Consider the following 54,560-nt stretch of genomic DNA (forward strand, 5'->3'; position numbering starts at 1 on the left):
CACCGAAGATCGATTCGGCGCGTACTCGGCTGCCATTGTTAGCCACGGCATCCGGTCCGCCCTGGGTGTGCCGATCGCCCTGGAAGGCCACGCGGCCGCAGGCCTGAACCTGTATGCGACCGCCTCGGACGTGTTCGACCCCAGCGTCACCGCCGCAGCGGACACACTCGCCAGGGAAGCCTCGCAACTGCTGCGGATGGCCGTCCACATCGCTCACCTCACCGCCACCAACCACCACCTCAGCCAGGCCATGAGCACCCGGACCACCATCGATGTCGCCGCCGGCATCATCATGGCCCAGAACCGGTGTAGCCACGACGACGCCATGACCATCCTCAAAGCCGCCTCGAGTGGACGGAACATGAAACTCCGCGACATCGCCGGCGCCGTCGTGGAGTCCCTCGGGCAGCAGACCCCTGCCACCCACTTCACCCCCTAACCCCCAGTGGCGCACGAGGGGCTCTGCTGCAGGTTTATCGGTTCGTGTCGATCACCTGCTCGAAGCGCTTGGCCGGCAGTGCAGGACGCGCGAACAGCCTAGTCTTGATCGGTAACGCGCAGCCTCGGGGATCGCCCCATCAGGGTTGCATGAATAAGTTGGCGGAGGAATCAACGTGCTCGATGAGTATGTGCAGCAGTGGAGTGCGATCCAGACGGTACGGGCAGCCAGTCTCACTCCGCAGGACGTCGTCACGGCCTACTTCGAAATCACAGGGAACGCGGACGAGCTCGAGGTCCAGGGGTACCTGACCGGTCTGGTGATGCTCCCGGTGCCTGAGCGGGACCTAGTCGCTCAGGCCATCAACGAACTGCTCGACAGCGTCGGCTCCACCGTCGATGGTGCGCATTACAGCAACCATGATGTCGCGTCCTTCTCCGGGTACAGCGACTACCTGCGCACCCTAGATCTCTCCCCCGACGGCTACGACTTCAGCGCCCCGCCAGCTGGGGACCACACCACCAGCGTTGCTTCCACTGATTCCGCTGATTCGGGCAAGCCCATTGATGCACCAGCTGACTACGAGGACGATCCCGGGCTGGACGAGACGGAGTTCCGGCGTCTTCAGGCTTTGTACGAGTCGGGGTTGCTCGAGACCGGGGCAGAGGAACGCTTCGACAGGATCACCCGGCAGGCCCGGGACCACTTCGGCGTCAGTTCGGCCTCCATCGCCCTGATCACCGAGGACGCCCAGATCATCAAGTCCGTCGTGGGACCCATCGGGCAGGACCTCCCACGGGGTGTGGCGTTGTGCGCAAAGACCATCGAGCACGATCGCACCCTGGTCATCCCTGATGCCACCCTCGACCCGCAGTGGCGGGACCACCCGCTCGTTGCCGACGGCCCGAGGGTCCGCTTCTACGCCGGTCATCCCATCTGCACCGCAGACGGCTGGCGTATCGGCACCCTCTGCCTGATCGATGACCAGCCGCGGATTTTCACCGAGGAGGATGTTCAGGTCCTCCGGCGTCTCGCCGCCCGGGTGCAACTCGAAATGTGGGTATAAGCCAAGGATCCGAGCCGGCGTTGGGCTTCGATCCACCGGTACTGCACCCTTGCCCGTGGCCTGCCGCCCAAGTGCGTGGCAAAACCGTCTGATCGTTCTTGCTGCAAGGGGTTCAAGCGGAATGAGGGGAGCGACTGATGTCGTTCCCCTCTCCTGTTGGTGACGCACCTAGTGTGCCGGCCTTCTTGGTCGTTCCAGGTGCGACGTTGCACAGCCCGTTCTCAAGGAAGGGTGCAGGCCACGGAACCGTGATCGAATTTGGACTCGTCATCGACCGCGATGAAGTCCGTCTCGAAAATGCACTCCATGCCGTCCGGGAAACCCATCGTGCCCGTACCTTTGAGCTTGATGGTTTGGGCATCGAAATTGAGCCCGTCCACGTACCATTCGAAAACGTTCACGAACTTGTACGCACTCTCCGCCGTGGTCGTCTCACCCCGAAAGGTTGTCGTCGATGAAGACTGGACCCGGCCCTGAATGATGACCCTGCCCGACGGTGTGTACACCTCGATGCTTTGCTGTGACCCGGTCGTACAGAACACCAGGCCGGCTTCCTCATCGGTGATGCACTGATCGAAGGTGATGGATTGCCGGCCCTGGGTGCTGGCTGCGTTCGCTGGGACCGCAGTCGAGGCCAGCAGCACGGCCGCGGCACCGGCGCCGAAGGCGGCACGGCGTATGGGTGGTCTGCGCATGAATCCTCCCGATTCTGTTCAATACGGTCCGTTGCGGGCCGTTGGCGGAACGATAGGAGGCACCCAAGCGAGCGTCAATAGCCGGAAAGGGACGGGGCAGGCTGCCATTCGTTCAGGTTGTCGTCGTGGAACGCACCGACGACGGTCGATAGTGGCGACACTTCTCCTGCTGTTGTGGCAACGCCCGCGGCCTACTGTTCCGTCGCTTTGCGCAGGATAGTAGCGATCTCCTGGAAGCCCAGGGACGTGGCGTGCTGCACGGGCGTGAGACCATCGCGCTGGGAGGGGAGCCTCACGTCGGCGCCGCCTTCGACGAGCAGCTGCACGGTCTCCACGTACCGGGGCGAGCCATCGCCAAAGATGATCGCCTCGTGCAGCGCGGTCCAGCCCGGGTTGTTGACGTGGTTGACGTCCACATCGGTCTCCAGCAGCCTCCGCACCACGTCCCCGTGGCCACGCTCCGCAGCGCGGATCAGGGCGGTGCCGTTGTAACTGTCGCGCGCGTGGACATCCGCATCGTTGCGCAGGGTCAGGTCCAGCAGCTCGAAGTAGCCCTCACTCGCTGCGATGAGGAAAGCGCTTTGTTGGGTCTCGTCCTCGTAGTTGACGTCAGCGCCGGCGTCGATGAGCCGGCGAGCTTCGGCGACATCGTTCTCCCAGGCTGCCCCGATCAGGCTCTGATTCAGCGCGATCAGCTCGCCGGGGGCGAGCGACGTAGAAGTAGCCGATGGGCTGCTCGGCGAGGCACTCGGAGCAGACTCTACGGCTGGCGGCGATGGGCTCGGTGTACTGGACGGGCTCGGCAGGCTCGACGCACGCGCGGACACGGAAGGCGTCTGTTGCGTCGGACCGGTCACCTCGCCGTTGCCGGTGCAGCCGGTCATCAGCAGCAGTACGGTCAGAACACTGCCTGGCACGAGCGTCCTCATCGGGACGCCTGCCGCGGGACCATCGAGATGGCACACCAGAACTTCCTCGGGACCATTCCCATGCCTGCCAGCATACCGAGCCATGAATCGGACGACCGTGGGAGCTAGTCATGCGTGAGGAGCTGATGATGCGGGCATCACCATCGTGCACGGAGGCTACGCCATCGAGCGCTTGTAGCAGCCCCGAAAACGAGAGCCGGACGCCCGCCATGCCGGACAGTCGTCCGGCCTTGTTCTCGCTCATTGACGCACCCCTCGACCGGGTTTACGGTGAGCGCATCGAGACACCGTCGTACTTGCTACCGGGAGGCGTCATGCGCAAGACGTTCGTGCTGATACTTACACTTTGTGCGGCTGTTTTCGGGCCCGCGGCCCCTGCCTCCGCCATCACCGGCAATTACGTCGAGGACAACGAGCATCCCTTCGTTGGCCTCGTCGTGTTCTATGACGAGAGCGGTGAGTTCACTCACCGCTGTTCGGGATCACTGCTGACCCCGACCGTATTCCTGACCGCCGGGCACTGCACCGACGAAGACACCGGCGCCGTCGCGGCACGCGTGTACTTCCAGCAGGATGCCGGTGTGAACTACGATCCGGCGAACGAGCTCGACCCAGTGAGCGGCTACCCGGAGTACTGCGCCGAGGGCACGCTCGGTGAGCTGTGCGCCACCTCCGACGAGCTTTACGACTACGGCTTCGAAGACTTCGCCGGGTTCCCGAACACGCACGACGCCGGCATCGTGATTCTGGACCAGCCGATCGAACTCGAGGAGTACGGCGCACTTGCCGTTGCCGGTTCGCTCGACCACCTGGCAACGCAGCGCGGTCGCCAGGACATCACGTTCACGGCGAGTGGCTATGGCCTCAGCTACAGCAGCCCCGTGGAGGTGGTCTCGTTTCGCGAGCGGCTCATGGCCCAGTCGAAGCTGACCAACCTGAACAGTGCGCTTACGGGCGGCTTCAATCTGCAGACCACCGGCAATGGACAAGGCAGGGGCGGCACCTGCTCGGGTGACTCCGGCGGCCCCGTCTTCTACGGCGGCTTCGAGTCCAACGTCATCGTCGCCGTCACGTCATTCGGTCTGAACGCCTACTGCAGGGGCAGTGACTTCGCGTACCGCACCGACCAGGCCGAGGTGATTGCCTGGATCGAATCGGTCGTGGGCGACGACGAGTTCTCACAGATCCAATTCGTGGAGCTGTGAGGCACAGTCCCACCTCGTCGATGACCATAGGGGCGGCCGGCAAGCTGTGGGAGGGCGGCATAGCGCTTATCAGGTGCCGTTCCGATCGCGGCTCAACGAAGTTCGGGCACCTACTCAACACGATCGTGAGTAGGTGCCCGGTTGTTGCGGGGACAGGATTTGAACCTGTGACCTCTGGGTTATGAGCCCAGCGAGCTACCGAACTGCTCCACCCCGCGGCGCATGGACGACTCTACGCACCGCACGGTGGATACACCAATCGAGGGCTGGCATAGCTGACTATGGCGAGCCATACGCTAGCGAGCTCCCAGGGAACACGGCACACTGGCCGGAAGAGAGGAGACATCCATGTCGTTCCAGGCCTACCTCGATACGGTCGAGAAGAAGACGGGGCTCACCCCGCGCCAGTTGATCGAAATCGCTCACCAACGCGGTCTCGGTCCCGAGACTAAGGCGGGACCCATCCTGACCTGGTTGTCCGAGGAATACGGACTCGGGCGAGGGCACGGTATGGCCATGGTGCATGTCATCACGAAGGGCGACAGCATAGGTAGCGACCACGTCGGCACGGGAAGCACACACAGCGACCCGAAGGACCACCTGTGGCTGGACGGTATTGCCACCAAGCCAGAGGGCTATTGAGCTGCCGAGGCTTGCAAGACCGGGCCTTGACACTTTACTTGCATTTTGCAAGTGTTAACGCATGAGCCTCTTCATCACCTGCCCGGTCGAGAGCGTCGAGCGCGCCACCGCCTTCTACACCGCCCTCGGCTGGACCCTCAACGCCGAGATGTCCGACCACAACGTGTCGTGCTTCGCGATCGCACCCGAGCAGTACGTCATGCTCGGCAGCCGCGAGATGTACGCGGGTGTCGGTGGGGCCGAGGAGCTGGTCGGCGGACCGGGCACGCCCTCGAAGGTCACGGTCTCGTTCGACCTCGGCAGCCGCGAGGCGGTCGACGAACTCGTTGAGCGCGCCGGCGCCGCGGGCGGGCGGATCGGCGACACCGACGACTACCCCTTCATGTACCAGCGCCAGTTCGACGACCCCGACGGCTACCATTACTCGCCGTTCTGGATGAAGCCGGACACCGATCCGGACGCGTGAGCGACCTCGCCGCGGCCCTCGACGTCGTCGGCTCTCGGTGGGCGCTGCTGATCGTGGAGCGGCTGCTCGACGGGCCGCAACGCTACGGCGACCTGCAACGCGACCTCGGGGCGCCGACGAACATGCTCGCGACCCGCCTGCGTGAGCTCGAGGCTGCCGGGGTGCTGTCGCGCCTGCCCCTGCGGCACAACACCAGGGCCTACGCGCTGACCGATCGTGGGCTCGCCTTACGTGAGGCGATCAGCGCGCTCGAACGCTGGGGCCGCGGTGAAGCTCCGATGCATGACGCCTAGACCCTCGGACAGGAAGAGGCAGGCGCTTCTCGGCGTCGGTCCGGCCGCCGCTGTGGAAGACTGCTGGCATGCAGGCCCCGGCGCGCGACCACGACCTCGTCCTCTTCGGCGCAACCGGCTTCGTCGGCGAACTGATCGCCGGATATCTTGCGGAAAACGCTCCGCCGGACCTGCGCGTGGGGCTCGCGGGGAGGTCGAGGGTGAAGCTCGAGGCCGTACGCGCCAGGCTGCCCGCCGCCGCACACGACTGGGCCCTCATCGAGGCCGACTCGGATCAGCCCTGCTCGCTCGCTGCGCTGGCCGCGGGCACCAGGGTTCTCTTCACCACGGTGGGTCCCTACGCGAAGTACGGGCTGCCTGTCGTCGAGGCGTGCGCCCGAGCCGGCACCCATTACGGGGACCTGACGGGAGAGGTGTCCTTCGTCCGGAAAGCGATCGACCGTTGCGACGCCCTGGCAAGGACCACCGGTGCACGGATCGTCCATGCGTGCGGCTACGACTCAGTCCCGTCGGACCTCGCGGTGCTCCTCCTGCGCCAGGCTGCAGAGGCCGACGGCGCGGGCGGACTGACCGAGGTGCAGCTCGTCGCCAGGGCCAAGGGTGGCTTCAGCGGCGGCACCATCGAGTCGATGCGTGGGCAACTCGACGGCATGCGATCGGACCCCGAGCTGCGATCACTCGCGGGCGATCCCTACTCCCTCAGTCCGGACCGGACGGCGGAGCCCTCGACCCAGCAGCCGGCGGACCTGGGGTGGGTGGGCCGGTCGGAGGACGGCCTGTGGACCGCACCCTTCGTCATGGCGGCGGTGAACACGCGGATCGTGCGTCGCAGCAACGCCCTGCAGGGTTGGGCCTACGGCCGGTCCCTGCGGTACGGCGAGGTGATGGGAATGGGGCGCGGGCCCGCCGGCGCCGTCGTCGCCGGAGTGACGGCGCTCGGCCTGCGGGTGGTCGGAGCCGCACTGACCCTACCCCTCACGCGGAAACCACTGGCCCGTGCCCTTCCGTCGCCCGGTGCGGGCCCGAGTGAGGCCGCGCGGCGCTCAGGCTGGTTCCGTTCCCAGGTCACAGCTTCCACGGAGAGCGGCCGGCGGTACCGGGCCGTCGCAGCCGGCCCGGGCGATCCGGGATACGCCGCCACCGCCGTGATGGCCGGGGAGACCGCGCTCTCCCTGGCCCTCGACGGCGAGCGCCTGCCGCCCACCGCAGGATCGCTGACCCCGGCGACCGCCTTCGGCGACGTCCTGGTGGAGCGACTGCGCGCGGCAGGCCATACCTACGAGGTCATTTCCCTCACCTGACGCAGGATGCGATGATGCACTCTCCTTCGAACCTGAACGCGGCAGGCATGTTCGCTGTCAGTGGTGACCGGCTTCTGTGGTGCCGAACATCAGGGTCCGGCGCTGCACGTCGTAGTACACGGTTTCGGCCGAGGAGAGCAGGTCCTGGAGGTTGTCGGCATCATCGGCGTCGATCGTGAGGACCTCCTCCCATGCACCCTGGTCAAGAACCAGTTGCAGGGTCCACGAACCGGGCTGGCCCGGCTCTCCCGCCACCCAGCTGAACTGGTAATGGCTGAGCTGTCGGACCTTGATGCTGTCATCGGTGATGGGCTGATTCAGGTTCTGTGCCATGGCGCTGTCTTCCTCCTTGTACAGCCCGCCACTGGCGGGCTTCTGGACTGGATGGAGCAGGAACCGGGACGCCCGTCGACTTCACACGATGATCCGACGGACCCGATGACCTCAACCTAGTTCCGCCTCCAGCCCCGGTAAACGCCCTCGTTGCATTTGCAGATCCTTGACGGATCAATGACGTTGCCGACTCCGATCCGGGTAGCTCACCGTGGCACCCTTCCACTAGTGTGAAGGTTTAGATCGACGTCGGACGACCGAAGGAGCGGGCATGCGCATAGGCGAACTCGAACAAAGATCCGGGGTGCCGGCTCGGATGCTCCGGTATTACGAGGAGCAAGGGCTGGTGACTCCGCGCCGTCTCGACAACGGTTACCGGGAGTATGACGAATACCTCGTGGACCGAGTCGCAAAGATCCGCGGGCTCATCGACTCTGGTATCCCGACCAGGATCATCGGCAACATCCTGCCGTGCCTGAACCAGCCGCAGACCGTGGTCGTCGACGACGCTGACCCGGAACTCCTGGACATCCTGCGGCAGGAGCGGGACCGGATGACCCACAAGATCGACGTCCTCTCGCAGAACAGGGACGCCATCACGCGCTACGTCCAGGCATTGGAGGCCGCCGGCAGCAAGAGCGGCACTCGTAAGCGACAGCCGGCGTAGCAGCAGACACACGATTTGACCTTGCCATTAGTGAGAAGGTTGCACCATGGGTAGGTGACTTCCTCCTCCCCTTCAAAAATGATCCTCGGCCTGCAGCTTGGTAATGGGTACGGCGCCCACGGGTCGGCCTGGCGCGCCGCCGGCGTGAACCCCGCCAATTACGCCGACTTCGACGCGCAGGTGCGCTACGCCCAGGCCGCCGAACGGGGCAAATTCGCGTTCCTGTTCCTGCCCGACTTCCTGGCTCACAAAGCAGATGGGGTGCAGGAAGCGCCCATGCTCACCCTGGAACCCATGCTGACTCTGGCAGCCGTAGCCCGCGCGACAGAGCGCATCGGTCTCGTGGCGACCGGCTCGACGACCTTCAACGAGCCCTACAACCTCGCCCGCCAGTTCAAGGCCCTGGATGTGATGAGTCACGGCCGAGCCGGATGGAACGCCGTCACGACCAGCGATCCTGCGTCCGCCGCGAACTTCGGGCGGGAGATCGCGCCCCGGCCGCAGCGCTACCAGCGGGCCCACGAGACCATCCAAATCACGCAGGCGCTCTGGGGCAGCTGGCAGCAGGACGCCTGGATCAGGGACACGACGAACGCCCGGTTCATCGACCCGGAAAAGATCCAGGCCATCAACCTGCAGGGAGAGTACGTCGCCTCCCGCGGGCCCCTGCCCATCCCGCCCTCGGAGCAGGGCCAACCCGTTGTTTTTTCGGCCGGCGGAGGGGCGAATGGCCTCGAGATCGCCGGTCGGTACGCCAGCGCCGTCATCGGCGCCGTGTTCACCATCGAGGACGCACGCACCCAGCGCGAAGCCGTCCGGGATGCAGCGCGCAAGGCCGGTCGCAACCCTGATGAGGTGAAGTTCATCGCCGGAGTCATGCCGGCCATCGCCGCGACCAAACGGGCAGCCCTGGACCGCCGCGTTGCCCTCGGCGATCGAGCCGCCCCGGCCCTCGTCCCCTATCTCGGCTCCATGCTGGGACTGACTCTCGATGCGAGCCAGATCGACGAGCCACTGAGGCCCGCCCAGCTGGCAGCAGCCCGACCCAGTCCCTTCGATCCCCGCTCACCCAAAGCGCTCGAGGTTGCCCGCGAAGGATGGACCCTCCGCGACGTCCTCGCCCACGGGGTCATCGACTACCACCCCACCCCCGTAGGCCCGGCGTCGGTCACCGCGGACCACCTGCAGGAATGGTTCGAAGCCGGCGCCTGTGACGGCTTCTGGGTGTCCATCGATGTCTACGAGGACGGGATCGACACCTTCGTCGACGAAGTCGTCCCCCTGCTGCAGGAACGCGGCCTCTTCCATGACGACTACGAAGGAACCACCCTCCGCGATCACCTCGGCGCCCCGCCTCAGTACGGCCTGGACGCCCGTCTCACGGAGGATGCCGGACGATGACAACCGCCGGCCGCTGGTGTCCTTCAGCGTCATGAAAACCCCCACCTACCCGAGGATCCGTGATGCCGGACCCTTCACGGTCAACATCCTCGCGCGCATGTAGGCCGTTCCTGTCGGCGGGTCACTCCACCTTCGCCCTCATCCGGCATATGACACCCCCGATTTGACCTTCACACTAGTGACAATGTTGATGATGGGAGGACAGATATCGCACGAGGGAGATACATGAAGATCGGAATCATCGGCGCGGGCTCGATCGGCTCGACCATCGCCCGGCGGCTCAGCCGCCACGGACACGACGTAGTGATCGCGAATTCCCGCGGCCCGGAGACGATTGCTGCCGCGGCCTTGAGCACCGGCGCGCGCGCCGTTACGGCGTCCGAAGCGGCCATCGACGTCGACGTCCTCATCGTCTCGGTTCCGATGAACCGCAACGAGGACATCGCCGCCCATGTCCGGCGCGCACCGGAAGCCGCAGTCGTCGTCGACACGTCCAACTACTACCCCGCACGCGACGGCATCGTCCCCGCCTTTACCGAGGGGCAACCCGAAAGCATCTGGCTGACCGAGCTCTTCGGCCGCCCCGTGACCAAGGCATGGAACGCCATCACATCACAGTCCTTCGACGCCAAGGCCACTGAGGCCGGCACGGCAGGCCGGGTAGCCATCCCGGTGGCCTCCGATCACGACGACCACCGGCACCTCGCGATGTCCCTGGTGGAGCAGACCGGCTTCGACGCTGTCGACGCCGGAGTCCTCGCCGAGTCCTGGCGCCAGCAGCCCGGAGCCCCCGTCTACTGCACGGACCGCACGCGCGAGGAGATGCCCGCCTTCCTGGCGGCCGCCGAGAAGGAGCGTGTTCCGCAGCGCCGGGATCTGGCCATGGACGCCATCGGCAGGTACATCGCCGCCGGTGGGAGACCAGACGGCGAGTTCCTCGTCGCCATCAACCGCGCCTGCTACAGCTGACGCTGCGGCCCCACACCTTTCACCTCACCCACCCAGAAGCACCGACGCGCACCTACCGGTGCGCGCTCACGAGCAAGCCAGGACGAAGACCAGATGACTTCTCAGGAAGCAACAGCAACACAGGAGACCGGCGGTAACCGATCACGGTCCGACGGTGCGGGCCCGACGCAGAAACCCTCGTGGGCGGGCGTGGCGTCGCTGAGCGTGGGCGTCTTCGCCCTCGTGATGGCAGAGTTCCTGCCGGCGAGCCTTCTCTCCCGGGTTGCCGCGGACCTGGGAGTGACAGAGGGTGTGGCCGGCCAGTCGGTCGCCATCACCGCCATCGTCGCGGCCATTTCCGGCATCACCATCCCGGTCGTGCTCTCGCGCATGGACCGCCGGCACCTGATGATCATCCTCTCGGCGCTTGCCGTCGTCTCCGATGTGCTGGTCGCGGTCGCGCCGACCTACCCGATCCTGCTGGCCGCCCGCGTCCTGCTTGGAATCGCTATCGGTGGTTTCTGGGCGCTGGCGATCTCCATCACGGCGCGCCTGGTTCCGGCGTCGAAACTCGGCCTGGGTCTGACGATCGTGAACGTGGGCGTGACCCTGGCCACGGTCGCCGCCGTCCCACTCGGCACGCTTCTCGGTGAGATCTGGGGCTGGCGTGCGGTATTCGCCCTGGCCGCGGGCGTCGGCATCATCGCAATGGTCATCCAGTTCTTCGCCCTACCCTCGATGCTCACCGGCCCCTCGAGCGGCTTCCGGCCCCTGATCCAGACACTACGCTCTCGCATGGTGCTGCTCTGCCTGTTCACCATGGCCCTGATGGGTGCCGGTCACTTCGCCGGCTTCACCTACATCCGTCCGGCAGCGACCGAGGTCGGCGGCCTCGATCCCGAGCAGCTCGCTGTCCTGCTCCTGGTGTACGGCCTCGGCATCGTGGGCGGCAACTTGATCGCGGGACCTCTCGCCGACAGGACGCTGCGCATCGCGGCGCTGATCTTCCCGCTCGTCCTCGGCCTGGCGATGATCGCCTTCGTCCACATGGGCAGCAGCCCTGTGCTGCTCTTCACCGCGGCCGCGCTCTGGGGAGCAGGCTTCGGCGCCCTGCCGACGGTCATCTCGACCTGGCTCGCTCGGGCCGAACCGGCTCGCCTGGAAAGCATCGGCGGGCTTCAGACGGGCGTGTTCCAGGTAGCGGTCGCCCTCGGCGCGCTCCTCGGCGGAATCCTCGTCGACGGCGCCGGCGTACAAACCGCCCTGGTCATCGGCGGCCTCGCCTCCGTCCTCGGCGCCCTCATCCTCGGGGCAGTCAAGCCCCCGAAACTCGCATAACGACACGAGCACTGGAACCAGCATCTTATGAGTAATGACACGCACCTGGCCCCTGCAACGGGGCCCATCGGCATGATCGCCGACCCTCAACAAGCGGTCACCGATCCGATCGCCACCAGTCCGGGACCGACCAAGCGGTTGTTGCCCGGAGAGGTCCTGACAATCGCCGTCCTGGTCTTCTCGGCCTTCGTGGCGTTCCTGTCCGAGATGGTCGTCGGGGTGGCGCTGCCGCAGATCATGGACGACCTGAGCATCACGGCGACGACCGGGCAGTGGCTCACCACCGGTTACGCGCTCACCCTGGCGGTGATCATCCCGACCACCGGGTACATCATGCAGCGATTCCAGCTCCGGACGATCTTCATCGCCAGCGTCGGACTGTTCACCCTGGGCACCCTCGTCGCGGCCGTCGCACCAGGCTTCGCGCTGCTGCTCACCGGCCGCATCGTCCAGGCCCTCGGCACAGCTGTGCTGGTGCCGCTGCTGATGACGACGTCGATCGGTCTCGTCGCGCCCTCCCGCCGCGGACAGATGATGGCACTGGTCACCGCGGTCTCCGCCGTCGCGCCCGCCCTCGGTCCCGCCTTCTCCGGCCTGGTGATGTCGCAGCTTTCGTGGCGGTGGCTGTTCATCATCATCCTGCCGCTGTCGGTCCTCGGTCTGCTCATCGGGGCGATCAAGATGCCGAACCTCACCACGCCCCGGCGCACTAGCTTCGACACACTGTCGCTGGTGCTCTCCGCGATCGGATTCGGCGCACTGGTGTACGGGCTGGCCAGTGCGGGGGAATCCACTGACGGACACTTCTCAGCCGCGTTCTGGATCGCGATCCCGCTCGGGGTTGCGGGCATCGCAGCGTTCGTGGTGCGTCAGCTCCGGCTGCAGCGCCGCGACGCGACCGTCCTGGACATGCGGATCTTCACATATGCCGGGTTCGCGCGACCCGTCATCGTCTTCTCGTTCCTGGTCATGGGCGCCTTCGCTCTCGCCACCCTGCTCCCCCTGGTCATGCAGGAATCCCTCGGACTCGGTTCGCTGGAGACCGGGCTCCTCATGGTGCCCGGCGGTGCGACGATCGGCATCGTGTCCCTCCTCGTCGGCCGCTACTACGACCGCGTCGGAGCCCGAGGGCTCGCCCTTCCGGGAGCCCTCGTCGTCGTTGCCGGCTGGTGGTTCATGACGACCTTCACTGAGGACACGTCGATGTGGGTGGTTCTGGCGACCTACGTGTTCATCTGCACTGGGCAAGCCTTCGCCTGGGTCGCTCTGTTCACCATGGCGCTGGGATCCCTTCCCAGCGCCCTCACCCCGCATGGCAGCGCCGCACTGAACACCATCCAGCAGCTTGGTGGGGCAGCCGGCCTGGCAGTACTCATCGCGGTCCTCAGCTCTACCGCCGGAGGCACGGACGCCGCTTCCATCGCAGACGGTGCACGTGCTGCCTTCACCGTCGGCACTGTCCTGGCAGTCGTCGCCCTCGTAGCAACGGCATTCCTCCCGCGACACGCGGGCATCACGAACGAGGACTGAACGAGCACCACACCACGACCGACCCGATATCGGTCCGCCCTCGTCATCGGAACGACCGACCAGGCTGGCAAGCTGATCGTCCGCTGCTGCGCCAACCTCAGCGGACAACCTCGTAGATCGCCTTCATCACACCGTTGGAGTAGGTCTCCGACTCGCGCAGGCGCAGCTGCTGCCGGTCCCGGTCCTCCGTGCTGAACAACCTCTTACCGGCACCGAGCAGAACCGGAAAGACCAGGAGGTTGTACCGGTCGATGAGGTCCGCGTCTGCGAGAGTCCGCGCGAGCTCAGGGCTGCCATGGATGAAGATCGCACCACCGTCGCCCTGCTTCAGGGCCACGACGTCGTCGACCGAACGCAGCACTTCCAGGGGGCCCCATCCGTCGATGAGCGCCCCCTCGTCAAGAGTCGTCGAGACGACGTACTTGGGAAGGTCCTTGTACGCGGCGTGATCCTCGGATCCGGCCCATACCCGGGCGAACGCCTCATAGCTCCGGCGCCCGAACATCAGCGCCGTCGTCTCCTCCAGCTCCTCGCCTTTCAACGCAACAGCCTCGGGCAGGAACTCGGTACTGAAGACCCACCCGCCACTGCGATGCCCCTCTTCAACGCCGCCCGGCGAGTCCACCACACCATCGACCGTCATGAACCCCGTCCACACCAATTCCCGCGACATCAGATACCTCCATTGCTTCATCCAGTGGCTTACACGTACAAAGTAGACGCCCCACGTAGCAAGAACTCATCGGTCACCGTCGTGAACGGTTCCGGCAACAGGCGAGCACGCCTGCCGATCGCGGCGGCGACCATCAACGTAGCGGACCGAGTAGCCGGCACCGATCGAAAATCCTGCCTTCCGCATGGCGCTGCAACACCTCGCCTCCTCCAGCGATCGGATGCTGCTCCCGGGACCGCAGCCCGCCCGCGCTGTTTCCCTATGGAGGAGGTTCGAGGCGGGCATTCAAACCCATTGCAGCGCCGAGAAGGTCTGCGGCGCCCCACCACTCAACCGCCACCCCGTCCCTGAACCGAACAAGGTGCATGGCGGTAATGGCTACCGGTCTGCCGGTACCGGGCAGACCGAGGAACTCTCCTGTGTGCGTTCCGGTCCACAGCACACGGCCGGCGATCTTGTCGCCCTCAACCACGGTGTCGCAGATGACTCCCGTCATATCGGGATAGGCAGCATGCATGCTGCGCATCCAGAAAAGAAAGCCCTCACGCCCTGCAGGCTGACCGGGCACGGGCATGTGGTCGATCACATCAGCAGCGATCAAACCCTCCAGCGCAACGGCATCACCAGCGCCGACCGCAAAGATGATCGGCACTAGAACCGGCGCAACAGGTAGCGCCTACTCGTGTGGAAACCGTGAGAAGCGATCACTGTTGAAGGGGTTGCCAGGGTGGCAGAGGGGGCATGGGTGTTATGGCGCAGAACAGGTCGATTCCGACCGTGCACCCGAGGTACGGGGTGCTTCCTCCCCTTGATGCGACAGCATTCGAATCACTCGCCGATGACCTCGGTTTCCGCGTCGCCACCGATTTCCTGGCCTCGTTCGACGCACTGCTGACCGATCGTATTCGACGGATCGAACGAGCCCTTGAAGCCCACGACGAAGAGGAACTCATCACCGCAGTGCTGAGCCTGCAAGCCAGCGCCGCCATGGCAGGCGCCGCCCAGTTGCAGGCATCAGCAACACGCGCCCTGGCACACGTGCCGCCGGGATCGACGCCGGCCGAACCGCTCGTGCGAGAACTACAGGGACAGGCCACCGCCTTCAAGGATGCCTTCACCGACTTCCACCACACCAGCTACGACGATGCTCCCGACGGCGGCATGGCCTAGTCGTCACCTTCGCAGGAGGGCAACGGGATGAGACAACTTCGATACTCCATCAACGTCACGCTCGACGGCTGCTGTCACCACGAGGCGGGGCTTCCTCCCGACGAGGAGTCGATGCGTTACTGGACTGCTGAGATGAAGCGAGCCGATGCCCTGTTATTCGGTCGGGTGACGTACGAGATGATGGAGTCGGCGTGGCGGCAGCCGGCCACGGGTACATGGCCTGCGTGGATGGGTGAGTGGGAAATTCCGTTCGCCGAGGCCATCGATGGGGCGAGGAAGCACGTCGTGTCGAGCACGCTGAGCGGGGTTGATTGGAATGCCGAGCTCGTGGGAGGCGACCTGGGGCCAGCGGTTCAGCAGCTCAAGCAGGAGCAAGGCGACAGTCTGTGGGTAGGTGGCGTGACGCTCCCCCTCGCGTTGGCCAATATGGGACTGATCGACGAGTACGAGTTCCTTGTGCACCCGGTTCTTGCCGGACATGGGCCGACATTGCTCGCCGGTCTGCGCGAACACGTCCAGCTGGAGCTCGTGAACCGCCACGAGTTCCGGTCGGGGGCAGTAGCCCTGCGATACCGGCCCACACCCGTGACGGGGTCAGGTAGTTGCCGCTCACCACGACCCACCGGTCGGTGAGGCAGTTTGGCGTAGCGGTCTCACGCTGCGGGGTTCGCCGTGGCGAGGGCGATGGTGCGGTGGGCGAGGTCGGAGATGCGGGAGTTGTCGTAGCCGAAGACCGCTGAGCGGGTCCGGTCCTGGAGGGGTTCGACGAAGTGCTCCGGCAGGGCTGCGGCACCGAGGACGGTTCCGGCTACCGCACCTGCCGTGGCCCCGTTGGAGTCGGTGTCCCATCCGCCCTGCACGGTGAGGCCGACGGTGGCGGTGTAGTCGCCGTCGCCCCAGAGGAGGCCGGCCGTGATGACGGCCGCGTTGTTGACCGTGTGGACCCAGCTGTAATGCCCGTAGTGGTGCTGGATGGTGATGAGTGCTTCGTCCCAGGTCGCGCCGCTGCAGTGCAGGTCCCGCACCCGGTGCAGGGCTTCGGCGAGCCTGGAGCTGGCCGGCACGTAGTGCAGTGATCGCTCGAACGCTTCGGTGACTGTCGATGCCGTGGCGGCGGAGGACATCAGCGCGGCCGACCACATCTCCCCGTAGAGGCCGTTGGCACGGTGGGAGAGGCTCGCATCGTTGTAGGCGCTGAGGATCGCCTGCTCCGGGCGCCCGGGCTGCGTCCAGCCGTGGGCGTCCCCACGGATCAGGGCACCGATCCATTCGCGGTAGGGGTTGCGGGTGGTGGCGACCTCCCCGATGGGAACGTTGGTGAGGAGGTTGACGTAGGCGGCGCGTTCGGCGGTGAAGACCCGCAGGTAGGGCACGTAGGCCAGCCACGTCGCGGCGACGTCGGCGGCCGTCAACTGCATCCCGTGGCGTTCGAGCATGTGCAGGGCGAGGATGGTGTAGTCGATGTCGTCGTCCCGGTCCGATCCTGCAACCCGCCCGCGCGTGGTGTTCACCCAGTTCTCCTCCAGGCGGTAACCCTCGGGCATCGGGTCCATTGCCGGGACATAGTCCCGCAGGGGGTAGGAGCCGGTCAGCTCGAGGTAGGAGCGGATCCGGTCGCTGGTCCAGTGGTCCCCGCTCTCGATCGGCTTGCCGAGGTTGCAGCCGGCGATGCGTCCGAGCCATCCCCCCAGGATGCGGTCATGCAGTCCGGGACCAGGGGCGGGGGTACCGGCCGGACGCGGCGGGGCCGGCATGCTGTCGAGGATGTCGGGCAGCGCGTCGGGTTCTTCGTAGTCCCATGGGCCGGTCCGCGCAAGGTCCGCCAGCTCGGCGAGGAGGTTCTCCAGTCCCTGCCGGTCGTGCTGCTCGGTGTCGGCCAGGCGGCCGGACAGCTGTGTGACGTCATGACCGGTTTCGCCGAGCTGCCGTAGTTCGTCCGAGACGAGGTCGTGAACGTCGAGCGGGTCATGCATGGAAGGACCTTTCATCGCGCTGGAGGCGAGGGCGGCTAACGGCCGGTCAGCAGCGAGAAGCCGAGATGCGGCACGTCGATCGGGATCAGCTCCTTGTCGCCCGGGACGGTGCGGATCCGCTCTCCCACCAGGTACGCACCGGAGTTGCCCACAACCACCCGGCCGCTCCCGTTGAGCAGTGCGGCGTCTCCGGGAATGGCCCGCAGGAGGGGCATGAAGATCTCTTCGAGCTTCCGGATGCGTATGTCGCAGCCGGCCACTCCCGCGAACTTCCCGTCGAGCTGAATGGGCGCCGAGTGCGTAAGGATGTACTCGTCCAACCCCAGGTAATCGACGTACGGACCCCACGCCGTCTGCTCCCCCGTGCGGCTCGCCGAGGCGAAGAAGGGCATGTTCTGGTAGTCGTAGAACCTCTCCCCTCCCGGTGTCAGATCGAATTCCAGCTTCTCCACGGTGTGCTCGCGCTTGATCCACCACTCGAGGCCGCCCTCGCTGCTCCGAATGGCTTCCGTGGCGAAGATGACGCCCGCGCCGACGACGAACCCATGCGTCTCGAGGAAGTCCCTGGCCAGGCCCTCGAGCTTCCCGATGTCACCGGGGGTGATACTCAGGGGACGGGGGCGGTCGGCCCACAGCATCGACATCCGCGCCGCGAGGGCATGGACGTCGAGGCCGAGTGCGTTCATCCAGGCAGCGATCTCGGCTGCGGCCTTGGCGGCAAGGGCATTCGTCATGGCTGCTCCTGCTCGTCCGCGGGATACCCGAGGGACAGTTTGGTATCCACCAGATGATGGACGTCGTGGCGGATGTGCTCCAGCACCAATCGCTGGGCATCTTCGGCTGCGTCGTCCGCGATGGCGCGCGCCAGAGCGAGATGCTCAGCCGCGACCCGTTCCGGATCGCGGGCCACTGGCAGGGGCGCCCAGAGTGCCTGGACGATCTCGGCCTGCAAGCGTATCTCCGCATTCGTCAGCCTCGGGGACTGCGCCAGGACCGCCAGCTCGATGTGGAATCGGCTGTCGGCACGTGCGCGCGCTTCCGGCTTGTCCGACATGGCGAGGCCCCGTGCCAGCTCGAGGAGCCTGCCGACCTCGTGGGGTTCCGCGCGTTCGCAGGCAAGCCTCACCGTGGCAGCAGCGATCGCGGCATGCTCGTCGCCGACGTCCCGGATCTCGGCGATCGAGGTTTCCCGGAACCACTTCTTCATCACGTCTGCCGAGGTGAAGGGTTGCTTGAGGATGAACGTCCCTCCGCTGCGTCCCCGCCGTGTGGCGACGATGCCCTGGTCCCGGAGGTCGGACAAGGCTTCCCGGAGGGTGGACGGTGCGACGCCGAACATCTCCGACAGGGCTGTCTCCGGGGGAAGCCGCTCACCGACCTTCAGCAGGCCCAGCGAGATCGCCTTGGAGATCCTGTTCACGATGGCTTCGGAGCGCTCCGTCTCCGGCAGCGATCGGTAGACATGCGCTTGAAAAGCGGTGGTGGGTGCCAAGAACAGACTCCATGCGTGGAAGGACAGCACTAACTGTAGCCGGGGCATCAACCTTTGCTCCCTCTGCCTCCGAAGCCTACCGGACGATGCTCGAAATCCGACGGAAACATAGGTTATGTCACCCTTGTCCCTAAGCTGCCCCAGGTCGAGCGGCTGAAAACCGCTGCTTTTCCTGGATGTTGCGGTTTTAAACATTTGAAACTACAGTTTTTCCGACGTGGTCCAGCTCACATGAGCCCCCAGGGACCCGAGAGAAGGAATCCGATGCGTGTAGATAGTGCGGAACCGGCCAAGCAGTCCGTGGCCGACGAGGATGCTGAGCATCTCGCCAGCCTCGGCTACTCCTACGAGAAGCAGTTCAAGCGGGAGATGACGTTCTGGGGGAACGTCTCTCTCGGCTTCACCTACCTGTCACCGGTCGTAGCTGTCTATTCACTGTTCGCGGCGTCGCTGGGCGTCGCCGGACCCCCGATGTTCTGGTCCCTCGTGATCGTGGGCGTCGGCCAACTCCTCGTGGCCACGGTCTTCGGGGAAGTCGTCGCGGCGTACCCGGTGGCCGGAGGGGTCTATCCCTGGTCCCGCAGGCTCTGGGGCCGCAAATGGGGCTGGATGAATGGCTGGGTCTACCTCGTGGCGCTCCTGACGACCATCGCCAGCGTCGCCTATGGGGCAGGACCCTTCCTGGGCGCCCTTGTCGGCATGGAGAACACTGTCGACTCCATCATCATCTCGGGCCTCGTGGTCATAGCGCTCGCGACGGTCCTGAACCTCGGCGGAACCAAGGTGCTGAACACCGTGGCGATGATCGGTCTCCTGGCGGAACTCGGCGGTGCGCTGGCGGTCGGAACCTGGCTGCTGCTGACCGCGCGGCAGCACGATCTCGGCGTCCTGTTCCAGGCATTCGGCGCAGGGGAAGGCAGCAGCTATTTCGTGGCCTTCGCCGCGGCCGGGCTGATCGGCATCTTCCAGTACTACGGCTTCGAAGCCTGCGGCGATGTGGCCGAGGAAGTCCCGAACCCGGGCCGCACCATCCCCAAGGCCATGAGGATGACCATCTACATCGGTGGCTTCGCAGCGATGTTCGTCTGCCTGTCCCTGATCCTCGCCGTCCCCGATTTCGCCGCAGTGATCTCGGGCACCGACACGGACCCCGTCGGCAACATCCTCCTTTCTGCATTCGGCCCGATCGGTTTCAAGGTGGTTCTCGCCATCGTCATGGTCTCGTTCCTCTCCTGCGTGCTGAGCCTGCAGGCGGCCACCTCGCGCCTCGCCTACTCGATGGCCCGTGACGGCATCCTCCCGGGTAGCAGGCTCCTGAGTACCTTCAGCGAATCGCGCCACGTGCCCCCGTACGCCCTGCTCCTTGCAGGACTTGTGCCGGCCCTCATCGTCATCGGGTCGAAGGTCTCCAGCGACGCCCTGACGGTGATCATCTCCTTCGCGGCCATGGGCATGTACATGGGCTTCCAAATGGTCGTCCTTGCCTCGCTCCGGGCACGCATCCTCGGCTGGAAGCCGAACGGAGCCTTCCGGATGGGCGTCTGGGGCATCCCGGTGAACATCGCGGCCCTGGTATGGGGCGTGCTCGGCATGATCAACATGGCCTGGCCCCGGACACCGGAAGACGGCTGGTTCGCTAACTACGTCGTCCTGATCTCCGCGGTCTCCGTCGTCGTGATCGGCCTGATCTACATGGCGTGGAAGAAGCCGCACCTCAAGGGCGATGCTCCGGCAGCCGATGCCGTTCCGGCCGGCTCGAAGGGTGCGAGGTAACACGTTCATGCTGATCACCGGCATCAAGAGCCGTCCCGTCTACGACGAGCTCACACCCTTGGCGGACGGCCTCGTCCACATCGCAGCCGCGCAGGGCAGCGGCGGAGGACCGCTCCTGCGCCTCCTCGGAGACATGACTCCCGAACAGCTGGCCGCGACCACCGTCCTGTACTCGACCGAGTCGTTCACCGGACACAACCATCTGGCAGCGCTCCAGGCGTTCGATGTCTTCGACCTCATCGAATTCCCGAGCAACGCCGCTGCCGTGAGCGGACTCGACGCGCTTCTGGCGACGGCGAGGATGGGAACCCGCCTGTACCTTTCCGGGTCGGAGGGATTCATCGGGACCTCCATGCAGGTTGCCACGTCCTACGGCATGAACCGGGATGAAGTACTGCGTGAACATGCAGGTTCCTTCGTCCGGCGGGTGTGGTGCGCGCACTGCAGCCACTACTCGGAGAACGTGACGAAGCGGATATTCCAATGCCCCGGGTGCGAACGCCACCTGATCGTCCGGGACCACTACTCCGGACGGCTCGCTGCGTTCCAGGGAGTGAAAGCGGACGGTGAAGTACCCGGCGAACTACCGGACAACGAGGAGTTGGACACATGAGCGAGGCACACCACGGAGCCCTGCAACTCAGGGTGAAGCGTGTCGAGGCGGTCACGCCGGAGATCAACCGGTACACGTTCGCCGCGGCCGACGGATCGTGGCTTCCCCCTTTCTCGGGGGGCAGCCACATCGCGGTCCTGATCCCGTGTGAGGGAGGGACACGGCGCAACGCGTACTCGCTCATGAGTTCGCCCTACGACACCAGCGAATACCAGATCGCTGTCCGTAGGGTGGATGGCGGGAACCGCGGGTCGATCGCGATGCACGAGAACGTGCGTGAGGGCGACCTTCTCGGTGCCACCATCCCGGCGAACCTGTTCCCCGTCTCCAAGCACGCCCGCCATCACCTCTTCATCGCCGGCGGTGTCGGGGTCACTCCGATCTTCGCGCAACTGGACGAACTGAGCCTCAAGGGAAGCTCGTTCGAACTCCACCTGGCCGTACGCGGCCCGGAGCATGCGGCCCTCGGCCGTGAGCTCCAGCAGCGCTATGGCGAGGCCGTGAAAGTGTACGGGGACGGCGACGGTTCGAGGCTGGTCGCGTACGACATCCTGGCCGGACGACCGCTCGGAACACACACCTATGTCTGCGGACCCACCCGGATGGTCGACGACGTCATCGACGCCGCCCACACCCTCGGCTGGTCCGACTCGAACATCCACTTCGAACGGTTCGAGGACCTGGGATCGACGGGAGATCCTTTCTCCGTCACCCTGGCGCGGTCCGGAGCGGTCATCGAGGTGTCGCCCGAACAGTCGCTGCTGGAGGCCGCCGAGGAGGCGGGCCACAAACTGCCCTACCTCTGCCGGGGAGGCGCCTGCGGCGAGTGCGAGATCGAAGTCCTGGAACTCGAGGGCACCATCGACCACCGGGACGACTGGCTGACCGAGTCGGAGCGGTGCACGAACAAGCTCATCATGCCCTGTGTCTCGCGGGCCACCTGTACGAAACTCGTCATCAATGCATAAGGAAATCTCCATGACCGCGATACCCGAGTCAGTCGAATCCACACCGATCGAGACCTACACGCCGGAGGGCGAGTACCTCTTCCGGAACTCGCGCGAGGCCGTGCGGCGCCTTCCCTTCCCGTTCCCGGATGACGAGTACATGTACTCCATGAATCTCGAACCCCACGTCCCGGCAGGCGACGGCGCCCTGATGGCTGCCTTCGACATCGACGAGCACTACGCATCGGAGTGCGCGCACCGCGACCAGATGCTCCGGGAGATGCCGGGAGTCCACTACATCGCGCTGCCGCACATGATGGAAGCGCAGTGGGACCTCCTGGAACTCATCTTCGAGTCGTACGCCAGGGACTTCCCGGAACACTTCACGCTCACCAAGAACGGGAACGAGTGGCGGTGGCAGAACCGGCCGCTCGGCATCGATGACGTGTTCACCTTCGGTGATCCGACCACCCTGCCGATGGACCCCATGGAGTACGCGACGCGACAGGCGCAGGGCGAGTTCGTCGTCCTCGAGGAGAAGGACAACACGCTGGTCATCGGTGCCGGTATGACGACCCAGCGCGCGGACTACTCCCTCCAGTTCAACATGGGAATGACCTTCGCCGAGTTCCATGGTCCCGTGCCGAAACTGCACGAGATGGGGATCCTGGACAGGGCGCTGAAGTTCCTGCTCCGCATGAAGCCCGGTCATCCCGTCCGGCGGGTCAACTGGTCCCTCACCGTCCACCCGCGTCTCGAGACCTCGGTGGAGACACTCCCGGAGTGGGCGCCGGACCGGGCGGCCGTCACCCCCGAGAACGCAGGAGAGATGGTGTACCTGCGTATCGAGCTGCAGCCCCTGCATCGCCTTCCCCGGTCCAACGCCATGGTGTTCCCGGTCCGCACGTACCTCGTCAGCCTGGCCGAGCTGGTGGACCATGCTCCCGACTGGGCCAAGCGGCTGCACCGGGCCCTCGCATCCCTCGACCCCGAACTCGTCGACTACAAGGGTTTCCACCGCTACCACGCTGCCGCTGTCGCATGGCTCTCGAGGCACGACGACGGCGCACCCCTGGCGACGGGCTACCCCTGGATCGAGGACGGCATCCAGCCCGGCGCCAGCTAGGACCTGCGAGAAGGACCATTCCGCGGACCGACCCACCATCCGTTTCCGGGTGGTGGGTCGACCTGTAGGGGCTAGCGGCGGAGGACCTTGCGCGCCAGGACGTTGCCGAGCAGCTGGACGGCCTGTACGAGCAGGATGATCACGATGACCGCCGCCCAGGTGACGACGGGGTTGAACTGCCGGTAGCCGTACTGGATCGCGAAGTTGCCCAGACCGCCGCCGCCGACATATCCGGCCACGGCCGACATGTCGACGAGGGCTACGAAGATGAAGGTGAAGCCGAGGATCAGCGGGCCGAGAGCCTCGGGGATGAGGATCGTCAGGATGATGCGCAGTCGCCCCGCGCCGACCGAGCGTGCAGCCTCGATGACCCCGGGCTGGACGGTCAGCAGGTTCTGCTCGACGATGCGGCTGATGCCGAATGCCGCCGCGAGGGACAGGGTGAAGATGATGGCACTGTTGCCGATGCCGGTTCCCGTGACGGCGCGGGCGAGTGGTTGCGCCGCGGCGAGGAAGATGATGAACGGGATCGGCCGGAAGATGTTCACGATGATGTTCAGCGTGCCGAACACGGCCCGGTTGCCGAGGATGCTGCCGGCCCTGGTGGTGTAGAGACCGATGCCCAGCAGGAGCCCTCCGAGACCTCCGAAGAGGAGACTGAGGCCCACGATGTACAGGGTCTCGTAGGTGGCTTCCCACAGCTGGGGTGTCAGGGGAACGAGGTCTTCCATCAGGCGAGTTCCTTCACGGTGATGCGGCCGGCCATGTGGTGCAGGGTCGCGTCGATGACGCTGTCCGCTCCGGTGAGCGCGAGGGTGAGATGCCCGAAGGCGCGGCCCCGGATGTCGTTGATGCCGCCGTAGACGAGTTCGAATTCGATGCCGGCAGCGGCCAGTTCGAGGAACACGGACGCCTGCGAGGAGTCGCCGTCGCGGAAGGAGAAGGTGACGATCCGTCCCCGGTGCCTCTCCCGGAGCGCTGCCAGTTCATCAGGTGCGGGGATGCCGCGGACCACGGTGGAGACGAACCGTCGCGACGATGCTTCACGGGGGTTGGAGAACACGTCGAAGACATCGCCCTGCTCCACGATCCGTCCGCTGTCCATGACGGCCACCTTGGTGGCGAGGGTCTGGATGACGTCCATCTCGTGCGTGATGACCACGATGGTGATGCCCAGTTCCTCGTTCACGCGGCGCAGGAGGCGGAGTACTTCGTGGGTCGTCTCGGGATCGAGGGCGGAGGTGGCCTCGTCCGCGAGGAGGATCTTGGGTGAGGTCGCCAGGGCGCGGGCGATGCCGACGCGCTGCTTCTGGCCGCCTGAGAGCTGTTCCGGGTAGTTCGATGCCTTGTCGGCAAGTCCCACGAAGTCGAGGAGCTCGGTCACGCGGGCCTGGATCTCGTCCCGGGTCCTGCCTGCGACCCGCAGGGGGTAGGCGACGTTGTTCCAGACCGTCTTGGCGCTGAAGAGGTTGAACTGCTGGAAGATCATGCCGATGTCCAGGCGCAGTGTGCGCAGCTGGCGGTCCGGGACGTTGGTGACCTGGTGCCCGTCGACGATGATCTCGCCGCTGGAGGCCTTCTCGAGGGCGTTGATCAGGCGGACGAGGGTGCTTTTGCCCGCCCCGGAGTACCCGATGATGCCGTAGATCTCACCTGCCTCGATGTCGAGGCTGACGTTGTCGATGGCGTGGACGAGGGGATCGCCGCGGCGTCCCGGGGGGAAACTCTTCGTGACGTTCCGCAGTGAGATGAGTGGCATCGTGTTCCTAGCTGAGGGGATACGTGTGGCCGGCCAGGATCACCGGCCGGCCACACGCGGAAGAGAAGGCTGATCAGCCCTGGGCGCGGGTGTCTTCCTCGACGGTGTCGAGCGACGTCTTCAGCTCCTCCACCGGCACCTTCAGGAACTCCGCGGTTCCGCCCGAGGTCTCCTGCACGGCGTCGAGGACTTCCTGGTTCTCCTGGTAGATGCTCACCAGCTTCTGGTAGGTCTCGTTGTTCTCCTCACCGGCGCGCGAGGCGAAGATGTTGACGTACGCAGCGGCGGCCGGATCGGTCGGGTCATCCTGTGCGATGGCGTCGTCGAAGTTCAGGCCGGCGTCCTGCACGAAGTCGTTGTTGATGATCGCAGCGGCGACGTCCGGGAGGGAGGTCGGCGTCAGTGATGCCTCGAGGGTCGTGACGGTCACCTTGGATGCCGCCTCGTCGACGTCATCGATGGTGGAGAAGGCGCTGCCGCCGTCCTTGAGGACGACCAGGCCGGCTGACTGAAGGACGAGCAGGCCGCGCGCGAGGTTGCTCTCGTCGTTCGGTACGGCGACGGTCGACCCCTCGGGGATCTCCTCCACGGACTTGTGCTTCGTGGAATAGAGACCCAGTGGGTAGATGGCGGTCGATCCCACAGGGGTGAGGTCCTCGCCGCTGGAGACGTTGTAGCGGGCGAGATAGACGAGGTGCTGGAACTGGTTGAGGTCCAGCTCGCCTTCCGTGAGCGCAGGGTTGGGCTGCGTGTACTCGGCGAAGTCGACGACCTCGAGGTCGATGCCTTCCTCTGCGGCCGCATCGGTCAGCGCAGCCCACTCCGGGTCGCTCGCACCCACGACACCCAGGCGGACAGTCTCATTGCCTCCCTCGGAGGCCTCCGAGGAGCCACAGGCAACGGTGAAGGCGAGGAACGGGACGACGGCGGCTGCCAGGAGCTTGCGGGAGGTGATCATATTTTCTTTCCTTCGTACGGGTACCTGCTGAGCAGACGGCTCAGCGACAGGGGAAGAGGGACAGAAGCGCGCAGCAGGACTGACGGACAGCTCAGGCTGCTCGGACGTGTTTCTACTGGACTGACATGCTCGCTCACTGGATGCTGCGGGCGTTCTCCGGCAGGGCTTCGAAGAAGCGCCGCGGGAATCGCGTACTTGCCGTCCGGAGTATCCCGGCGGCCGAATCTTCACCTGGAGCACCCCACTACGGGAGAGGGTTGCTGTCCAACCGGCCAGGGCCCGTGGCTGGAACTCTTGATTCTTCTGGGAACGCTAGGCGACGGCATCGAACACGGTCAAAACGACCGGGACCCGGCGCGTCATATTCGGCGACCGGGTCGGCGGGCGCGCGACGCGTCGACCCGGGCGAAGACCGTCAGGCCGGGCTCGACCCGAACCAGACCCGTACGGTGAGCCCGCCGCCGGGGGTCTGGTCGAAGGCGAGGCGCCCGCCGTGCGCCTGGGCGATGCGCACGCATGTCGCCAGTCCTATCCCGGTACCGGACGGATCGCCCTCACGCTCGAGCCGCACCAGCGGCTCGAGCACACGGTCGTACTGCTCGGGCGGTATGCCCTTCCCGTTGTCGGCGACGTCGAGGCGCCAGAACTCCGCAATGCCGGTGCCCGTGATGCGCACTTCCGCCGGGACACCCGGCCGCGCGTAGGCCACGGCGTTGGCCACCAGGTTCTGGATGAGGACCCGGAGCTGCTCGCGGTCGGCGTGGCCGTGGAAGTCCCCGGCCGTGATCTCCACGCCGTCGACGTGGTGCCCCAGATCGTCGACGGCGGCCGCGACGGCTTCGGCGAGGGAGACGGTCTCGAGGTGCGCCGCACCGCCCACGCGCGAGTAGCCGAGCAGGTTCTCGACCATGGAGGACATTCGGAGGGCGCTCGCCCCGATGCGCTTGAAGTACGTGCCCGCCGGACCCTCCTGGAGCGCCGGCTCGTCCTCGGCGAGCTCAGCGAGGCCGACGACGTTGGTCAGCGGTCCCCGCAGGTCATGGCTGATCCGGCCGGCGAATTCGCCCAGCAGTTCGTTGCTGCGCTGCAGCTCGGACACCGTGGCATCCAGCTGACGTGTGCGCAGCTGGAGATCGAGGACGTCGACCACCTGCGCGGCCAGCGTCTCGAGGCCCGCGGCCTGCTGATCGGTGAGGTTCCCGGGCTTTTCGTCGAAGATGCAGAGGGTGCCGAGCGGTACGCCGTCACTCGTCAGGAGCGGGGTGGTGGCGTAGAACCGGACGGCGCCGAAGCGGCCGTCGACGAAGGGATTCGCGCGGAAGCGCGGGTCCTCGGTGCAGTCCGCGACCACCACGGTGTGGCCGTACTTGAAGACCTGCCCGCACAGCGAGTCCTCACGGGCGCACATGAGGGGTTCGAGTCCCTTGGCGGCGATCTGGTGGAACTCGTCCTCCGTGATCACGTTGATGGCGCCGTACTGGGCGTTGCAGAGCTGGACGGCCAGGGCCACGAGGTTCTGCAGGGCGGCGGGGGCGTTCGCGGGGGCGGCAGGCCGCGGCTCGGCCCCGACCGGGCCTGCTTCGCCCAGGGCCATGCCCAGCCCGTACTGCGAGAGCAGTTCAGCGTGCTCCGAGCCTCGCGCCGTCCGTTGTCCGGATGCCTGATCAGTCATGACTCCACGTCCTCCCAGTAGCCGTGCGCAGGAATCTGCCTCCTAGGGTAGTCGGCGGACCCACGCGCACAGCGAACACCGGACCCGCCCGCGAGGTGCGGCTCGGGGATCGGGGACAATGGAGGTGTGGTCCTGTTAACCGAATCCCCCGTCCTCGACGCCGACGCCGTCCGCCGCGAGGCCGGACGCCGGCGTACCTTCGCCGTCATTTCCCACCCTGACGCCGGAAAGTCCACCCTCACGGAAGCCCTGGCCCTCCTCGCCCGCGCCATCCAGGACGCCGGCGTCACCCACGGCAAGTCGAGCCGCCATGCCACCGTGTCCGACTGGATGGGCATCGAGCAGGAGCGCGGCATCTCGATCAGCTCGGCCGCACTCCAGCTGACCTATCGCGACACCATTCTGAACGTCGTCGACACCCCGGGCCACGCGGACTTCTCCGAGGACACCTACCGTGTCCTAGCCGCCGTCGATTCCGCCGTCATGCTGATCGATGCCGCCAAGGGCTTCGAGCCCCAGACGGTGAAACTGCTGGCTGTCTGCAAGCAGCGCAACATCCCGATCATCACGGTGATCAACAAGTGGGACCGGCCGGGCCTCGACGCCCTGGGCCTCATCGACGACGTCGGCGAGCGCACCGGCATGACACCGGTCCCGCTGACCTGGCCGGCCGGGATCGCGGGCGACTTCCAGGGATTGCTGGACCTACGGGCGCGGCGGGCGATCGCGCTCGAGGCCGTCGAGGCCGGAGCGCATGCCGCCGAGGAGACGGACATCGACATCGATGCCCTCGATTCCCGTGACGCCGGCGCCTGGCTGGACGCGCGCGAGGAAGCCGGCCTCGTGGAGTCCTCGAACGGTTCGTTCGACCGGGAGGAATTCGAGGCAGCACGCCAGACACCGGTCCTCTTCGCCGCGGCGGCCAAGAACTTCGGCGTCTCGCAGCTCCTGGACATCCTCGTGGATGTTGCCCCCTCCCCGAGCCCGCGCCCCTCGAAGGAGGACGAGCCGAGGCCCATCGACGCGCCGATGTCCGGCTTCGTCTTCAAGGTGCAGGCCGGCCAGGATAGCGCGCACCGCGATCACATCGCCTACCTCCGCATCTGCTCGGGTACGTTCGAGCGCGGTATGGTCATCACCAACCAGCGCACCGGCAAGCCGTTCGCCACGAAGTACGCGCACCGTGTCCTCGGCCGCAGCCGTGAAGTGGTGGACACCGCCTGGCCAGGCGACGTCGTCGGCCTGGTGAACGCGACGAGCCTCCGCGTGGGCGACAGCCTGTTCGCCGAGCAGCCCGTGCAGTTCCCCGACATCCCGCGCTTCTCACCCGAGCTGTTCGCGGTCGCGCGGGCCAAGGATCCCGGCCGGTACAAGCAGTTCCGCCGTGGCATCGAGCAGCTCGAGCACGAGGGCGTGGTGCAGGTGCTGCGCTCGGACCTCCGAGGTGACCAGGCACCCGTCCTCGCCGCAGTCGGAGCCCTGCAGTTCGAGGTCGCTGCCGAGCGGCTCGGCACCGAATTCAACGCGCCGACGTCGCTCGACAACCTGTCCTACACGCTCGCGATGCGGGTGGCGCCCGAGAGCCAGGGCGTGCCCCAGACCTTCCGCGGCGGCGAGATCATGTTCCGGTCCGACGGCGAGATCGTGGCCGTCTTCGGTGACAAGTGGAAGGTGGGACACTTCAAGAAGGACTTTCCCGACGTCGTCCTCGAGCCGATCGGCGCCGCCGTCGACCAGTAGGGGACAGCCGCGCGTTCTCCGCACGACGGCGGGACCCCGACCGTCCGATGCCTCGTGGAGCGAAGGACTCGGCACCGCCGCTTCTCACGTCGTCCGGTCCGGGACGGCTAGCGCGGTGCAACCCCCCGTTCATGGGCTTCTGAGAATCCCGGTCAGCCGTTCCACCCCGGAGCCCAGGGTCAGGCGAGGGGTTCTCCGCAGGTGTCGGGTTCCTGGGCGAAGCGGTACCAGCGCGGTAGGGCTGCGGTGAACTCGGATCGGATGGCGGGTTCCTCCACCGCGGTCCAGTCCACGGCGGCGCCGACCTCGGGTTCCACCTTGTTCCACTCGAACCAGTTGACCATCTTCAACCCGGGGAATCGCTCCTGCACGGCAGGATCGAAGACTTGTTCCCACCAGGCGCGCTTGATGTTCAGGGTCCGCAGATCCCCGATGTCAGCCGTCACCAGGGCTGCTGTCTCCGGGATGGCGACGGGCTTGCCGTGACCTTCCCCGTACTCGGCGTAGAAGTCCGGCAGCATCGAGTCGTCGCCGTTCTTCCCGTTGTAGGTCCCGGTGAGCTGGTCGGCGAATTTCCCGTCCTCGGGCATCTCACTCTCACCCCAGGGGTACGTGCTACCCCAGTGGTAGAGGGACATACCCACCCAGTCCACGGCGTCGTCCCCCGGGTAGTAGGGCGCGTACGGGTCATCGAAAGGCGTCAGGACGCCGTCACCCGTGGTGTCCAGGACAGGAAAGCCGGGTGAGCCGGGCAGGGACTGGTAGGTTCCGCCCGCGAAAGGATAGCCTCCGGCATAGTTCGGCGCCCACATCATCGCCGATCCCGGCGCGATCCGGTGGACGGCGTCGGCCACCCGGCGGAAGGTCGCGATGTACTCGGCGGGCTGCTGGCCCCAGGGGTACCAGGAACCGTTCATCTCGTGCGCGAAGCGCACGACGACCGGGACTCCGCTGACATTGAAGCGCGCGAGCATGCCGGCCAGCTCTACGGCGTGGTCCTCGGTGACCGCGGCGAGTCCGTCCCTCGGCTCGAGTGTCAGCAGGAGCAGCCCGCCTTCCTGCCGCAGTTGCTCCGCGGCCGAAGCGAGCAGGCGCGGGTCCTCCTGGCCGAGCGGGAAGTCGGCGAAGGTGACGGCCACCGCAGGGCGTTCACCGAGCTTGTCCGAATACTCGGCCAGGGTCTCCCGGCCCCACTCGAGGTTCACGCCCATCAGCGTCCCGTCTTCGGGTGCGAGGTTCCGTCCGTCGATCGGGTCACAGGTAACAGCCCTGGGAGTGACGTTGCATGCGCAGAGTGCAAGGAGAAGGAGCGCGGTGAGGATCCGCGCAAGGTTTGAGACCACAACCCCAATGTACGGGTGGCCCGTGGCCATCATGACAAGGGTGGGGAGAACTTCATGGAATCCTGCGAGCACCCGGTCGGTGCCGGCGCAGGCAGCGGTAGTGTGGCGCCATGGCGATCGAAGTCCGTCCCGCAACGGTGTTCGCTGATATCGCGGCGATACTGGGACCGAAGCGGCCTGATGCGAACGTGTGCTGGTGCCTCAGCTACCGCATCCCGTCGAAGCTGAACGTCGCCCTGCGCGGGCTGGAGCGCGGGGTTCTCATGCAGGAGCTGACCGCGCAGACCCCTCCGCCGGGAGTGCTCGCGTACGACGGTGACGAGGTAGTGGGGTGGGCAGGAGTGCATCCGCGCGCCGACACCAGCTTCGCCCGAAACCGCAAGATACCGAAGGTGGATGACCGTGACGTGTGGTCGGTCTGGTGCATCAGGGTACGGCCTGGTCACCGCGGCAAAGGTGTCTCCCACTACCTGCTCGACGGCGCTGTCGAGTTCGCACGCGGGTACGGGGCACCGGCGATCGAGGGTTATCCGGTCGACAACCGCGGCGAAAAGGTGGACCTCACCATGGCCTACGTGGGCACTCGTGCGCTGTTCGAGCGGGGCGGGTTCACCAAGGCCGCCATGACCGATTCGGTTCTCAACGGCTTCCCGCGCGTACTCATGCGTCGCGAGCTGTGACGGGATCTGTCAGATGTCTGCCAGGTGTCTTTCGGCACATCGATCGCCCCACGTGACTGGTTACTAGAGCCTTTTCCTCATTCTCATACTGGTCACCTCGTACCCCAAGGATTCATACAGCCCCCGGGCGGCGGTGTTGAACCCGAAGACGCTGAGCCCAAGGGTGCGGGCTCCTCGTGATCGTGCGTACTCTTCTGCAAGCAGCATCGCTGCCCGGCCGATGCCTTTGCCTTGATGCTCCGGTTCAATCGCTACATCCCAGACCCACCATGACGTCTCGTCATCCGACTCACCCTGGGAGATCCAGAGATAGCCGACTGCCGTCCCGGCGCTGTCGACGACATCTAACACGGCGTTGGTGGCGGTCGGACCATGGGCAGGGAAGGCGCCGTCCAACGCTTCAAGGGCTTGGCGGTGCGCGGCTTCAGGCGATTCACCCGTGGCGACGAGGTCTGCTATGTATTCGGCCCGGCTCCGGTCGAACCATTCCGGGAAACGCTCCGCGGTCATCAGGACAAGTCGGATACTCATGCACCAAGTGTGGGGTCGAGACACGAGATCGCGCCCCTGTGCGGGGTTGTAGGCTGCAATTGCCGGTCCTGGTGATCGGGGTTTTTATCCTTGCCTGCGAAGCATCGCGGCGCTTCGCTTCCATTGGCGCGCCGCGGCTTCAGCCTGCGCCGGCGGGATGTCATGTTAGGGAAGGGTCTTGTCTTGGAGCGTCGAACATTCATCAGTGCAATCATGGCCAGCGGCGTGTCCCTTGGGCTTGCTGCTTGTTCGCAGCCCGCCCGTATCGCCACGGAGGCGTTACGAACGGCACCACCTACCGGTTCACCGGTTCCGACGTCCGTCCCTCCCGCGGTACCGCCGGCAATGACACCGGCGCCGGTTCCATCGCCCGTGGCACCTGCTGTGCTGAAAGTGCCACTACCGGCTGGTGTCATCACGAGTCTGCCCACGTCCGAGCAGCTTCTTGCATGGACGGTCGACGATGGATCCAACAGCGAGGTTGTCCGGCGCTATGTCGATTTCGCTCGCACCAGTGGTACCCGGCTGACCTTCTTCCTCAACGGCTCCTACCCCGGGTGGTCCGAGCACGCAGAACTGCTCGCACCGCTTGTAGCCTCCGGCCAAATTCAGCTCGGCAACCACACGTGGTCCCACGCCGACCTCACCGCTCTCAGCGATGCGGAAATCATCGCCGAGCTGCAACGCAACCATGACTTCATCGTCTCCACGTTCGGTACTGATCCCCGCCCGTACTACCGGCCCCCGTACGGATACCGGGACGCACGAACCGATGCCGCGGCGGCCTCCATCGGCTATACCACCCCCGTCATGTGGTACGGATCCCTGGCCGACTCGGCACTTCGGACCGAAGGAGAAATCCTCGACCTCGCCCATGAATGGTTCCTACCCGCCCATATCGTCATCGGACACCTCAACTTCCTCCCGGTCACACGGGTATTCCCTCAACTCCAACAGCTCATCACCGACCGCGGGCTGACGACGGTCACGCTGAACGACATCTTCGACACCTAAACCGGTGGACACAGGGGGCGCTAAGGGCTCAAGCCCGCCTTCTGTCCCTGCTCCGAACAGGGAGTCGTTGCGCCCTGACTGCAGCAACTGCTTCGCGCTCTGCTGTACGGCCCTCGGCTTGTCCCGCACAATCGACTTCGCCGTCGACGAACCAGCAGGGATTCCATGCCGGAACGTGGCGCCCGATTTCTCCTGCACCATCCACGACAGCTTGCGGCCGCGAGGCTGTCGCTGTACCCAGGAGACGCGCCCTAGCTGTTCCTGCCCCGCGCCGCGACGGCCCAGCGCTCCTTGGCGACGCCGTTCCGCACCACGAGCACCTCGTCCACGAGGTTGATCGTCAGGCAAACATGGTTGGGCACGACCCGCAGCCGCGCACCCAGCGGTGGCAGGTCCTGTCCGGACGGCCACTCGACGGTGGCGTGGTGCTCGGAGAGCGCCACGATGCGGGCATCCGGGTGGTCCAGGAGCCGCCCGTACCCTGTGGCCCACGCTGCACGGTCGGTGCCCAGGACCTTGCTGCCGGCGTCCACGATGAAACGGGGCTCCCCTGCCGGTCCGGGCCGACGGCTGACGACCGTGCTCTCGACGGTGAGCGCGATGTCCTCCGGCTTGCAGTGGCCGAGTTCCCACTGCTGGGCGTCCCCGAACACGTAGACGCCCGGGCGCAGTTCGGTCAGGGTGTCGCCTGAGGACGACAGGGCCGACGGCGTCGAACCCCCACTGACCTCGAGCTCGGTGAAGCCGGCGTCCTGCAGGGAAGCTACGGCCGCCGACAGGGCCGCGTCCTCGTCGGCAACGGCCGGCGCTGCCGCCCCCGGCCCGTAGCTGTGGCCCGGGAACGTGAACACCCCGGTGACGGACAGGCCCGCTGCCGCCGCGGCCCGGGCGATGCCGGCGGCCTGGAGCGGCAGCACGCCGCTGCGGTGGTGGCCGCTGTCGATCTCGACCCGTACGCCGATGCGCGAGACGGCAGTACCGAGGCTGCGGGCCAGCTGCTGCGCACCCTCGGCGGAATCGACGCCCACCGTCACCCGCGCGACGTCGACGAGCGCGAGGATCCGCCCCGCCGCCCGCTCGTCGACCCACAGTGGATATCCGATGAAGATGTCCGTGATCCCGTCAGCGGCGAAGACCTCCGCCTCACCGATCGTCGCGACCGTCAGCCCGACGGCGCCGGCCGCCACCTGCCGGTGCGCGATCCCGGGGATCTTGTGGGTCTTGGCATGCGGCCGCAAAGAGAGTCCCCGGACCTGCGCGAACGACGCCATGGCGGCGATGTTGCGTTCCAGGACGTCGACATCGACGACGACGACAGGAGTCACTGAAGGAGTGACCACCTCGGTCGGAGCGCTGCGCATCGGGCCGATCACGCGTCGAAGTGGGTGTAGGGAAGCTCCTGGCCGATCGACGTGACGACCGCTGCGGCGATGTCCGCGAGCTTGATGTTCCGCCCGCTGGACGCAGCCTTGAGGATCGTCATCGCGGTGTCGTGGCTGCACCGGTTCTGCCCCATGATGATGCCGGCCGCGACGTCGATCGTGGTACGCGAATTCATGGCCGCTCGGAGGTGCTCGCCGGTATCGGCGAGATGCGCGACGCGGACGGCCATCCGGAGGGACTTCGAGGCTTCCCGGGCAAGGTCCACGGCGGCAGCGATGACCGCCTCGTCGAAGGCATTGGGCCGGGTCGAATACAGATCCAGGCCGGCTGCGGCGAGCCCGTCGAGCGGAATCGGCACACCGAGCGCCGAGCGGATCCCGTGCTCGGCGATGGCCCTCGTGTAGTCCCCGAAACGGGATTCGCTGCGGAAGTCGGCCACGACGTAGACCTGGCCCTCGCGGGCCGCGCGGAGGCACGGGCCGTCGTCGAACTGGTACTGGACCTCGTCCATCGACTGCGCCTGCTCGCTGCTGCTCGCCACGCTCCCCTTGGCGCGCGGCCGGAGGAGTGTGACCCCGCAGAACACCTCGTTGCCCTCCGACGACAGTGCATCCGCGGCGAGCTTCGCCAGCCCGTCGAGGAACCCGTTCACATCGGAGCTCTCCAGCACCATGTCCTGCAGCATCCCGGGCAGGGACGCTTCACCGAGTATCTGGTCGTCAGCCACTGCTCTCCACCTTCTGCTCGCGTGGGGCCGCCGGCGCGTGGCCCATTGTTTGCCACGCTACCCGCGTGGCGGCCCCGCGGGAATCAATCATCCTGGGCCCCTGTCCAGTAGCCAGGATCGGACCGAGTCCGGACCGAACGACGACGGCGCAGGCGCCTGCGGGCGTGCTGCGCCGTGCGCGCGTGCCGGAGGACTAGGAGGCGCGTCCTGCAGGAGTCAGGCCACCGGAGCAGGCAGCGCCGGGCTCGCGCGTCTGCTCGCCCTGGATGTACTTGTCGAGGAAGGTGGCGAGCCGGGCATCGTCGGCGGACTCCACCTTCAGCTGCAGGCCCCAGGCGCTGGCAGCGACCGGCGAGTCGAGGTCCGGGTACGGGCTGAGCAGCACGTACCCGCGCTTACCCACGAGCTCGGTCAGCTTGTCGATCTCGCCCTGGCCGATGTCCGGGTTGTACGTGATCCAGACGGCGCCGTGCTCCATGGAGTGGACGGAGTTCTCGTTGGGCAGGGCCTCCGTGTAGACACCGCAGTTGGTCCAGATCGGAGCATGGTCCCCTCCGACGGGAGGCGACTGCTCGTACTCCACCGGGGCGTCCACGTGGTCGAACGTCACGTCGGGGTACTCCTGGACGCCCTCGATCGGCTGGGCCGCGGCGTCCTCCCGCTCGCGGTTGACCTGGACCTGGTTCACGATCACGAGGGTCACCGCGATGATGATCGCCAGGATGACCGCGCCGATGCCGCCGAAGATCAGGGCGTTGCGCTTGCGCTCGCCTGCCCGCTGCTGGGCTTGGATGGCGGCCAGGCGCGCTTGGCGGTCCTGGTTCTCCTGAGACCGTTTCTTGTTCAACGAGGTGTCCTTCGGTGCTGGGGTGGCTGCGGCGTTCACCGCGGATCGGATAGCGCCGGAACCCAATGTACCGGCGAGGCCTGCCGGTCCCTTAACCGGCGCGGCCCTGCGACGCCCTACAGGGCGTCGAGCATGGTCTGCATCAGGGTGATCTCGGCCTGCTGGCCCGACTGGATCTTGGTGGCCAGCGAGCGCACCTGGTCGGTCTCCGCGAGTTCCGCGCCGGCTTCGGCCATCTCCACGCCCGCCGTGTGGTGGCTGATCATGAGGGTGAGGTAGAGCCGCTCCGCGTCCTTGCCACGGGCTGCGCGGAGTTCGTCGAGCTGGTCCTCAGTGGCCATACCGGGCATGAGCCCGTCGGGACCGAGCATCGAGGCGGCGCCGTCGTTCCCCGACGCCATGTCCATCCCGGCATGCTCGCCGGATCCGGCGGCCATCCACTCCATGCGGGGTTGGGAGGTGCTCTGGCTGAGGTTCCACTCCTCGAGCCAGGCATACATCTGCCCGGCCTGCTGCTGCTGCGTGAGGGCGACGTCGTAGGCGATCGAGCGGAGCGTCTCATCGGTGGCGTTGTCGCGCACGATCATGGACATCTCGACGGCCTGGTTGTGATGCACCTGCATGTCGCGGGCGAACCCGGCGTCCGCGCTGGTCGTGCCCGGAGAGGAGGTGCCGGCGGAGACGCGTCCGGCCGTAAAGGCCAGCGCGAAGAGGGCGAGTACGGCGATTCCGGCGAGGAGCAGGAGGACTCGCTTCTGCCAGCCTGACAGCGAGAGGGTCATGGACGTCCTTGGGTTGGAGGTGTACCGGTCAGCCACGGTACGGGACTCCGCTGGGCGTTCCCTCAATGCGGGGAGCGCGGGGGAATGCGGGGGAATGCGGGGGAATGCGGGGGAATAGTGCCCGGAGCTGGCCGGTTATACCCCCTGAGGGTATATTGGAGACGACACGAGGAGCGAATTCATGACCACCGGCACGCAGAACCCGACACCGCACGGCTACACAGCGGACAAGGACGCATACCTCAAGAGGTTGCGCCGTATCGAAGGCCAGGTGCGCGGCATCGCCCGCATGGTCGAGGAGGACCAGTACTGCATCGACATCCTCACGCAGGTAGCGGCCGTCAACAAGGCTCTCCACGCCGTGTCAATGGGCCTGCTCGAGGAGCACATCTCGCACTGTGTCGTCGGAGCGGCCCAGGAAGCCCAGGACTCCGGCAGCAGCGACGCCGTGCAGGAGAAGGTCCAGGAGGCCACCGCGGCGATCGGCCGACTCCTGCGCTAGCAGAAACCCATCCACGCCCCACCCCCATCCGATCCCTCAGGAGGACACCATGAGCACCACCACGATCAGCATCACCGGCATGACCTGCGGCCACTGTGTCAGCGCCGTGAAGAATGAACTGTCGGAACTCCCCGGCGTCGAGAACGTCGATGTCGACCTCGTCAACGGCGGCACATCCACGGCCACCATCTCGTCCTCCGCCCCGCTGGATGCCGCGTCGATCGACGAAGCCGTCGCCGAGGCCGGCTACAGCGTGGTGCCCGCCGGTTCCTGACATGGCGACCCAGCAGATTCCGGTGCAGAGCACGGAGCAGGAGCAGCGCGTCGTCGAGCTCTCGATCCAGGGCATGACGTGCGCCTCCTGCGTGGCACGCGTCGAGCGGAAGCTCGGCAAGCTCGACGGCGTGGAGGCGAGCGTCAACCTCCCGCTGGAGAGCGCCGTCGTCCGGGTCCCCGCGTCCGTGAGTGACCAGGACCTGATCGACACCGTCGTGGCGACGGGCTACGGCGCTCACGTGGTGCATCCGGACTCCGCGGGGATGGACGACCACGACTCCGCGCCGTCGCTCCTCGGAGCCCGCCTGGTCCTGGCCGCCGTCCTGTCCGTGCCGGTACTGCTGATCTCCATGGTTCCCGCCCTCCAGTTCCCGGACTGGGGCTGGGTGGTGTTCGGGCTGTCGCTGCCGGTCGTGACCTGGTCCGCCTGGCCGTTCCACCGGGCCGCCGCCATCAATGCGCGTCACCTGTCCTCCACCATGGACACGCTCGTCTCGATCGGCGTCACGGCGGCCTTCCTCTTCTCGGCCTGGCAGCTCTTCGCGGATCCGGCTCTAACCAAGCACGCGGGCATGGCCGGCATGGAGACCTCCGCCCTCTACTTCGAGGTGGCCTCCGTCGTCGTGACGTTCCTGCTGCTCGGCCGCTACCTCGAAGCGTCCGCCAAGCACCGCGCCGGGGATGCCCTGAAGTCGCTCCTGGACCTCGGCGCCAAGGAGGCCCACGTGCTGCGCACCGTCGACGGCGAGCGCACCGAGATCACACTTCCCGCCACTGCGCTGATCCCCGGTGACGAGTTCGTCGTCCGCCCGGGCGAGAAGATCGCGACCGACGGTGTCGTCACCGAGGGCGCCAGCGCCGTCGACACCGCCCTGCTGACGGGTGAGAGCATTCCCGTCGAGGTGACCCCGGGAGATGTCGTCACGGGCGCCACGATCAACACGTCCGGCAGGCTCGTGGTGCGGGCCACCCGCGTCGGCGCCGACACGGTCCTGTCCTCCATGGGCCGCCTCGTCAGCCAGGCGCAGAGCGGCAAGGCGCGGATCGCACGGCTGGCGGACCGCATCAGTGCGGTCTTCGTCCCGGTGGTCCTCGTTCTCGCTGTGGTGACCTTCGTCCTGTGGCTCGTGCTCACCGGCGACCTCGACGCGGCCTTCACGGCCTCCGTCACCGTCCTGGTGATCGCCTGCCCGTGCGCCCTGGGCCTCGCGACACCGACGGCGCTCCTGACGGGCACCGGCCGCGGCGCGCAGCTCGGCATCCTCATCCGCGGGCCGCAGGTCCTCGAGGACACCCGGACCGTGGACACCATCGTGCTGGACAAGACCGGGACGGTCACCACCGGCACCATGGCCGTCGACGACGTCGTCGTCCTGTCGGATACCTCCGTCGCCGACCTCCTGCGCCTCGCCGGAGCCGTCGAGGCCGCGAGTGAGCACCCGATCGCCCAGGCCATCGCCCGGCGCGCCGCCGAAAACGGCAGGCTGCCGGAAGCACACGACTTCTCGAGCGCCCCCGGAGGCGGCGTCCGCGCGACCGTCGGGGATGTCGTCGTCACGGCCGGACGGGCCGGCTGGCTCGACCAGAACGGCATCCGTCCCACCGGGACGCAGGCGGCCGCCCTCGGTGCCGCGGAGGACGCGGGCACGACGGCGGTATGGGTCGCCCTCGACGGCGATGTCGCCGGATTCATCACGCTGTCCGATACCGTCAAGGACGGTTCGGCCGCGGCCATCGGGCGCCTGCGGCGCCTCGGCCTGCGGCCCGTCCTGCTCACGGGCGACAACCGCGCGGTCGCCCTGCAGGTGGCAGCGACCGTCGGGGTCGACCCCGCGGACGTGCGGGCAGGCGTGACCCCGGCCGGCAAGGTCGACGCCATCCGGGAGCTGCAGGCCGCCGGGGCGACCGTGGCCATGGCGGGCGATGGTGTCAACGACGCCGCGGCCCTGGCTCAGGCGGACCTCGGCATCGCGATGGGCTCGGGCACCGACGTCGCCATCGAGGCGGCCGACCTCACCGTGATGGGCAACAGCCTGGAGCAGGTGGCCCAGGCCATCGAGCTCTCGCGCCGCACGCTCGGCATCATCAAGGGCAACCTGTTCTGGGCCTTCTTCTACAACGCCGTCGGCATCCCCGTCGCGGCACTGGGCCTGCTCAACCCGATGCTGGCCGGGGCGGCCATGGCTGCGAGCTCCGTGCTCGTCGTCGCCAACTCGCTGCGGCTGCGCAGCTTCGGCAAGTAGGTCCGGGAGCCGCCGCCCAGGCTCACACCGAGGAGGCGCCCCCGGCCGGGCCGCCCGCATCGAGGTCGATGGGGAGCGACGGGGCGAGCCGGCGCAGCGACGTGAAGGTGGGCACGAGGGCGTCGTACAGCTCGGCGAAGACCGGCAGCAGCGAGGCGTACACCGCGGCTGCAGCCGGTTGCGGCCGCACGGTCTCCTCGATCTCGATCATGTCGGCGGCGACGTCGATCGATTCGATGAGGCCGAGGGCCTCCATCCCGAGCAGCGCCGCACCGAATCCGGATCCCTCCTGCCCGTGGGCGAAGTCGATCGGCATCCCGAACGTGTCGGCGAGGATCTGGCGCCAGAGTGGGCTGCGCATGACGCCCCCGGTCGCCCGGATGCGGTTGACCTCGAGTCCGGCGGACCGCATGGAATGCAGCACCAGCGCCAACTGCAGGCTGACTCCCTCGAGTGCCGCCCGCACCAGGTGCTCACGGCGGTGTGCCCGGCTGAGGCCGACGTAGGCGCCGCGCGGCAGCGAGCTCCAGTGGGGAGCCCGCTCGCTGAGGAGGTACGGCAGCATCAGCAGTCCTCCCGACCCGGGGGCCACCCGAGCGGCCAGGGCCAGCAGTTCTTCCTCGGGGGGCTCGGCCAGGTCCGGGGCGAGTGCGTCGCCCGCCCATCCGAGCACCACTCCGCCGTTGTTGATCGCGCCTCCGACCACCCATCGGGTGGAGGTGAGCGCGTAGCAGAACACCCCGCCGAGCGGGTCGACCGCGGGGCGCTCGACCGCCACGCGCAGGGCTCCGCTTGTACCGATCGAGCACGCCGCGACGCCGGGGCGCACCGCACCGACCCCCAGGTTGGCGAGTGGACCATCCGCGGCACCGACGACCACGGGCGTCGTGGAGGGCAGGCCGACTGTGGCGGCGGTGTCGTCGGTCAGCGCGGGCAGTACTGCGGTGGTGGGGACGATCTCCGGCAACTGCTCGGGCAGGATGCCGGCGATCGCGAGGGCCTCCTCGTCCCACGTCAACGTGGCCATGTTCATCAGGCCGGTCGCGGAAGCGATGGAGTGGTCCACGACCAGCGCACCGCACATGTTCAGCAGCACGAATTCCTTGATGCCGACCCAGAACCCGACACCCTCGCACAGCTTCGGCTCCTGCTCGCGGAACCACACGAGCTTGGGCAGTGGCGACATCGGATGCACGGGTGTCCCCGTACGCCGGTGCAGGGCGAGCCCGCCGACCGAGGCGCGCAGGCGCTCGGCCTGGACGCGGGACCGCGTGTCGGCCCAGGTGATGATCTCGGTCAGCGGTGTCCCGGTCGGGGACAGACCGATGACGCTGTGCATCGCCGAACTGAAGGAGAGCCCGGCGACGCGGGAGGCGCCCACCTGGTTCACGACCTCGCGCACCGACTCGAGCGCCGCGGCCAGGATGAGCAGCGGGTCCTGGACGGCGTGTCCCGGGTGGGGCTCCTCCAGCGGGTAGCCCACCGAATGGGAGGCCTCGAGCGTGCCGTCCGTGCGGAAGGCCACCGCCTTGGTATTGGTCGTGCCGAGGTCGACGCCGATCACGACCGGCGCAGTGCCCGCACGGGGGCTGCCGGGTGCAGGAGGGGTCATCACTCGCCGGTCCACAGGGAGATGACGACCTTGCCGGAGGCTTCGGAGTCCTTGGCGACGGCGAAGGCCTCGACCGCCTGGCCGGCCGGCAGCTCATGGGTGATGACGTCCTCGATGCCCGGGGTGTCGAGGAGCAGTTCGATGGCGTGGTCGATCTCGTCGTCGAACCGGAAGGCCCCGCGGAGCTGGAGCTCTTTGGAGATCAGCGGGGCGAGGTTGATGCCCCGAGGTTCGTTGGGGACCATCCCCACCTGGACGACGACGGCCGCCCGGCGCGCGGCCAGCAGGGCGGCGTTGACGGCGGCGGGAACGCCGGAGCACTCGAGCACGACGTCGAACGCCAGAGCCGGCAGTTCATCGGTTCCGATCCGGACGGTGGAGTGGGCTCCGAGCCGTCGGGCGCGTTCCAGGGGGCCGGGCAGCACATCGGTGGCAGTGACCTCGGCCGCACCCACCGCGATGCAGGCGGCCGTGGCGAGGAGACCGATCGGCCCCGATCCCGAGACGAGCACCCGCTTGCCCCCGACTCCTCCAGCGACCGTGATCCCGTGCAGTGCCACGGCCAGCGGTTCGGCGAGGGCCGCCCGCCGCAGCGACAGGCCGGCCGGGAGGGGACGCACCATGTCCTTGTCGACGAGCAGGAACTCGCTCATCCCACCCTGGGTGTGCGGCCAGGTGGACGCGCTGCCGAGGTAGGCGCCCCCGGGCCACAGGTGGCGGCGGTCCTCGATGCCGGGTTCGGGGCTTCCGAAGGTGGCGGGGTGGACGGTCACCGGGGTACCCGGGGCGAAGTCGCCGGAAGGGTCCACGTCCACGGTGCCGGATACCTCGTGACCCGGGACGAGAGGTTCGCGGACGACGTACTCTCCGTTGGCACCCTCGTTGTAGTAATGGAGGTCCGACCCGCAGATGCCCCCGAAGGCCATCCGGAGCCGGACCTGCCCTGGACCGGGCTCCGGCGTCGGAAGCTCGGTCTCGACGAGATCGAGCTTCCCGTTGATGACGAGCGCTCTCATGTGTTGCCTTCCCTTTTCAATCCCGTTCACGGCGCCCGCGGCCGCCGTGAATCGTCGTCAGACGACGGACGTCATTCCGCCGTCGACGAAGATGTTCTGGCCGGACACGAACGTCGATGCGTCGGAGGCCAGGTAGACGAGGGTCCCGACGAGCTCCTCGAACTTGCCCCACCGCTGGGCGGGGGTGCGGTTGATGACCCAGGTGTTGAAGGCCTCGTCCCCGACCAGCGCCCGGTTCATCTCCGTCGCGAAGTACCCCGGAGAGATCGCGTTGACCTGGATGTTGAACCGGGCGAGGTCGGCCGCCATGCCCTTGGTGAGCATGGCGACTCCGCCCTTGGTCGCCGAGTACGGGGCGATGGTCTGGCGAGCGAGCATCGACTGGACCGAGCCGATGTTGATGACCTTGCCCGAACCCCGCTCCGCCATCCGCCGGGTGACCTGCTGGGAGACGTAGAAGACGCTCGACAGGTTCGTCGTGACGATGGCGTCCCAGTCGGCCGGGTCGAAGTCGTTGAACGGGGCGCGCCGCTGGATGCCGGCGTTGTTGACCAGGATGTCCGGCACACCGTGCTCGGCGACGAGCGCGGCGATACCCTCCGTGGCGGCGTCGGCGTCCGTGACGTCGAAGGTCGTGGTGGCCGGTACGGTGCCGGTGGCGTCACCGATGCCCTTGGCGGCGTTCGCCACGGCCTCCGGGTCGCGTCCGTGCACCACCACCCGTGCACCGGCCTGGGCCAGCCCGGTGGCGAGCGCGTACCCGAGGCCCCGGGAGGAGCCGGTGACCAGTGCGAGCCGGCCCGTGATGTCGAACGTACCCGCCGTCATCAGCCGATCCAGAAGATCACGAGGGTCAGCCCGAATCCGGCCACGGATTCGAGTGACTGCTGGACGGTCCAGGTCTTGAGCGTGGTCTTGACGTCCATGCCCATGAGCCGGCCGACGAGCCAGAAGCCGGAGTCGTTCACGTGGCTGGCGAACACGGATCCGGCCGCACTGGCGAGCGTGATCGCGGCGACCTCGAGGCCACTGAATCCGCCGGCCAGCACGGCGGGGGCCATGAGCCCGGCTGTGGTGACGAGCGCCACGGTCGCCGAGCCCTGCGCGACGCGGAGGATGACGGCGATGACGTAGGCGGCGACGATGATCGGCAGGCCGATCGACGCGAGTGAGTCCGAGAGGGCATCGCCGATACCGGAGGCGCGGAGCACACCACCGAACATCCCGCCCGCGCCGGTGATGAGGATGACGGAGCAGACCGGGCCCAGCGCGGAGTCGAGCACCTTCTCCAGGGCCGTACCGTTCTCGCCGCGCCGGTGACCCAGGACCGCGGTCGCCACCAGGACGGAGATGAGCAGCGCCACCGGGGAGGAGCCGATGACGGTCAGGACCTGCACCCAGGTCTGGTCCTCGGCGGAGACGACGCCTGCGGCGTCGAGGAAGTCCAGGCCGGTGTTCATGAAGATGAGCACGAGTGGCAGCAGCAGCATCGCGACCACGGTGGAGAACTTGGGCGGGTTGACCGGCTGGTCGTCGTCGATCGCACCGAACAGCGCCGGGACCGGCAGGATGTACTTGGTGGCGACGAACTTGCCCCACAGGTAGCCCGTGACGTACCAGACGGGGAAGGCGATGAGCAGACCGATGAGGAGTACCAGCCCGATGTTCGCACCATAGAGCTCGGTCGCGGCGACAGGGCCGGGGTGGGGCGGCACGAAGACGTGCATGACCGAGAAGGCCGTGGCGGCGGGGATGCCGTACAGCAGCACGTTGGTGCCGCCCATGCGCCGGGCGACGGCGAAGATGATGGGCAGCATGACGATCAGGCCGGCGTCGAAGAAGATCGGGAAGCCCATGATCAGCGAGGCGAGGCCGAGCGCGAACGGCGCACGCCGTTCACCGAAGACGTCGACGAGCTTGTCGGCGAGGACCCTGGCTCCGCCGCTGTGCTCGATCATCTTGCCGAGCATGGCCCCGAGGCCGATCAGCAGGGCGACGGAACCGAGGGTGGTGCCGAAGCTCGTCACCAGCGTAGTGACGATCTGGCTCGTGGGGATCCCGGTCGCAAAAGCGGTCGCGAGCGAGACGAGGACCAGCGTGAGGAACGCGTGCACCTTGAATCGAATGACCAGGACGAGGATCAGGGCGATCGCGCCCGCCGCGATGCCCAGCAGGGGTCCAGCCCCCAGTGTTTGGGTCCAATCTTCCACAGAACTCTCCGTTGATGTTCAGCCCCCGTGGGGCGGTTTTGCGCTTGGAGCGATAGTGTGTCACAAAGATCACACTTACAGCAAGAAAGATGACACCTTTGGGTCACCGCATGTCGAACCTGTCGCCCGCTCCGGTGCTGCACAATTCCATTCTCGAACGCCTCGGCACGGAGATCGTCCAGGGCGTCCGACCGCCGGGTAGCGTGATCACGCTCGCGCAGCTGGAGGACGAGGCCGGGGTCTCCCGGACGGTGATCCGCGAGGTCGTACGGATCCTCGAATCGATGGGCATGGTCGAGTCCCGGCGGCGCGTCGGCGTGACGGTGCTCCCCGCCACGTCGTGGAGCGTCCTGGATCCCCAGCTGATCCGCTGGCGGCTGACGGGAGCGGAACGGCATGCCCAGCTCCACCGGCTGACCGAGATGCGGCTCGCCCTCGAACCGACGGCCGCCCGACTCGCCGCGCGCCGGGCGTCTGCTGAAGTAGGAATAGAGCTGCTCGAACTCGCCAGTCGCCTGCGCATCCTCGGAGAGGCGGGCCAGGGCCAGGGCCAGCCTTACCTCGAGGCCGACATCGCGTTCCACGCCTTGCTGCTGGCGGCCAGCGGTAATGACATGATCGCCTCGCTGCACGGAATCGTGACGGAGGTGCTGGCGGGCCGTACCGATCTCGGCCTGAGCCCGGCAGACCCGGTCCCCGACGCGTTCGACAACCACGAGGCCATCGCCCGCGCCATCATGGACCGCGACGAAGACCGTGCGGAGCAGTACGCCAAGGCCGTCGTTCTGGAGGTGTGGCAGGAACTGGGCAACCTCTGAGCGACCGGGCGATACCCCGTTCCGGCACCCCGCCGACGGATCAGCCGGGCAGGCCGCCTGCGTGGACCAGCCCCCGGAGCGCCTCCGCGTTCCGCACGGCGTTGCCGCCGCCGTCGTTGTTGAAATAGACGTAGACGTCCCGACCGGAACGGTGCCACTCCCGGATCCGCTCCGCCCACCACCGCAGGTCCGCATCCGCGTACGAGCCCGCGTACAGATGTTCGTGGTCCGGCCCGTGCAGCCGCACGTACACGAAGGGCGCGGTCGCCCTCAGGATGCACGGCAGGCCGGCGCCGCTCATCACGCAGTACGCGGCCTGGTGCCGCTCGAGCAGCTCGTAGACGGCGTCGTCGTCCCAGCTGGGATGGCGGAACTCGACGGCCACCCGGATCCACCACGGGATCCGGGACAGGAAGTAGTCCAGGCGGGCGTCGTCGCGCTCCATGGCCGGCGGGAGCTGGACGAGCAGGACGGCCCGGCGGTCGCCCAACTCGTGCCAGCAGCGGGCGATCCGCTCGATCCAAACCTCCGGCGCGTACAGCTTCTTACCGTGCGTCAGCCCGCGCGGTGCCTTGACGGACAGCGCGAATCCGGGAGGAAGACGGCGTTGCCACCCGGCGAAGGTCGTATCGCGGGGCCAGCGGTAGAAACTGGCGTTGAGCTCCACCGTGTCGAACCGTGCCGTGTAGTGGTCCAATCGCCTCGCCGGCGGCGTCCCCTGCGGGTAGCAGACGCCGTTCCAGTGGTCGTAACTCCAGCCGGAGGTGCCGATGCGGATCTCGCTCACCGTCGCCACACTACTCATCTGCAGCCCGGTCCCGTACTTCCGCGGCTGGTCTTGAGCGGCGGGTCCGGGCACCGTACGGTGAGCGAACGGCAAGCACATCAGGAGATGACATGTCCCTCGTCCGCGTGCACAACTTCTCGGTCTCCCTCGACGGCTTCGGCACCGGCGAGGGCCAGCAGCTCGACGCCCCCTTCGGCCACGCGGGCTCACGCCTGATGGAGTGGGCCTTCGAGACGCGCACCTTCCGCGAGATGGGCATCCCCGGGGAATCGGAGGGATCCACCGGCGTCGACGAGGCGTTCGCGAGCAGGTGGGGGCGCGGGATCGGCGTCGAGATCATGGGACGCAACAAGTTCGGCCCGCACCGCGGCCCCTGGGAGGACGAGCAATGGAAGGGATGGTGGGGTGACGATCCCGTCTTCCACACCCCCGTCGTCGTCCTGACCCACCATCCCCGGCCGGTACTCGAGATGGAGGGCGGGACGACCTTCCATTTCGTCGATGCCGATCCCGTCTCCGCGCTCGAGCAGGCCCGCGCCCTGGCCGGCGGACTCGACGTCCGGATCGGGGGCGGCGTCAGCATCGTCCGGCAGTTCCTCAAGGCCGATCTGATCGATTCCATGCACGTCGTCCTGGTGCCGATCCTCCTGAGCCGGGGCGAACGGCTCTGGGATGGACTCGAAGGACTCGAAGAGCGTTTCGAGATCGAAACGACCCCTTCTCCGCGCGGAGTGATGCATCTGGTCTTCACCCGTCGCACCGCCCGGTAGGCCGCCCGTGCAGTAGATCAGTGGTGATACTGGGGGACGACGGCGTGGCCTTTGCCGCGGCTGATCAGCCAGCGGTTAACGGGTGTCGTGATGACGAAGGCCAGCACCAGGGACGCCGCGAGGGAACCCCAGAACAGGAGGGAGGCGATCCCGGCGTCCATCGCTCCCGGAATGGTGAGCATCGCCGTGTTGTCGATGATCTCCATGACGGCGATGGAGATGGTGTCCGCCGCGAGGGCCACCCTGAGGGCGCTCCGCCATGGCACGCCCACCCGCAGCATCCCGCGCATGGTGAACGCATACCCGAAGACGAACGCCAGCGTGACGGCCAGGGCCACCGTCGCCAGGTCGTGCAGGCCCAGGCTCGTGCCGATCACCATGCCCAGCACCTCGCCGATCGCACACCCGGTCAGGCAGTGCAGGGTCGCTGTCGCCGCCATCGACCAGGACGTCGCCGTCGCCCCGTGGTGGTCGTGATGCATGTTCTCGCTCATGTGCTTCCCCTTCAACTGGTCCCGTACCTGGCTGCGGACCGGGATGGCCCCGTCCTACTCATACCCCCCGTGGGTATGCGAATGGAACATACCCCCCAGGGGTATTTATTCCCCGCCCTGGGAGTGAAGCAGGCCCCGGCGCCGGAAGTGCCTCGAAGCGTCGTCGGTATTCCGTGGGCGTGGTCCTGAACGCTGCCGCGAAGTTCTGCCGCATCGTGACGGCACTGGCGAACCCGCTGGCCGCCGCGACCTGGTCCATGGGCAGGTTCGTCTCCTCGAGCAACCTGCGGCTCTCGTCGAGCCTCCTGCTGCGCACCCACGATGCAGGGGTGGCCCCGGTGCTCGCACGGAAGGTCCGGACGAAGGTACGCCGACTCATATGGGCCCGTGCTGCCAGTTGTTCGATGGTCAGCGGCTCGGCGAGGTTCTGGAGCGCCCACTCGAGCACTGCCGAGATCGGGTCCTCGCCACGCTGGGGCGGAAGGGGACGCTCGATGTACTGGGCCTGGCCCCCCTCGCGGTGCGGCGCCACGACGAGCGCCCGGGACACCGAGTTGGTCGCCGCCGCGCCGAGGTGCCTGCGCACCAGGTGCAGGCAGGCGTCTATGGCCGAAGCGGTCCCGGCCGACGTGATGACATCGCCGTGATCGATGTACAGGACGGATGCGTCCGTCCGGACGCTCGGACGCCGCTCCGCCAGGGCGTCCACGACCTTCCAGTGCGTGACCGCCTGCCGCCCGTCGAGCAACCCGGTGTCAGCAACGGGAAGAGCACCCATGCAGAGTCCCGCGATCGTCGCACCACGCTCATGGGCTGCCCTCAGGACATCCTGCAGCCCGTCCCCGGCGACCCTTCCGTCGTCGAACCATGAGGGCACGACGACGATGTCGGCAGCACCGGAGGCCTGCGGTCCCGCGACGCCGCTGATGAGGTAGCCCTCCGCGGTCCGGACGGCCCCCGCCCTGTCCGAGAACAGGGTCGTCGTCCACTGCTCGTACCCCTGCCGCCTGACCTCGTCGAAGACCATCTGCGGCACCGCGAGATGGAACATCGGCACGCCGTCGAAGGCGTAGATGGCGATGTGCACGGATCCTCCGATCGATGAAGCGCCCGCCGAGCGGCTGCCCCGGCAGAGGATCGTCGGCCTCTCCCCGATCAGGGGCTGCCGGACTCAGGAAGCAGAATGCTGGCGCAAATCCATCGTAGATCAGCAGTCGTGCCACTCCCACCGATAAGCGCCGGGGCGAAGAATGAAGGAATGCCGTCACCGGACGGCACCGGAAGCCTAGGAGAACCCCCATGACCGCACCCCGTCGCGCACTCGTCATCGTCGACGTCCAGCAGCAGTACTTCGACGGCCCGCTGGAGATCCAGTACCCGCCGCACGCCGAATCGCTGCCGAACATCGTGCGGGCGATCGACGCCGCCACCGCTGCAGGCATTCCCGTCGTCGCCGTCCAGCACAGCGCGGGAGAGGGAGCTCCCGTCTTCGATCCGGCGTCCGCGCAGTTCGCACTCCACCCCGAGGTGGAGCAGCGCAAGGCAGAGACCTGGAAGTTGCTCATCAAGCAGTACGGCTCCGTATATGCGGGCACCGATCTCGCCGACTGGCTGCGAGGTCAGCAGATCGACACGGTCACCCTGGTCGGTTACATGACGAACAACTGCATCCTCGCCTCCTCCCTCGAGGCGGAGTTCCTCGGCATCAGCACCGAGGTCCTGTCGGACGGCACCGGCGCCATCAACCTCGCCAACGAGGCGGGCTTCGCGCCCGCACGGGCCGTGCACGAGACGCTGATGGCCCTCCTGAATTCCAACTGGGCCACGGTCTCCACGACCGGGGCATGGACCAGGGCGCTCGCGGCCGGACAGCCGCTCGCGGGAAGCGACCTGGGTAGCTCCGCCATGGCCGGCGCCGAGCGTGCTGCGCAGACGGACGACATGCGGGTGTGAGGCGGCGTCGGCGCAGGACAGGCAGCCGCAGCCGCCGTCAGGGCCTCGGCAGCGGCTCCACGGGGTTGGGCCGGTCCAGCGCGGCCGCCCGGGGGGCTTCGCTGCTGCGCAGCTCGTCCAGCCGCACGCACACCACGCCCGCGACGATCAGGAGTCCGCCGAGCAGCTGCATGACCCCGGGCAGCTCGCCGAGGATGAGCCATGCCGCGAGCACGGCGAACATCACCTCGGTCAGCGCCACGAAGCTTGCCACCTTGGAACCGAGGCGCTGGGCGGCGAGGATGCCGGTCACGTACGCCGCCACCGTCGCCACGAGGACGAGGACGGCGACGGGCACGATCCAGCTATAGGTGCCTCCGGCCAGCGAGACGTCCGCGAACACGAACCGGAACGGCATGATCCCCGTCAGTCCGAGGACCAGGATGCTCGCGGCGGCGACCACCATCCCCCCGCCTGCCATCACGAGCGGAGGGAGCGATTCGTCCACCCGTGCGGACATGAGGAAGTACACGACGAGGCACACGGCCGCGGCGATCCCGAAGAGGATCCCGACCGGGTCGAGCCGGGTGTCACCGGTGAGGTCCAGGACCAGCAGGAGTCCGAGGATGGCCGTGACGGCCCCGATGATCGTGAGCACCTGCGGCGCCTTCCGCGAGCGCAGCCACAGGAAGCCGACGAGCAGCACGGGCGCCAGGTACTCGAGCAGGAGCGAGACGCCGACGGACATGCGCTGGACGGCGCTGAAGTAGAACAGCTGGCACAGGGCGATCGCCGTGGTGCCGTAGATGGCGATCGTCAGCGCATTGCCGCGGAGCGTGGACCAGCGTCCGCGCATGGCGATCAGCACCGGGACGAGCAACACGAGGGCCGCTCCCCCGATCCGGAGGCCGACGGCGGCACCGGGGCTCCAGCCGATCTCGAGGAGGGACTTCGCGAACGGGCCCGAGACGCCGAACGTGGCTGCCGAGACGAGTGCTATCCAGAGGCCGGCGGTGGGGCGCAGGGTCACGTCCACTCCTTCGGATCGATGATTGGTGTCATGGGTGACAAGTAGTTATGGTCGTGACACTAGAGGTGTGCGATGTCAGGAGTCAACATGTCTTTCACCTATGACACGGAAGTGGCACTCGCGTCGGCCGCCGCGCTCATCAACACCGCCAGGGAGGATGCCGATCCGCTCGACACCCTCGAGGGGCTCGACCGCTTCCTCGCCGAGCAGCGCTTCTCCGGCTCCCGGACACACACGGAGGCCGAGCTCCGGGCGGTCCGTACCCTGCGTGCCGAGCTCGAGGTGATCTGGTTCGCGGAGGAGGACGACGCCGTCGGGCTCGTGAACGCGATCCTTCGCCGCACCAATGCACTCCCCCAGCTCGTCCGGCACGACGAGTGGGACTGGCACCTCCACGCCACCGCGCCCGAGGCTCCCCTCGAGGAGCGCATGGCCACGGAGGCCGCGATGGCCCTGGCCGACGTGATCCGCGGACACGAGCTCGACCGCCTCCGCTCCTGCGCGGCCGAGGACTGCGACGGCGTGGTGCTGGACCTGAGCCGCAACCGGTCACGGCGCTTCTGCGACACCGGCAACTGTGCCAACCGGACCCATGTGAAGGCATACCGCGCCCGGAGGGCCCGGAGCGCCTAGGACACGGCAACATATCACTTCGGTAACGTTCGTCCGAAGCCTTGATGAAACGCTTGTCAGTCGATATGTTGTCTTCGCCTACATATTGTCGATGGCGACGTCGACCGGGCGCTACAGCGTTGTTTCAGCTCGATCCAGCCGGAAGGGACACCAGAGGCGATCCGCCGGCATTGCCGGCTCGTTCCTCTGCACGCCCCCTCGGTCGGGTCCCTTTCAAAGGCACTACCCATGACCACGATCAAGAATGTCTCGGCCTTCCTGCTGGCAGTCGGTGTCGCAGCGGGCATGTCGGCCTGTGCGCCGGCAGGATCGACCGCTCCCGAAGCCGAGGGCGACGACGCCACCACCACCTGCAACGTCGGTATCTCCATGCCCACCCGGAGCCTCGAGCGCTGGATCAACGACGGCGAGGGACTCAAGGAGAAGCTCGAGGCCGCGGACTGCACCGTCGACCTCCAGTACGCCGACAACAAGACGGACCAGCAGATCAGCCAGATCCAGAACCAGGTCGCCGGCGGAGCGAAGATCCTCGTCGTCGCAGCGATCGACGGCCAGACGCTCGGCCCCGCGCTCGAGGACGCCGCATCCCAGGACGTCAAGGTCATCGCCTACGACCGGCTGATCAACGGCACAGAAGCCGTGGACTACTACGCCACGTTCGACAACTACAAGGTCGGCCAGCTCCAGGGCCAGTTCATCGAGGAGCAGCTCGGCCTCGCCGACGGCAAGGGCCCGTTCAACCTCGAGCCCTTCGCCGGCAGCCCCGATGACAACAACGCCGCGTTCTTCTTCGCCGGCGCCTGGGACGTCCTGCTGCCCTACGTCGAGTCCGGCCAGCTGGTCGTCCCCTCCGGGAAGTCCCCCGCCGACAACGACGGCTGGAAGGCCATCGGCATCCTCGGCTGGGGTTCGGATGACGCCCAGGCCGAGATGGACAACCGCCTGCAGTCCTTCTACACCGGCGGCGACAAGGTCGACGTCGTCCTGTCCCCGAACGACAGCCTCGCGCTGGGCATCGAGGCCTCCCTCGACGCCGCAGGCTACAAGCCCGGCACCGACTGGCCCCTCATCACCGGGCAGGACGCGGACGTCGCCAACGTCAAGGCCATCCTGGGAGACCAGCAGTCGATGACCGTCTGGAAGGACACCCGCGAACTCGGCAGCCAGGTCGAGTCGATGATCACCGCGATCGTCGCCGGCGACGAGGTCGAGGTCAACGACACCGAGACCTACGACAACGGCAGCAAGGTCGTTCCCTCATACCTCCTGGATCCCGAGGTCGTGACGAAGGACGACGTCGAGCCGAAGCTCGTGGAGTCCGGCTTCGTCAAGGCAGCAGACATCGGTCTCTGACCTCCGGGAGCGGGGCGCGACCGTGCCCCCCCCCCGCTCTTCCCCTCCAGCGAAGCGAGTACAGCATGAGTGACGTAATCCTCGAGATGGACGGAATCGTCAAGGAGTTCAGCGGCATCAGGGCCCTCGACGGCGTCTCGGTGAGCGTGGAGCGCGGCGAGGTCCACGCGATCTGCGGTGAGAACGGGGCGGGGAAGTCCACCCTGATGAAGGTGCTCAGCGGCGTCTACCCGCACGGCAGCTTCGACGGGACGATCACGCTCGACGGACGGCCGGTCGCCTACAGCTCCATCAATGACAGCGAGCGCGACGGCGTCGTCATCATCCACCAGGAACTGGCCCTCAGCCCCTACCTGTCCATCGCCGAGAACATCTTCCTGGGCAACGAGGTCCAGCGCGGCGGGGTGATCGACTGGAACAAGACGAACCTCATGGCCACCGAGCTCCTCGCGCGCGTAGGGCTGCAGGAGAATCCCGCGACGAAGGTCCTCGAGCTGGGAGTGGGCAAGCAGCAACTCGTCGAGATCGCGAAGGCGCTGTCGAAGGAGGTCAAGCTCCTCATCCTCGACGAGCCGACCGCAGCCCTGAACGACGACGACTCCGCCCACCTGCTGGGCCTGATCGAGCAGCTGCGCACCCAGGGCATCACCTCGATCATCATCTCCCACAAGCTGAAGGAGATCCGCGCCATCGCCGACACGGTCACCGTCATCCGCGACGGGCAGACCATCGAATCCTTCGACGTGACGGACAGCGACGACATCGAGACCCGCATCATCCGAGCCATGGTGGGGCGGCCGCTGGACCATCAGTTCCCGCCGCGGGAACCGGACATCGGCGAGGAGAAGTTCCGGGTCGAGGAATGGACCGTGCACCACCCCATCGACGTGGAGAGGGTCGTCGTCGACCGCGCGTCGTTCTCCGTGCGCGCCGGGGAGATCGTCGGCTTCGCCGGACTCATGGGAGCCGGACGGACGGAACTGGCGATGAGCATCTTCGGACGCTCCTACGGGAGCGGGATCTCCGGGCGGGTCTACAAGGACGGCAAGGAGATCCAGACGCGGACCGTCGGCGAGGCGATCCGGAACGGGATCGCCTATGTGACCGAGGACCGCAAGCGCTACGGCCTGAACCTGATCGGCAGCATCACGGTCAACGTCTCGGCGGCTGCTCTCGGCAAGCTCGCCAAGCTCGGCATCATCGACCGGAACAGGGAGTACGCCGTCGCGGACGAGTACCGCAAGCAGATGAACATCAAGACGCCGAGCGTCTCCGCCGTGGTGGGCAACCTGTCCGGCGGGAACCAGCAGAAAGTCGTGCTCAGCAAGTGGATCTACTCGGGGCCCGACGTGCTGATCCTCGATGAACCGACGCGCGGAATCGACGTCGGTGCCAAGTACGAGATCTACGGAATCATCAACGAGATGGCGGCCCAGGGCAAAGCGGTGATCGTCATCTCCAGCGAGTTGCCCGAACTGATCGGGCTCTCGGACCGCATCTACACCATCGCGGAAGGCAAGCTCACCGGCGAGCTGGATCGCGCCCATGCCAGCCAGGAGGAACTCATGCGCCACATGACCGCCGCCCGGACCCAAGGAGCACAGGCCTCATGACCACCACCACACCCGAGCAGGCCACCGCGCCCGTCCCGCCACGGCCGGAGCTCGCAAAGAAGAAGCGGCGCAGGGTCGACATGCGCCAGTACGGCATCCTCGCCGCACTCGCCGTCATCATCCTGCTGTTCCAGGTCCTCACCGGCGGCCGCCTCCTGTACCCGGGCAACGTGAGCAACCTGATCCAGCAGAACGCCTACGTGCTCATCCTCGCCATCGGGATGGTGATCGTCATCATCGCGGGGCACATCGACCTGTCCGTGGGATCGATCGTCGCCACGGTAGGAGCAGTTGCCGCACTGTCCATGAACAGCTGGGGGCTCCCGTGGGGTGCCGCCGTCGCGCTGTCGCTTCTCGTGGGCGCGCTGATCGGCGCGTGGCAGGGCTTCTGGGTCGCCTTCGTGGGCATACCGGCCTTCATCGTGACGCTCGCGGGAATGCTCGTGTTCCGCGGCGTGGCCCTCGTCCTGCTGACCGGTGGAACCATCAGCGGACTGCCGCGGGCCTTCAACTCCATCGGCTCCGGCACGCTTCCCGCCACCGGCACCCCGGATCTCATCACGCTCGGCATCGGAGCCCTGGCCTCGCTGGCCCTGGTCGCCCAGCAGCTCAAGGGACGCGCGGACCTGCGCCGCCTGAACCTGCCCCGTGAGCGCACGGTGTCCTTCGTCCTCAAGGTCGCGATCGCCGTCGTCGCCATCATGTACCTGTGCTACCTGCTCGCGTACAACCGCGGCACGCCTATCATCCTCGTCATCCTCGCGACCCTCGTCCTGCTCTATTCGTTCCTGCTCTCGCGGACCGTTTTCGGACGC

Annotated in this window: 57 protein-coding genes, 1 tRNA gene and 1 riboswitch (2 of these 59 only partly in view); of the genes, 31 read left to right on the forward strand and 27 right to left on the reverse strand. The window is 67.0% G+C overall.

Annotation, left to right across the window (positions count from 1 at the left end; genetic code table 11):
• Together ACX80H_RS09175 and ACX80H_RS09180 are read left to right on the forward strand one after the other, a co-directional pair.
• Nucleotides 1–439, forward strand: the 3' portion of a protein-coding gene (locus ACX80H_RS09175; RefSeq protein ID WP_459312715.1) for a GAF and ANTAR domain-containing protein. 299 nt of this gene lie to the left of the window's left edge; 439 of the gene's 738 nt are visible here — the last part of the coding sequence; its start codon lies off the left edge, out of view; it ends in the stop codon at nt 437–439.
• 175 nt (nt 440–614) lie between these two features.
• On the forward strand, nt 615–1,505 hold the full coding sequence (locus tag ACX80H_RS09180) for a GAF domain-containing protein (RefSeq protein WP_459312716.1): 891 nt from the start codon (nt 615–617) through the stop codon (nt 1,503–1,505).
• Between the two features lie 221 nt (nt 1,506–1,726).
• Here the strand turns inward: ACX80H_RS09180 and ACX80H_RS09185 are convergent, their stop codons facing one another.
• A complete protein-coding gene (locus ACX80H_RS09185) occupies nt 1,727–2,200 on the reverse strand; it encodes a hypothetical protein (RefSeq protein ID WP_459312717.1) in 474 nt (157 codons plus the stop codon).
• Between the two features lie 191 nt (nt 2,201–2,391).
• Complete coding sequence (locus ACX80H_RS09190) at nt 2,392–3,129, reverse strand: ankyrin repeat domain-containing protein (protein WP_459312718.1); 738 nt, start codon at nt 3,127–3,129, stop codon at nt 2,392–2,394.
• Between the two features lie 314 nt (nt 3,130–3,443).
• Between ACX80H_RS09190 and ACX80H_RS09195 the strand changes: the two genes are divergently transcribed.
• Nucleotides 3,444–4,334, forward strand: a complete 891-nt coding sequence (locus tag ACX80H_RS09195) for a S1 family peptidase (RefSeq protein WP_459312720.1) — start codon at nt 3,444–3,446, stop codon at nt 4,332–4,334.
• Nucleotides 4,335–4,478: 144 nt separating this feature from the next.
• Here ACX80H_RS09195 and ACX80H_RS09200 read toward each other — a convergent pair.
• Nucleotides 4,479–4,552, reverse strand: a tRNA-Met gene (locus ACX80H_RS09200).
• A 130-nt stretch (nt 4,553–4,682) separates the two neighbouring features.
• On the opposite strand from ACX80H_RS09200, the gene ACX80H_RS09205 reads away from it, so the two are divergent.
• The 4 genes from ACX80H_RS09205 (at nt 4,683) to ACX80H_RS09220 (ending at nt 7,036) form a co-directional block, all read left to right on the forward strand.
• Nucleotides 4,683–4,976 (forward strand): DUF4287 domain-containing protein, encoded by a 294-nt coding sequence (locus ACX80H_RS09205; protein WP_459312722.1) that lies wholly within the window; start codon nt 4,683–4,685, stop codon nt 4,974–4,976.
• A gap of 61 nt (nt 4,977–5,037) precedes the next feature.
• Nucleotides 5,038–5,442, forward strand: a complete 405-nt coding sequence (locus ACX80H_RS09210) for a VOC family protein (protein WP_459312724.1) — start codon at nt 5,038–5,040, stop codon at nt 5,440–5,442.
• Entirely contained in the window at nt 5,439–5,735 is a 297-nt protein-coding gene (locus ACX80H_RS09215; RefSeq protein WP_459312726.1) for a winged helix-turn-helix transcriptional regulator, read from the forward strand. Before ACX80H_RS09210 ends, ACX80H_RS09215 begins: the two co-directional genes overlap by 4 nt.
• Nucleotides 5,736–5,803: 68 nt before the next feature.
• A complete protein-coding gene (locus ACX80H_RS09220) occupies nt 5,804–7,036 on the forward strand; it encodes a saccharopine dehydrogenase family protein (RefSeq protein WP_459312728.1) in 1,233 nt (410 codons plus the stop codon).
• Between the two features lie 57 nt (nt 7,037–7,093).
• Here the strand turns inward: ACX80H_RS09220 and ACX80H_RS09225 are convergent, their stop codons facing one another.
• Nucleotides 7,094–7,369, reverse strand: coding sequence for a hypothetical protein (locus ACX80H_RS09225; RefSeq protein ID WP_087075677.1), 276 nt, complete (start codon nt 7,367–7,369; stop codon nt 7,094–7,096).
• Between the two features lie 271 nt (nt 7,370–7,640).
• On the opposite strand from ACX80H_RS09225, the gene ACX80H_RS09230 reads away from it, so the two are divergent.
• The 5 genes from ACX80H_RS09230 (at nt 7,641) to ACX80H_RS09250 (ending at nt 13,253) form a co-directional block, all read left to right on the forward strand.
• On the forward strand, nt 7,641–8,036 hold the full coding sequence (locus tag ACX80H_RS09230; RefSeq protein ID WP_459312729.1) for a MerR family transcriptional regulator: 396 nt from the start codon (nt 7,641–7,643) through the stop codon (nt 8,034–8,036).
• A gap of 54 nt (nt 8,037–8,090) precedes the next feature.
• Complete coding sequence (locus ACX80H_RS09235; RefSeq protein WP_459312731.1) at nt 8,091–9,437, forward strand: NtaA/DmoA family FMN-dependent monooxygenase; 1,347 nt, start codon at nt 8,091–8,093, stop codon at nt 9,435–9,437.
• 207 nt (nt 9,438–9,644) lie between these two features.
• Nucleotides 9,645–10,406, forward strand: coding sequence for an NADPH-dependent F420 reductase (locus ACX80H_RS09240; protein ID WP_459313397.1), 762 nt, complete (start codon nt 9,645–9,647; stop codon nt 10,404–10,406).
• A 93-nt stretch (nt 10,407–10,499) separates the two neighbouring features.
• Nucleotides 10,500–11,723 carry an MFS transporter gene (locus tag ACX80H_RS09245; RefSeq protein ID WP_459312733.1) on the forward strand — a complete coding sequence of 408 codons (1,224 nt, stop codon included), beginning with the start codon at nt 10,500–10,502 and terminating at the stop codon, nt 11,721–11,723.
• Between the two features lie 27 nt (nt 11,724–11,750).
• A complete protein-coding gene (locus tag ACX80H_RS09250; protein ID WP_459312735.1) occupies nt 11,751–13,253 on the forward strand; it encodes a DHA2 family efflux MFS transporter permease subunit in 1,503 nt (500 codons plus the stop codon).
• A 97-nt stretch (nt 13,254–13,350) separates the two neighbouring features.
• Here ACX80H_RS09250 and ACX80H_RS09255 read toward each other — a convergent pair whose 3' ends face one another.
• A complete protein-coding gene (locus ACX80H_RS09255; protein WP_459312737.1) occupies nt 13,351–13,947 on the reverse strand; it encodes a dihydrofolate reductase family protein in 597 nt (198 codons plus the stop codon).
• Nucleotides 13,948–14,185: 238 nt separating this feature from the next.
• Nucleotides 14,186–14,578 carry an ester cyclase gene (locus ACX80H_RS09260; RefSeq protein WP_459312739.1) on the reverse strand — a complete coding sequence of 131 codons (393 nt, stop codon included), beginning with the start codon at nt 14,576–14,578 and terminating at the stop codon, nt 14,186–14,188.
• A gap of 98 nt (nt 14,579–14,676) precedes the next feature.
• Here ACX80H_RS09260 and ACX80H_RS09265 point away from each other — a divergent pair, with 98 nt between their 5' ends.
• Together ACX80H_RS09265 and ACX80H_RS09270 are read left to right on the forward strand one after the other, a co-directional pair.
• On the forward strand, nt 14,677–15,096 hold the full coding sequence (locus ACX80H_RS09265; protein ID WP_459312741.1) for a hypothetical protein: 420 nt from the start codon (nt 14,677–14,679) through the stop codon (nt 15,094–15,096).
• A gap of 27 nt (nt 15,097–15,123) precedes the next feature.
• Entirely contained in the window at nt 15,124–15,729 is a 606-nt protein-coding gene (locus ACX80H_RS09270; RefSeq protein WP_459312743.1) for a dihydrofolate reductase family protein, read from the forward strand.
• Between the two features lie 20 nt (nt 15,730–15,749).
• On the opposite strand, the gene ACX80H_RS09275 is transcribed toward ACX80H_RS09270, so the two are convergent.
• The 3 genes from ACX80H_RS09275 to ACX80H_RS09285 are packed head-to-tail and all read right to left on the reverse strand — an operon-like array spanning nt 15,750 to nt 18,561.
• Nucleotides 15,750–17,069, reverse strand: coding sequence for an ADP-ribosylglycohydrolase family protein (locus tag ACX80H_RS09275; protein ID WP_459312745.1), 1,320 nt, complete (start codon nt 17,067–17,069; stop codon nt 15,750–15,752).
• Nucleotides 17,070–17,104: 35 nt separating this feature from the next.
• Nucleotides 17,105–17,803: a cache domain-containing protein gene (locus ACX80H_RS09280; protein WP_459312747.1), complete on the reverse strand. Its 699-nt coding sequence runs from the start codon at nt 17,801–17,803 to the stop codon at nt 17,105–17,107.
• Nucleotides 17,800–18,561, reverse strand: coding sequence for a FadR/GntR family transcriptional regulator (locus ACX80H_RS09285; protein ID WP_459312749.1), 762 nt, complete (start codon nt 18,559–18,561; stop codon nt 17,800–17,802). Before ACX80H_RS09285 ends, ACX80H_RS09280 begins: the two co-directional genes overlap by 4 nt.
• 264 nt (nt 18,562–18,825) lie before the next feature.
• Here ACX80H_RS09285 and ACX80H_RS09290 point away from each other — a divergent pair, with 264 nt between their 5' ends.
• From ACX80H_RS09290 to ACX80H_RS09305, 4 genes are read left to right on the forward strand one after another with little or no spacing between them, the layout of a single operon-like run.
• Nucleotides 18,826–20,334: an APC family permease gene (locus ACX80H_RS09290; RefSeq protein ID WP_459312751.1), complete on the forward strand. Its 1,509-nt coding sequence runs from the start codon at nt 18,826–18,828 to the stop codon at nt 20,332–20,334.
• Between the two features lie 7 nt (nt 20,335–20,341).
• The gene (locus ACX80H_RS09295; RefSeq protein ID WP_459312753.1) at nt 20,342–20,947 is read left to right on the forward strand and encodes a dimethylamine monooxygenase subunit DmmA family protein; all 606 of its coding nucleotides are present in this window, start codon (nt 20,342–20,344) and stop codon (nt 20,945–20,947) included.
• Nucleotides 20,944–21,915: a PDR/VanB family oxidoreductase gene (locus ACX80H_RS09300; protein ID WP_459312754.1), complete on the forward strand. Its 972-nt coding sequence runs from the start codon at nt 20,944–20,946 to the stop codon at nt 21,913–21,915. Before ACX80H_RS09295 ends, ACX80H_RS09300 begins: the two co-directional genes overlap by 4 nt.
• 10 nt (nt 21,916–21,925) lie before the next feature.
• On the forward strand, nt 21,926–23,020 hold the full coding sequence (locus tag ACX80H_RS09305; RefSeq protein WP_459312756.1) for a heme-dependent oxidative N-demethylase family protein: 1,095 nt from the start codon (nt 21,926–21,928) through the stop codon (nt 23,018–23,020).
• 71 nt (nt 23,021–23,091) lie between these two features.
• Here ACX80H_RS09305 and ACX80H_RS09310 read toward each other — a convergent pair whose 3' ends face one another.
• From ACX80H_RS09310 to ACX80H_RS09325, 4 genes are all read right to left on the reverse strand, one after another.
• Complete coding sequence (locus ACX80H_RS09310) at nt 23,092–23,751, reverse strand: methionine ABC transporter permease (RefSeq protein ID WP_459312758.1); 660 nt, start codon at nt 23,749–23,751, stop codon at nt 23,092–23,094.
• Entirely contained in the window at nt 23,751–24,779 is a 1,029-nt protein-coding gene (locus ACX80H_RS09315) for a methionine ABC transporter ATP-binding protein (RefSeq protein WP_459312760.1), read from the reverse strand. The genes ACX80H_RS09310 and ACX80H_RS09315 overlap by 1 nt, the downstream gene beginning before the upstream one ends.
• Nucleotides 24,780–24,852: 73 nt before the next feature.
• On the reverse strand, nt 24,853–25,737 hold the full coding sequence (locus tag ACX80H_RS09320) for a MetQ/NlpA family ABC transporter substrate-binding protein (RefSeq protein ID WP_459312762.1): 885 nt from the start codon (nt 25,735–25,737) through the stop codon (nt 24,853–24,855).
• A 186-nt stretch (nt 25,738–25,923) separates the two neighbouring features.
• Nucleotides 25,924–26,037: riboswitch (SAM riboswitch) on the reverse strand.
• A gap of 115 nt (nt 26,038–26,152) precedes the next feature.
• The gene (locus ACX80H_RS09325) at nt 26,153–27,409 is read right to left on the reverse strand and encodes a GAF domain-containing sensor histidine kinase (RefSeq protein ID WP_459312764.1); all 1,257 of its coding nucleotides are present in this window, start codon (nt 27,407–27,409) and stop codon (nt 26,153–26,155) included.
• A 126-nt stretch (nt 27,410–27,535) separates the two neighbouring features.
• On the opposite strand from ACX80H_RS09325, the gene ACX80H_RS09330 reads away from it, so the two are divergent.
• A complete protein-coding gene (locus ACX80H_RS09330; protein WP_459312766.1) occupies nt 27,536–29,149 on the forward strand; it encodes a peptide chain release factor 3 in 1,614 nt (537 codons plus the stop codon).
• Nucleotides 29,150–29,328: 179 nt separating this feature from the next.
• On the opposite strand, the gene ACX80H_RS09335 is transcribed toward ACX80H_RS09330, so the two are convergent.
• Nucleotides 29,329–30,360 carry a glycoside hydrolase family 26 protein gene (locus tag ACX80H_RS09335; RefSeq protein WP_459312768.1) on the reverse strand — a complete coding sequence of 344 codons (1,032 nt, stop codon included), beginning with the start codon at nt 30,358–30,360 and terminating at the stop codon, nt 29,329–29,331.
• 242 nt (nt 30,361–30,602) lie between these two features.
• Here ACX80H_RS09335 and ACX80H_RS09340 point away from each other — a divergent pair, with 242 nt between their 5' ends.
• Nucleotides 30,603–31,172, forward strand: a complete 570-nt coding sequence (locus ACX80H_RS09340) for a GNAT family N-acetyltransferase (protein ID WP_459312770.1) — start codon at nt 30,603–30,605, stop codon at nt 31,170–31,172.
• 63 nt (nt 31,173–31,235) lie between these two features.
• Here the strand turns inward: ACX80H_RS09340 and ACX80H_RS09345 are convergent, their stop codons facing one another.
• Nucleotides 31,236–31,703, reverse strand: a complete 468-nt coding sequence (locus ACX80H_RS09345) for a GNAT family N-acetyltransferase (RefSeq protein ID WP_459312772.1) — start codon at nt 31,701–31,703, stop codon at nt 31,236–31,238.
• A gap of 384 nt (nt 31,704–32,087) precedes the next feature.
• On the opposite strand from ACX80H_RS09345, the gene ACX80H_RS09350 reads away from it, so the two are divergent.
• On the forward strand, nt 32,088–32,717 hold the full coding sequence (locus ACX80H_RS09350; protein WP_459312774.1) for a polysaccharide deacetylase family protein: 630 nt from the start codon (nt 32,088–32,090) through the stop codon (nt 32,715–32,717).
• Between the two features lie 251 nt (nt 32,718–32,968).
• Here the strand turns inward: ACX80H_RS09350 and ACX80H_RS09355 are convergent, their stop codons facing one another.
• From ACX80H_RS09355 to ACX80H_RS09370, 4 genes are all read right to left on the reverse strand, one after another.
• The gene (locus tag ACX80H_RS09355) at nt 32,969–34,078 is read right to left on the reverse strand and encodes an alanine racemase (protein ID WP_459312776.1); all 1,110 of its coding nucleotides are present in this window, start codon (nt 34,076–34,078) and stop codon (nt 32,969–32,971) included.
• Nucleotides 34,079–34,086: 8 nt separating this feature from the next.
• On the reverse strand, nt 34,087–34,827 hold the full coding sequence (locus ACX80H_RS09360) for a GAF and ANTAR domain-containing protein (protein WP_459312778.1): 741 nt from the start codon (nt 34,825–34,827) through the stop codon (nt 34,087–34,089).
• A gap of 193 nt (nt 34,828–35,020) precedes the next feature.
• Nucleotides 35,021–35,674: a thioredoxin-like domain-containing protein gene (locus ACX80H_RS09365; protein WP_459312780.1), complete on the reverse strand. Its 654-nt coding sequence runs from the start codon at nt 35,672–35,674 to the stop codon at nt 35,021–35,023.
• A gap of 116 nt (nt 35,675–35,790) precedes the next feature.
• Nucleotides 35,791–36,456, reverse strand: a complete 666-nt coding sequence (locus ACX80H_RS09370) for a DUF305 domain-containing protein (RefSeq protein WP_459312782.1) — start codon at nt 36,454–36,456, stop codon at nt 35,791–35,793.
• Nucleotides 36,457–36,637: 181 nt separating this feature from the next.
• On the opposite strand from ACX80H_RS09370, the gene ACX80H_RS09375 reads away from it, so the two are divergent.
• The 3 genes from ACX80H_RS09375 to ACX80H_RS09385 are packed head-to-tail and all read left to right on the forward strand — an operon-like array spanning nt 36,638 to nt 39,477.
• Nucleotides 36,638–36,958: a metal-sensitive transcriptional regulator gene (locus ACX80H_RS09375; protein WP_459312784.1), complete on the forward strand. Its 321-nt coding sequence runs from the start codon at nt 36,638–36,640 to the stop codon at nt 36,956–36,958.
• Between the two features lie 49 nt (nt 36,959–37,007).
• The gene (locus ACX80H_RS09380) at nt 37,008–37,232 is read left to right on the forward strand and encodes a heavy-metal-associated domain-containing protein (RefSeq protein ID WP_301224859.1); all 225 of its coding nucleotides are present in this window, start codon (nt 37,008–37,010) and stop codon (nt 37,230–37,232) included.
• Nucleotide 37,233: 1 nt separating this feature from the next.
• A complete protein-coding gene (locus tag ACX80H_RS09385) occupies nt 37,234–39,477 on the forward strand; it encodes a heavy metal translocating P-type ATPase (protein ID WP_459312786.1) in 2,244 nt (747 codons plus the stop codon).
• Between the two features lie 22 nt (nt 39,478–39,499).
• Here ACX80H_RS09385 and ACX80H_RS09390 read toward each other — a convergent pair whose 3' ends face one another.
• The 4 genes from ACX80H_RS09390 to ACX80H_RS09405 are packed head-to-tail and all read right to left on the reverse strand — an operon-like array spanning nt 39,500 to nt 44,315.
• Nucleotides 39,500–41,089, reverse strand: coding sequence for a gluconokinase (locus ACX80H_RS09390; RefSeq protein ID WP_459313398.1), 1,590 nt, complete (start codon nt 41,087–41,089; stop codon nt 39,500–39,502).
• Nucleotides 41,089–42,105 carry an L-idonate 5-dehydrogenase gene (locus ACX80H_RS09395; protein WP_459312788.1) on the reverse strand — a complete coding sequence of 339 codons (1,017 nt, stop codon included), beginning with the start codon at nt 42,103–42,105 and terminating at the stop codon, nt 41,089–41,091. Before ACX80H_RS09395 ends, ACX80H_RS09390 begins: the two co-directional genes overlap by 1 nt.
• Before the next feature lie 57 nt (nt 42,106–42,162).
• Nucleotides 42,163–42,933 (reverse strand): SDR family oxidoreductase, encoded by a 771-nt coding sequence (locus ACX80H_RS09400; protein ID WP_459312790.1) that lies wholly within the window; start codon nt 42,931–42,933, stop codon nt 42,163–42,165.
• A complete protein-coding gene (locus tag ACX80H_RS09405; protein WP_459312792.1) occupies nt 42,933–44,315 on the reverse strand; it encodes a GntP family permease in 1,383 nt (460 codons plus the stop codon). Before ACX80H_RS09405 ends, ACX80H_RS09400 begins: the two co-directional genes overlap by 1 nt.
• A gap of 110 nt (nt 44,316–44,425) precedes the next feature.
• Here ACX80H_RS09405 and ACX80H_RS09410 point away from each other — a divergent pair, with 110 nt between their 5' ends.
• Nucleotides 44,426–45,133, forward strand: a complete 708-nt coding sequence (locus ACX80H_RS09410; RefSeq protein ID WP_459312794.1) for a FadR/GntR family transcriptional regulator — start codon at nt 44,426–44,428, stop codon at nt 45,131–45,133.
• 40 nt (nt 45,134–45,173) lie between these two features.
• On the opposite strand, the gene ACX80H_RS09415 is transcribed toward ACX80H_RS09410, so the two are convergent.
• Nucleotides 45,174–45,938: a DUF72 domain-containing protein gene (locus tag ACX80H_RS09415; RefSeq protein WP_459312796.1), complete on the reverse strand. Its 765-nt coding sequence runs from the start codon at nt 45,936–45,938 to the stop codon at nt 45,174–45,176.
• A gap of 92 nt (nt 45,939–46,030) precedes the next feature.
• Here ACX80H_RS09415 and ACX80H_RS09420 point away from each other — a divergent pair, with 92 nt between their 5' ends.
• A complete protein-coding gene (locus tag ACX80H_RS09420; RefSeq protein ID WP_459312798.1) occupies nt 46,031–46,690 on the forward strand; it encodes a dihydrofolate reductase family protein in 660 nt (219 codons plus the stop codon).
• 17 nt (nt 46,691–46,707) lie between these two features.
• On the opposite strand, the gene ACX80H_RS09425 is transcribed toward ACX80H_RS09420, so the two are convergent.
• Both ACX80H_RS09425 and ACX80H_RS09430 read right to left on the reverse strand, forming a co-directional pair.
• Complete coding sequence (locus ACX80H_RS09425) at nt 46,708–47,184, reverse strand: DUF4396 domain-containing protein (protein WP_459312800.1); 477 nt, start codon at nt 47,182–47,184, stop codon at nt 46,708–46,710.
• 58 nt (nt 47,185–47,242) lie between these two features.
• Entirely contained in the window at nt 47,243–48,271 is a 1,029-nt protein-coding gene (locus ACX80H_RS09430; protein WP_459312801.1) for a GlxA family transcriptional regulator, read from the reverse strand.
• A 212-nt stretch (nt 48,272–48,483) separates the two neighbouring features.
• Here ACX80H_RS09430 and ACX80H_RS09435 point away from each other — a divergent pair, with 212 nt between their 5' ends.
• Nucleotides 48,484–49,137: an isochorismatase family protein gene (locus tag ACX80H_RS09435; RefSeq protein WP_459312803.1), complete on the forward strand. Its 654-nt coding sequence runs from the start codon at nt 48,484–48,486 to the stop codon at nt 49,135–49,137.
• Between the two features lie 37 nt (nt 49,138–49,174).
• Here the strand turns inward: ACX80H_RS09435 and ACX80H_RS09440 are convergent, their stop codons facing one another.
• Nucleotides 49,175–50,146, reverse strand: a complete 972-nt coding sequence (locus ACX80H_RS09440; protein WP_459312805.1) for an EamA family transporter — start codon at nt 50,144–50,146, stop codon at nt 49,175–49,177.
• Nucleotides 50,147–50,233: 87 nt separating this feature from the next.
• Here ACX80H_RS09440 and ACX80H_RS09445 point away from each other — a divergent pair, with 87 nt between their 5' ends.
• The 4 genes from ACX80H_RS09445 to mmsB all read left to right on the forward strand — a co-directional run.
• Entirely contained in the window at nt 50,234–50,779 is a 546-nt protein-coding gene (locus tag ACX80H_RS09445; RefSeq protein ID WP_459312807.1) for a CGNR zinc finger domain-containing protein, read from the forward strand.
• A 228-nt stretch (nt 50,780–51,007) separates the two neighbouring features.
• The gene (gene chvE, locus ACX80H_RS09450) at nt 51,008–52,132 is read left to right on the forward strand and encodes a multiple monosaccharide ABC transporter substrate-binding protein (protein ID WP_459312809.1); all 1,125 of its coding nucleotides are present in this window, start codon (nt 51,008–51,010) and stop codon (nt 52,130–52,132) included.
• 65 nt (nt 52,133–52,197) lie between these two features.
• On the forward strand, nt 52,198–53,745 hold the full coding sequence (mmsA, locus tag ACX80H_RS09455; RefSeq protein WP_459312811.1) for a multiple monosaccharide ABC transporter ATP-binding protein: 1,548 nt from the start codon (nt 52,198–52,200) through the stop codon (nt 53,743–53,745).
• Nucleotides 53,742–54,560, forward strand: the 5' portion of a protein-coding gene (gene mmsB / locus ACX80H_RS09460) for a multiple monosaccharide ABC transporter permease (RefSeq protein WP_459312813.1). It continues 390 nt past the right edge of the window; 819 of the gene's 1,209 nt are visible here — the first part of the coding sequence; it begins with the start codon at nt 53,742–53,744; its stop codon lies off the right edge, out of view. The genes mmsA and mmsB overlap by 4 nt, the downstream gene beginning before the upstream one ends.

The organism is Arthrobacter pasteuri (genome assembly GCF_054510955.1).

Excerpts from the sequence above, each read along its gene's own strand:
- ACX80H_RS09185 (WP_459312717.1), bottom strand. The coding sequence starts at position 2,200 with ATGCGCAGACCACCCATACGCCGTGCCGCCTTCGGCGCCGGTGCCGCG.
- ACX80H_RS09190 (WP_459312718.1), bottom strand. The coding sequence starts at position 3,129 with ATGAGGACGCTCGTGCCAGGCAGTGTTCTGACCGTACTGCTGCTGATG.
- ACX80H_RS09195 (WP_459312720.1), top strand. The coding sequence starts at position 3,444 with ATGCGCAAGACGTTCGTGCTGATACTTACACTTTGTGCGGCTGTTTTC.
- ACX80H_RS09205 (WP_459312722.1), top strand. The coding sequence starts at position 4,683 with ATGTCGTTCCAGGCCTACCTCGATACGGTCGAGAAGAAGACGGGGCTC.
- ACX80H_RS09210 (WP_459312724.1), top strand. The coding sequence starts at position 5,038 with ATGAGCCTCTTCATCACCTGCCCGGTCGAGAGCGTCGAGCGCGCCACC.
- ACX80H_RS09220 (WP_459312728.1), top strand. The coding sequence starts at position 5,804 with ATGCAGGCCCCGGCGCGCGACCACGACCTCGTCCTCTTCGGCGCAACC.
- ACX80H_RS09225 (WP_087075677.1), bottom strand. The coding sequence starts at position 7,369 with ATGGCACAGAACCTGAATCAGCCCATCACCGATGACAGCATCAAGGTC.
- ACX80H_RS09230 (WP_459312729.1), top strand. The coding sequence starts at position 7,641 with ATGCGCATAGGCGAACTCGAACAAAGATCCGGGGTGCCGGCTCGGATG.
- ACX80H_RS09245 (WP_459312733.1), top strand. The coding sequence starts at position 10,500 with ATGACTTCTCAGGAAGCAACAGCAACACAGGAGACCGGCGGTAACCGA.
- ACX80H_RS09250 (WP_459312735.1), top strand. The coding sequence starts at position 11,751 with ATGAGTAATGACACGCACCTGGCCCCTGCAACGGGGCCCATCGGCATG.
- ACX80H_RS09255 (WP_459312737.1), bottom strand. The coding sequence starts at position 13,947 with ATGAAGCAATGGAGGTATCTGATGTCGCGGGAATTGGTGTGGACGGGG.
- ACX80H_RS09265 (WP_459312741.1), top strand. The coding sequence starts at position 14,677 with ATGGCGCAGAACAGGTCGATTCCGACCGTGCACCCGAGGTACGGGGTG.
- ACX80H_RS09270 (WP_459312743.1), top strand. The coding sequence starts at position 15,124 with ATGAGACAACTTCGATACTCCATCAACGTCACGCTCGACGGCTGCTGT.
- ACX80H_RS09275 (WP_459312745.1), bottom strand. The coding sequence starts at position 17,069 with ATGCATGACCCGCTCGACGTTCACGACCTCGTCTCGGACGAACTACGG.
- ACX80H_RS09280 (WP_459312747.1), bottom strand. The coding sequence starts at position 17,803 with ATGACGAATGCCCTTGCCGCCAAGGCCGCAGCCGAGATCGCTGCCTGG.
- ACX80H_RS09290 (WP_459312751.1), top strand. The coding sequence starts at position 18,826 with ATGCGTGTAGATAGTGCGGAACCGGCCAAGCAGTCCGTGGCCGACGAG.
- ACX80H_RS09295 (WP_459312753.1), top strand. The coding sequence starts at position 20,342 with ATGCTGATCACCGGCATCAAGAGCCGTCCCGTCTACGACGAGCTCACA.
- ACX80H_RS09300 (WP_459312754.1), top strand. The coding sequence starts at position 20,944 with ATGAGCGAGGCACACCACGGAGCCCTGCAACTCAGGGTGAAGCGTGTC.
- ACX80H_RS09305 (WP_459312756.1), top strand. The coding sequence starts at position 21,926 with ATGACCGCGATACCCGAGTCAGTCGAATCCACACCGATCGAGACCTAC.
- ACX80H_RS09310 (WP_459312758.1), bottom strand. The coding sequence starts at position 23,751 with ATGGAAGACCTCGTTCCCCTGACACCCCAGCTGTGGGAAGCCACCTAC.
- ACX80H_RS09315 (WP_459312760.1), bottom strand. The coding sequence starts at position 24,779 with ATGCCACTCATCTCACTGCGGAACGTCACGAAGAGTTTCCCCCCGGGA.
- ACX80H_RS09320 (WP_459312762.1), bottom strand. The coding sequence starts at position 25,737 with ATGATCACCTCCCGCAAGCTCCTGGCAGCCGCCGTCGTCCCGTTCCTC.
- ACX80H_RS09325 (WP_459312764.1), bottom strand. The coding sequence starts at position 27,409 with ATGACTGATCAGGCATCCGGACAACGGACGGCGCGAGGCTCGGAGCAC.
- ACX80H_RS09335 (WP_459312768.1), bottom strand. The coding sequence starts at position 30,360 with ATGGGCGTGAACCTCGAGTGGGGCCGGGAGACCCTGGCCGAGTATTCG.
- ACX80H_RS09340 (WP_459312770.1), top strand. The coding sequence starts at position 30,603 with ATGGCGATCGAAGTCCGTCCCGCAACGGTGTTCGCTGATATCGCGGCG.
- ACX80H_RS09345 (WP_459312772.1), bottom strand. The coding sequence starts at position 31,703 with ATGAGTATCCGACTTGTCCTGATGACCGCGGAGCGTTTCCCGGAATGG.
- ACX80H_RS09355 (WP_459312776.1), bottom strand. The coding sequence starts at position 34,078 with ATGCGCAGCGCTCCGACCGAGGTGGTCACTCCTTCAGTGACTCCTGTC.
- ACX80H_RS09370 (WP_459312782.1), bottom strand. The coding sequence starts at position 36,456 with ATGACCCTCTCGCTGTCAGGCTGGCAGAAGCGAGTCCTCCTGCTCCTC.
- ACX80H_RS09375 (WP_459312784.1), top strand. The coding sequence starts at position 36,638 with ATGACCACCGGCACGCAGAACCCGACACCGCACGGCTACACAGCGGAC.
- ACX80H_RS09380 (WP_301224859.1), top strand. The coding sequence starts at position 37,008 with ATGAGCACCACCACGATCAGCATCACCGGCATGACCTGCGGCCACTGT.
- ACX80H_RS09385 (WP_459312786.1), top strand. The coding sequence starts at position 37,234 with ATGGCGACCCAGCAGATTCCGGTGCAGAGCACGGAGCAGGAGCAGCGC.
- ACX80H_RS09390 (WP_459313398.1), bottom strand. The coding sequence starts at position 41,089 with ATGACCCCTCCTGCACCCGGCAGCCCCCGTGCGGGCACTGCGCCGGTC.
- ACX80H_RS09395 (WP_459312788.1), bottom strand. The coding sequence starts at position 42,105 with ATGAGAGCGCTCGTCATCAACGGGAAGCTCGATCTCGTCGAGACCGAG.
- ACX80H_RS09400 (WP_459312790.1), bottom strand. The coding sequence starts at position 42,933 with ATGACGGCGGGTACGTTCGACATCACGGGCCGGCTCGCACTGGTCACC.
- ACX80H_RS09410 (WP_459312794.1), top strand. The coding sequence starts at position 44,426 with ATGTCGAACCTGTCGCCCGCTCCGGTGCTGCACAATTCCATTCTCGAA.
- ACX80H_RS09415 (WP_459312796.1), bottom strand. The coding sequence starts at position 45,938 with ATGAGTAGTGTGGCGACGGTGAGCGAGATCCGCATCGGCACCTCCGGC.
- ACX80H_RS09420 (WP_459312798.1), top strand. The coding sequence starts at position 46,031 with ATGTCCCTCGTCCGCGTGCACAACTTCTCGGTCTCCCTCGACGGCTTC.
- ACX80H_RS09425 (WP_459312800.1), bottom strand. The coding sequence starts at position 47,184 with ATGAGCGAGAACATGCATCACGACCACCACGGGGCGACGGCGACGTCC.
- ACX80H_RS09435 (WP_459312803.1), top strand. The coding sequence starts at position 48,484 with ATGACCGCACCCCGTCGCGCACTCGTCATCGTCGACGTCCAGCAGCAG.
- ACX80H_RS09445 (WP_459312807.1), top strand. The coding sequence starts at position 50,234 with ATGTCTTTCACCTATGACACGGAAGTGGCACTCGCGTCGGCCGCCGCG.
- chvE (WP_459312809.1), top strand. The coding sequence starts at position 51,008 with ATGACCACGATCAAGAATGTCTCGGCCTTCCTGCTGGCAGTCGGTGTC.
- mmsA (WP_459312811.1), top strand. The coding sequence starts at position 52,198 with ATGAGTGACGTAATCCTCGAGATGGACGGAATCGTCAAGGAGTTCAGC.